Source organism: Actinomadura darangshiensis (assembly GCF_004349235.1).
Lineage (GTDB): Bacteria > Actinomycetota > Actinomycetes > Streptosporangiales > Streptosporangiaceae > Spirillospora > Spirillospora darangshiensis.
Genome location: NZ_SMKY01000027.1, coordinates 1 through 55,822, shown reverse-complemented (window position 1 = coordinate 55,822; position 55,822 = coordinate 1). Strand labels below are relative to the sequence as shown.

47 protein-coding genes and 2 pseudogenes are annotated in these 55,822 nt (G+C 71.1%); 29 read left to right on the top strand and 20 right to left on the bottom strand.

What is annotated here, in order from left to right; all coding sequences use genetic code 11:
* Window positions 1-59: 59 nt before the first annotated feature.
* From E1293_RS47330 to E1293_RS49335, 8 genes and pseudogenes are all read left to right on the top strand, one after another.
* Window positions 60-4,139 (top strand): hypothetical protein, encoded by a 4,080-nt coding sequence (locus tag E1293_RS47330; protein ID WP_207938745.1) that lies wholly within the window; start codon window positions 60-62, stop codon window positions 4,137-4,139.
* Window positions 4,140-4,200: 61 nt separating this feature from the next.
* Entirely contained in the window at window positions 4,201-5,076 is an 876-nt protein-coding gene (locus tag E1293_RS09025; RefSeq protein ID WP_132195819.1) for an RICIN domain-containing protein, read from the top strand.
* A 55-nt stretch (window positions 5,077-5,131) separates the two neighbouring features.
* On the top strand, window positions 5,132-6,010 hold the full coding sequence (locus E1293_RS09020) for an RICIN domain-containing protein (protein ID WP_132195817.1): 879 nt from the start codon (window positions 5,132-5,134) through the stop codon (window positions 6,008-6,010).
* A gap of 160 nt (window positions 6,011-6,170) precedes the next feature.
* Window positions 6,171-7,088 carry an NADP-dependent oxidoreductase gene (locus tag E1293_RS09015; protein WP_132195815.1) on the top strand — a complete coding sequence of 306 codons (918 nt, stop codon included), beginning with the start codon at window positions 6,171-6,173 and terminating at the stop codon, window positions 7,086-7,088.
* Window positions 7,089-7,320: 232 nt separating this feature from the next.
* A complete protein-coding gene (locus E1293_RS09010) occupies window positions 7,321-9,465 on the top strand; it encodes an ATP-binding protein (RefSeq protein ID WP_132195813.1) in 2,145 nt (714 codons plus the stop codon).
* A gap of 48 nt (window positions 9,466-9,513) precedes the next feature.
* Window positions 9,514-10,872, top strand: a complete 1,359-nt coding sequence (locus tag E1293_RS09005; RefSeq protein ID WP_132195811.1) for an FAD-dependent oxidoreductase — start codon at window positions 9,514-9,516, stop codon at window positions 10,870-10,872.
* A 64-nt stretch (window positions 10,873-10,936) separates the two neighbouring features.
* A pseudogene (locus E1293_RS49340) lies at window positions 10,937-11,797 on the top strand (helix-turn-helix domain-containing protein); the annotation flags it as partial.
* Between the two features lie 51 nt (window positions 11,798-11,848).
* Window positions 11,849-12,550: a PP2C family protein-serine/threonine phosphatase gene (locus E1293_RS49335; RefSeq protein ID WP_243716113.1), complete on the top strand. Its 702-nt coding sequence runs from the start codon at window positions 11,849-11,851 to the stop codon at window positions 12,548-12,550.
* Window positions 12,551-12,627: 77 nt separating this feature from the next.
* Here E1293_RS49335 and E1293_RS08995 read toward each other — a convergent pair whose 3' ends face one another.
* A complete protein-coding gene (locus tag E1293_RS08995) occupies window positions 12,628-12,987 on the bottom strand; it encodes a hypothetical protein (protein WP_132195807.1) in 360 nt (119 codons plus the stop codon).
* 504 nt (window positions 12,988-13,491) lie between these two features.
* On the opposite strand from E1293_RS08995, the gene E1293_RS08990 reads away from it, so the two are divergent.
* Window positions 13,492-14,619, top strand: coding sequence for an SAM-dependent methyltransferase (locus tag E1293_RS08990; RefSeq protein ID WP_132195805.1), 1,128 nt, complete (start codon window positions 13,492-13,494; stop codon window positions 14,617-14,619).
* Window positions 14,620-14,638: 19 nt separating this feature from the next.
* On the opposite strand, the gene E1293_RS08985 is transcribed toward E1293_RS08990, so the two are convergent.
* Genes E1293_RS08985 through E1293_RS08970 form a run of 4 tightly spaced genes read right to left on the bottom strand, consistent with a single transcriptional unit; the run spans window position 14,639 to window position 19,818 of the window.
* Window positions 14,639-16,711: a glycoside hydrolase family 36 protein gene (locus tag E1293_RS08985; protein ID WP_132195803.1), complete on the bottom strand. Its 2,073-nt coding sequence runs from the start codon at window positions 16,709-16,711 to the stop codon at window positions 14,639-14,641.
* Entirely contained in the window at window positions 16,708-17,634 is a 927-nt protein-coding gene (locus E1293_RS08980; protein WP_132195801.1) for an EamA family transporter, read from the bottom strand. Before E1293_RS08980 ends, E1293_RS08985 begins: the two co-directional genes overlap by 4 nt.
* Window positions 17,635-17,643: 9 nt before the next feature.
* The gene (locus E1293_RS08975; protein WP_132195799.1) at window positions 17,644-18,618 is read right to left on the bottom strand and encodes an N-acetylglucosamine kinase; all 975 of its coding nucleotides are present in this window, start codon (window positions 18,616-18,618) and stop codon (window positions 17,644-17,646) included.
* 48 nt (window positions 18,619-18,666) lie between these two features.
* Window positions 18,667-19,818 carry an SIS domain-containing protein gene (locus E1293_RS08970; protein WP_132195797.1) on the bottom strand — a complete coding sequence of 384 codons (1,152 nt, stop codon included), beginning with the start codon at window positions 19,816-19,818 and terminating at the stop codon, window positions 18,667-18,669.
* Window positions 19,819-20,083: 265 nt separating this feature from the next.
* Between E1293_RS08970 and E1293_RS08965 the strand changes: the two genes are divergently transcribed.
* The 7 genes from E1293_RS08965 to E1293_RS08935 all read left to right on the top strand — a co-directional run bounded on the left by E1293_RS08965 (window position 20,084) and on the right by E1293_RS08935 (window position 26,568).
* Entirely contained in the window at window positions 20,084-20,866 is a 783-nt protein-coding gene (locus E1293_RS08965; protein ID WP_165978147.1) for a GntR family transcriptional regulator, read from the top strand.
* Between the two features lie 547 nt (window positions 20,867-21,413).
* On the top strand, window positions 21,414-22,262 hold the full coding sequence (locus E1293_RS08960; RefSeq protein ID WP_243716112.1) for an ABC transporter permease: 849 nt from the start codon (window positions 21,414-21,416) through the stop codon (window positions 22,260-22,262).
* Window positions 22,259-22,990, top strand: coding sequence for an ABC transporter ATP-binding protein (locus E1293_RS08955; protein ID WP_132195795.1), 732 nt, complete (start codon window positions 22,259-22,261; stop codon window positions 22,988-22,990). Before E1293_RS08960 ends, E1293_RS08955 begins: the two co-directional genes overlap by 4 nt.
* A complete protein-coding gene (locus tag E1293_RS08950) occupies window positions 22,987-24,561 on the top strand; it encodes an FAD-dependent oxidoreductase (RefSeq protein WP_132195793.1) in 1,575 nt (524 codons plus the stop codon). The genes E1293_RS08955 and E1293_RS08950 overlap by 4 nt, the downstream gene beginning before the upstream one ends.
* Window positions 24,558-24,902, top strand: a complete 345-nt coding sequence (locus tag E1293_RS08945) for a 4Fe-4S dicluster domain-containing protein (protein ID WP_132195791.1) — start codon at window positions 24,558-24,560, stop codon at window positions 24,900-24,902. The genes E1293_RS08950 and E1293_RS08945 overlap by 4 nt, the downstream gene beginning before the upstream one ends.
* A gap of 32 nt (window positions 24,903-24,934) precedes the next feature.
* Entirely contained in the window at window positions 24,935-25,906 is a 972-nt protein-coding gene (locus tag E1293_RS08940) for an ABC transporter substrate-binding protein (RefSeq protein WP_165978146.1), read from the top strand.
* Between the two features lie 137 nt (window positions 25,907-26,043).
* Window positions 26,044-26,568, top strand: a complete 525-nt coding sequence (locus tag E1293_RS08935; RefSeq protein WP_132195787.1) for an ABC transporter substrate-binding protein — start codon at window positions 26,044-26,046, stop codon at window positions 26,566-26,568.
* A gap of 26 nt (window positions 26,569-26,594) precedes the next feature.
* Here E1293_RS08935 and E1293_RS08930 read toward each other — a convergent pair whose 3' ends face one another.
* Genes E1293_RS08930 through E1293_RS08920 form a run of 3 tightly spaced genes read right to left on the bottom strand, consistent with a single transcriptional unit; the run spans window position 26,595 to window position 29,723 of the window.
* On the bottom strand, window positions 26,595-27,497 hold the full coding sequence (locus tag E1293_RS08930) for a carbohydrate ABC transporter permease (RefSeq protein ID WP_132195785.1): 903 nt from the start codon (window positions 27,495-27,497) through the stop codon (window positions 26,595-26,597).
* Window positions 27,498-27,501: 4 nt separating this feature from the next.
* Entirely contained in the window at window positions 27,502-28,365 is an 864-nt protein-coding gene (locus tag E1293_RS08925) for a carbohydrate ABC transporter permease (RefSeq protein WP_132195783.1), read from the bottom strand.
* Window positions 28,362-29,723 carry an extracellular solute-binding protein gene (locus E1293_RS08920; RefSeq protein WP_132195781.1) on the bottom strand — a complete coding sequence of 454 codons (1,362 nt, stop codon included), beginning with the start codon at window positions 29,721-29,723 and terminating at the stop codon, window positions 28,362-28,364. Before E1293_RS08920 ends, E1293_RS08925 begins: the two co-directional genes overlap by 4 nt.
* 244 nt (window positions 29,724-29,967) lie before the next feature.
* Between E1293_RS08920 and E1293_RS08915 the strand changes: the two genes are divergently transcribed.
* Both E1293_RS08915 and E1293_RS08910 read left to right on the top strand, forming a co-directional pair.
* The gene (locus tag E1293_RS08915) at window positions 29,968-31,413 is read left to right on the top strand and encodes a M20/M25/M40 family metallo-hydrolase (RefSeq protein ID WP_132195779.1); all 1,446 of its coding nucleotides are present in this window, start codon (window positions 29,968-29,970) and stop codon (window positions 31,411-31,413) included.
* Between the two features lie 58 nt (window positions 31,414-31,471).
* Window positions 31,472-32,602, top strand: coding sequence for a nuclear transport factor 2 family protein (locus E1293_RS08910; protein ID WP_132195777.1), 1,131 nt, complete (start codon window positions 31,472-31,474; stop codon window positions 32,600-32,602).
* Window positions 32,603-32,673: 71 nt separating this feature from the next.
* Here E1293_RS08910 and E1293_RS08905 read toward each other — a convergent pair whose 3' ends face one another.
* The 5 genes from E1293_RS08905 to E1293_RS08885 all read right to left on the bottom strand — a co-directional run bounded on the left by E1293_RS08905 (window position 32,674) and on the right by E1293_RS08885 (window position 37,385).
* Complete coding sequence (locus tag E1293_RS08905) at window positions 32,674-33,411, bottom strand: HpcH/HpaI aldolase family protein (protein ID WP_132195775.1); 738 nt, start codon at window positions 33,409-33,411, stop codon at window positions 32,674-32,676.
* A complete protein-coding gene (locus E1293_RS08900; protein ID WP_132195773.1) occupies window positions 33,408-34,172 on the bottom strand; it encodes an SDR family NAD(P)-dependent oxidoreductase in 765 nt (254 codons plus the stop codon). Before E1293_RS08900 ends, E1293_RS08905 begins: the two co-directional genes overlap by 4 nt.
* Entirely contained in the window at window positions 34,169-35,494 is a 1,326-nt protein-coding gene (gene hisD, locus E1293_RS08895; protein ID WP_132195771.1) for a histidinol dehydrogenase, read from the bottom strand. Before hisD ends, E1293_RS08900 begins: the two co-directional genes overlap by 4 nt.
* A gap of 62 nt (window positions 35,495-35,556) precedes the next feature.
* Window positions 35,557-36,255, bottom strand: coding sequence for an alpha/beta fold hydrolase (locus tag E1293_RS08890; protein ID WP_132195769.1), 699 nt, complete (start codon window positions 36,253-36,255; stop codon window positions 35,557-35,559).
* Window positions 36,252-37,385 (bottom strand): cupin domain-containing protein, encoded by a 1,134-nt coding sequence (locus E1293_RS08885; RefSeq protein WP_132195767.1) that lies wholly within the window; start codon window positions 37,383-37,385, stop codon window positions 36,252-36,254. Before E1293_RS08885 ends, E1293_RS08890 begins: the two co-directional genes overlap by 4 nt.
* 186 nt (window positions 37,386-37,571) lie before the next feature.
* Between E1293_RS08885 and E1293_RS08880 the strand changes: the two genes are divergently transcribed.
* Entirely contained in the window at window positions 37,572-38,570 is a 999-nt protein-coding gene (locus E1293_RS08880; protein ID WP_132195765.1) for a LacI family DNA-binding transcriptional regulator, read from the top strand.
* Window positions 38,571-38,579: 9 nt separating this feature from the next.
* Here the strand turns inward: E1293_RS08880 and E1293_RS08875 are convergent, their stop codons facing one another.
* Window positions 38,580-39,521, bottom strand: a complete 942-nt coding sequence (locus tag E1293_RS08875) for a LysR family transcriptional regulator (protein WP_132195763.1) — start codon at window positions 39,519-39,521, stop codon at window positions 38,580-38,582.
* A gap of 97 nt (window positions 39,522-39,618) precedes the next feature.
* Between E1293_RS08875 and tdh the strand changes: the two genes are divergently transcribed.
* The 4 genes from tdh (at window position 39,619) to E1293_RS08855 (ending at window position 44,439) form a co-directional block, all read left to right on the top strand.
* The gene (tdh, locus tag E1293_RS08870) at window positions 39,619-40,668 is read left to right on the top strand and encodes an L-threonine 3-dehydrogenase (RefSeq protein ID WP_132195761.1); all 1,050 of its coding nucleotides are present in this window, start codon (window positions 39,619-39,621) and stop codon (window positions 40,666-40,668) included.
* Window positions 40,669-40,692: 24 nt separating this feature from the next.
* Window positions 40,693-41,883 carry a glycine C-acetyltransferase gene (locus tag E1293_RS08865; RefSeq protein ID WP_132195759.1) on the top strand — a complete coding sequence of 397 codons (1,191 nt, stop codon included), beginning with the start codon at window positions 40,693-40,695 and terminating at the stop codon, window positions 41,881-41,883.
* A 155-nt stretch (window positions 41,884-42,038) separates the two neighbouring features.
* Complete coding sequence (locus E1293_RS08860; RefSeq protein ID WP_165978145.1) at window positions 42,039-43,430, top strand: M20/M25/M40 family metallo-hydrolase; 1,392 nt, start codon at window positions 42,039-42,041, stop codon at window positions 43,428-43,430.
* Between the two features lie 94 nt (window positions 43,431-43,524).
* Window positions 43,525-44,439 (top strand): nuclear transport factor 2 family protein, encoded by a 915-nt coding sequence (locus E1293_RS08855; RefSeq protein ID WP_132195755.1) that lies wholly within the window; start codon window positions 43,525-43,527, stop codon window positions 44,437-44,439.
* Between the two features lie 2 nt (window positions 44,440-44,441).
* Here E1293_RS08855 and E1293_RS08850 read toward each other — a convergent pair whose 3' ends face one another.
* The 4 genes from E1293_RS08850 to E1293_RS08835 form a co-directional block, all read right to left on the bottom strand.
* Window positions 44,442-45,641, bottom strand: a complete 1,200-nt coding sequence (locus E1293_RS08850) for a PucR family transcriptional regulator (RefSeq protein ID WP_132195753.1) — start codon at window positions 45,639-45,641, stop codon at window positions 44,442-44,444.
* A gap of 107 nt (window positions 45,642-45,748) precedes the next feature.
* On the bottom strand, window positions 45,749-46,549 hold the full coding sequence (locus tag E1293_RS08845) for an alpha/beta fold hydrolase (RefSeq protein ID WP_132195751.1): 801 nt from the start codon (window positions 46,547-46,549) through the stop codon (window positions 45,749-45,751).
* A 111-nt stretch (window positions 46,550-46,660) separates the two neighbouring features.
* Window positions 46,661-47,761, bottom strand: a complete 1,101-nt coding sequence (locus tag E1293_RS08840; RefSeq protein WP_132195749.1) for a tartrate dehydrogenase — start codon at window positions 47,759-47,761, stop codon at window positions 46,661-46,663.
* On the bottom strand, window positions 47,758-48,489 hold the full coding sequence (locus E1293_RS08835; RefSeq protein WP_207938744.1) for a GntR family transcriptional regulator: 732 nt from the start codon (window positions 48,487-48,489) through the stop codon (window positions 47,758-47,760). The genes E1293_RS08840 and E1293_RS08835 overlap by 4 nt, the downstream gene beginning before the upstream one ends.
* 71 nt (window positions 48,490-48,560) lie before the next feature.
* Between E1293_RS08835 and E1293_RS08830 the strand changes: the two genes are divergently transcribed.
* From E1293_RS08830 to E1293_RS08815, 4 genes are read left to right on the top strand one after another with little or no spacing between them, the layout of a single operon-like run.
* Window positions 48,561-49,907, top strand: coding sequence for an MFS transporter (locus E1293_RS08830; RefSeq protein WP_207938743.1), 1,347 nt, complete (start codon window positions 48,561-48,563; stop codon window positions 49,905-49,907).
* The gene (locus E1293_RS08825) at window positions 49,904-50,911 is read left to right on the top strand and encodes a phosphoglycerate dehydrogenase (RefSeq protein WP_132195747.1); all 1,008 of its coding nucleotides are present in this window, start codon (window positions 49,904-49,906) and stop codon (window positions 50,909-50,911) included. Before E1293_RS08830 ends, E1293_RS08825 begins: the two co-directional genes overlap by 4 nt.
* Window positions 50,908-52,308: an acyclic terpene utilization AtuA family protein gene (locus E1293_RS08820; protein ID WP_132195745.1), complete on the top strand. Its 1,401-nt coding sequence runs from the start codon at window positions 50,908-50,910 to the stop codon at window positions 52,306-52,308. The genes E1293_RS08825 and E1293_RS08820 overlap by 4 nt, the downstream gene beginning before the upstream one ends.
* The gene (locus tag E1293_RS08815; protein ID WP_243716111.1) at window positions 52,301-52,624 is read left to right on the top strand and encodes a DUF4387 domain-containing protein; all 324 of its coding nucleotides are present in this window, start codon (window positions 52,301-52,303) and stop codon (window positions 52,622-52,624) included. The genes E1293_RS08820 and E1293_RS08815 overlap by 8 nt, the downstream gene beginning before the upstream one ends.
* Before the next feature lie 14 nt (window positions 52,625-52,638).
* On the opposite strand, the gene E1293_RS08810 is transcribed toward E1293_RS08815, so the two are convergent.
* The gene (locus E1293_RS08810; protein ID WP_243716110.1) at window positions 52,639-53,571 is read right to left on the bottom strand and encodes an SDR family NAD(P)-dependent oxidoreductase; all 933 of its coding nucleotides are present in this window, start codon (window positions 53,569-53,571) and stop codon (window positions 52,639-52,641) included.
* An 8-nt stretch (window positions 53,572-53,579) separates the two neighbouring features.
* On the bottom strand, window positions 53,580-54,269 hold the full coding sequence (locus E1293_RS08805) for a PaaI family thioesterase (protein ID WP_132195743.1): 690 nt from the start codon (window positions 54,267-54,269) through the stop codon (window positions 53,580-53,582).
* A 104-nt stretch (window positions 54,270-54,373) separates the two neighbouring features.
* Here E1293_RS08805 and E1293_RS08800 point away from each other — a divergent pair, with 104 nt between their 5' ends.
* Together E1293_RS08800 and E1293_RS08795 are read left to right on the top strand one after the other, a co-directional pair.
* Entirely contained in the window at window positions 54,374-55,096 is a 723-nt protein-coding gene (locus E1293_RS08800; RefSeq protein WP_207938742.1) for a TetR/AcrR family transcriptional regulator, read from the top strand.
* Window positions 55,050-55,822 (top strand): annotated as a pseudogene (locus E1293_RS08795) (cbb3-type cytochrome c oxidase subunit I); the annotation flags it as partial. The gene E1293_RS08800 and the pseudogene E1293_RS08795, both read left to right, overlap by 47 nt.

The window sequence follows — 55,822 nt, the reverse complement described above, 5'->3', positions numbered from 1 at the left end:
AGGCCGGGCCGCGGGTGCCGGGCCCGCGCGTTCCCGCACTGGCGCGTCCGCGGGACGCGATGCCGCCGGACACGGCGTACCGGCGGCCGGACCGCCTGGACGCGCGGATCGTCCCCGATCCCGCCCACCGCGAGCCGCTGCCGCTGGCGACGCGCCGCGGCATCGGGTTCGGCATGCAGTCCCTGCTGCCCGGGGCCGAGCTCGTCCACGAGCAGGTGCGGGCCGTCATCGCGAACCGGCACGGCGCCCTGTCGGGAGGACGTCGGGCCGATTGGGCGCAGGCGGACCTCGACCTGTCCACCTGGTTCAGCCGGCCGGCGCTGGAGGGCGACCTGCCCGCCGTCATGGCCGGGATCGACCGCTCCATCACGGTCGGCGGACGTCAATACCACGTTTCCGTGCAGGGGTCGCTGAGGGAGCGGATCGGCGGCGGCGGCTACGAGATGACCGTCAACGGGCGCTCGATGATGGCGGCCGGGAACGCCGGTCACCGCAACACCGAGATCGGCGTGCAGGCGAGCGCGGGCGGCGGCGTCCGGCTGGGGCGGCTCCCGTACATGCGCTTCATCCTCGGCGCCTGGAGCCTGCAGGGCGAGTACGCCCACTCCGTGAAGAACGAGTTCGGCGGGTCGGCGAAGTCCTACCGGCGCACCGAGACCACCGGGATGGTGGACGAGCACAACTACAACATCATCTACCAGGTGACCGTCCGCCCGGAGGGGGAGACGGCCGCGTCGTGGTGGATCGACCGGCCCGGGGACGTCACCGCGCGGGTCGTCGTCCCGCACGAGCACCGGCCCCAGACGCCGTACACCCGGGCGGAGCTGCGGAACGCGGGCCGCACCTGGACCCGCACGCGGTTGCCGGCCGGCGAGACCGTCGACTTCGCGGCAGGCGGGACGTCGGGCGTGTACCCGGCGTTCTCCGTGATACCGGAACTGCCGCGCCTGGCCGCCGAGATGTACGCGGGGGTCAACGGCCTGCCCCCCGGCTGGGTCGCCGACCCGTCGAACTGGCCGCCCGCCATCAGGGCGATGACGCGGCCGGACCAGCTCGCCGCCTTCTTCTCCGGCCTGGCCGGGCGGACGGGCCGGATCGAGTCGCTGCCGCCGACCCGGGACGGGCTGAAGCAGTCGATCACGATCAAGCTGCACGCGCTGCGGCCGCGGCACGCGGGTGCGAGCGAGACGGAGATCGAGCAGTACGCCCAGGGGCAGCGGACCCACAAGCACGGCACCGAGCACAAGGTGAAGGGCACGCACAGTTTCACCGCCGGCCCGCAGTTCATGCTCGGTTCCCAGGCGGACGGGCACTCGTCCGACCCGGAGGGGACGCCGTCCGGTGAGCAGGACCACGGGCCCGGCGGCCGGGTCCAGGCCGTCGTCGGGAGCCACGTCTCCGCCGAGTACAAGACGGAGAAGGCCGCCATGCACGGGAACGTCGACATCACGCGCGCCACCTACGGCGGGACCGCGCACACGTTCCGGGCCGACCCCGTGTTCGAGGTGACGCTGACCCGGTGGCGGGGAAGCGCGCGGCATCGGCGGACCCGGTTCCTTCGGGTGACGGACGGGATGGAGCTGATGGTCCCGCAGCGGCGGCTGCCCGACCTGGGGCTGTCCGCGCCCGGCGTGGCCCCGCTCGCGCCGGCCGTGCCGGCCCGCCACGTCCCGCCGGGCATGATCGCGGGGACGTCCTATCCGGAGACCCTGACCGCCGGGGGGCTCATGCCGCGGATCACGGACTGGCTCCAGGAGCGCGGCATCGTCCGCGGGTTCTTCCCCGGCACCGACCGGCCGAACCTGGTCATGCGGGAGATCGACGCGGCGTTCTCCCCCGAGGCGCTGCGCAACCAGCACACCGCGCTGCTCGGCTCCGGGGTCCAGCGCTGGATCCCGGTTCCGCGGCCGTTCGGCGGGACGCGGTACGTGTGGATCAGGGTCTCGGCGGAGCTCGGCCCCGCGACCGGGCAGCTGCCGCGGCCGGAGGTGCGGCTGACGCTCCGCGGCGAGGCGCAGTCGGAGAACCACCGCTCCGCGGGTACGGCGTTCAACTACGGCGGCGCGTTCGAGTTCCGCGCCCGCGGCGACGGATACCGGCCCGACGGCGTTCACCGGCACGGCGGGATGGAGGTCAAGGGCGAGGTGTCCGGGGAATCGACCCGGGGCGCGGAGGTGCACGACCGCAGGCTCGACATCCACCGGGCCGGCACCAGGGAGGGCTCCCTCGAATTCCAGCACCCGCTGCGGTTCCGGATCGAGATGGGTGTCAGCACGGAGCCGCCCGAACTGCTGAACGTCCCCGTGCGCGGCATCCGGGAGGCCGTCATCGGCACCGGCCGGCTGCTGGGCGGCAACGACCCCCGTGCCGGGGACCGGTGGTACACGCGCCGCCCCTTCATCTCGCACACGGTCATCGAAGCGGACGCCCCGGACGCGGTGACGGGCGGAATCCGGCTCGTGGTCCCCGAGCACGTGGCGGTGCTGGACGCCCCCGCCGCCGCTCCGGCGCCCGCGTTCGGCGGCACCCCGAGGTGGACGCCGGGGCGCCCGGCGACCGGGCGGGCGGGAGAGGCGGGACGGATCCTCGCCGACAACCTGCACCCGTGGGGTGTCCCGTTCGCCTCCGCCGTCGAGCGGTGGGCCGCGCTGCCCGCCACCCCGTACCGGCGGCCGACCGGCCCCGAACTCGCGGCGCCCGGGGCCTGGCACGTCCCCGGCCTGGACTTCACCACCATCGCCGGCCAGCGGTACATGCACTTCACGAGCCCTGAGCTCATCCGCCCGTACCTCGGGGACCTGCTGAACAACCGGTACACGCTCCCCGTCGGCTCGCGGAACGTCAACGCCGGCATCGAGATCACCGCCGCGAGACCCGTCGGCCCGGCCGACGCTCCCCGGTTCAAGGGACGGAACTACACGCAGGAGAGCCAGGCCGACAAAGCCAAGTCGGGAAGCTCCCGGGACTTCAGGCTCGTGGTCGGCCCCGAGGGCGGCGGCGCGGCGGGGGACACGACGACGCAGGGGCTCGCCGGTTACGAGTACGGCCGCGACCAGGCCGAGGAGGCCGACGGTGAACTCGGCATGACCGACGAGGCCAACCAGGAGGCGACCCGGGAGTACCGGCACTTCGTGTTCGACGTCGACCTCATCCTGCACGGCCCCCGGGGCACCCTCCGCGTCCCGGTCCCGGACGGGCTGTACGGGATGCTGCCGCTGGAGGAGGCGCCCGGCGGCGGCCGGAGGCTGGTGGGCGACCTGGAGAACCACCTCCCCGGCGTATTCCGCCGACCTGTCCCTCCGGTCCGGGTGCCTCCGCCACCGGACACGGCACCTGCGGTCGTCCCGGAGCCGCCGACGAGGGTCCCCCCACCGGCAACGGCGCCCGCCGCGATGCCTGACCCGCCCACCACGGCGCCGCCGGCCGGGAGGCGCGGCGCGGCGCAGGGGGCGGCGCTCGCGGACATGGGTCTGAGCGTCGTCCACGTGCCCGCTACCGGTGACCAGGTCGTGAACGCACTGACGAACGCCGCGACCGCGGAGGCCACCGCGATCGGCGGGACGCGACCGGCGACACCGGCCGAGCTGCGCGGCCACCTGGCGGAGACGCTGACCGAGGACCTGGCGCGGCCTCCGGCCGAGCGCCGGTTCTGGGCGGCGATCGACGAGAGGTTCGGCGAGGAGGGCGGCGCCGCGCCGACGGACGAGCGGCGCCGCGCGGCCATCGCCCTGCTCACCGCGCCGTCCGGGTCGGCGAGCGCCGACCAGTTCACGGTCATCGCGGCGGCGGCCGTCCTGGGATTGCGCATCACGGTCGTCCTGCCGGACGGCACGTCCGTCGTGTTCGGCCCGGAGTCCGGACGGCCCGTCGTTCTGGTGCGCCTGCCCGAGCGGGGGCCGTTCACCGGGGAGTGGGCCGCGACCGAGTCCGCCGCGGACTCCGCCCCGCCTGCGGAGGCACCGGCTTCGCGCGGGCCGGACGAGGACGTCCCGCCCATGGGGGTCTCGCCGGAGGACGTGCCGCTGATGCCGCTGCCGCCCCGCCGGCCTTCGCCACCGCCCGCCGCCCCTCCGGGGGAGCCGCGCCGGGCGCGACGCCCCGTGGCGAACCTCGGCGCGGACCCGTTCAACGGTCCGTGAGCGGCCCGGTGCACGTGAACGTCCCTTCGTCCGAGCGATCCGACACAGCGAGGAAGTACAAGTGAGCGACCAGGAAGACGTTGAGCGGCAGCGCCGGCGGCGCGTGAGTCTGGCGAACGCGTTCGATCGGCGTGCGTGGCAGCGGGGCGAGAAGCCGAAGGTTCCGGCGCGGATTCTGGCGGGCGGTGTCGCGCTGGTCGTGGTGGCGGCGGCGGTGTTCGGGGCCGGTGCGCTGATCTCCTACCAGCAGGGCAAGAAGGACAAGGACCCCAAGCAGAAGGCGGCGCTCAAGCAGCAGGCCGATCCCGCGGCGAAGCCGCCGCCGAGCCCGTCGCCGAGCCGGACGTCCGCGTCGCCGAGCACGCGGGTGAAGCCGGAGGGCGGCGCCGCCGCGCCGCGGAGTCGCGCGCCCAAGGCCAAGGCCGCGAAGGGCCGCCCGAAGTCGCGGTTCCCCACCGGCCCGAAGTTCTCCACCACCACCGGTGTGCTGCTCCGGAACGTGATGACGGGCTTGTGCGCGGACGTTCCGGGGTTCGGCAAGGGCAAGGAGGACGGGCCGGTGGAGCAGTTCAGTTGCGACGGGTCCACAAAGGACAACCAGCGCTGGGACCTGGTGGTGAACCAGCCGGGCGCTGGTCCCGGCGGCGCGGACCTGTTCAGCATCCGCAACGCCAAGGACGGCTACTGCATGGACGTCTATGCCTATGGGCCGCCGAAGGCACGGACCAACGTGAGCGAGTACTACTGCAGGCCAGGCAGCGGCGACAACCAGATGTGGTACCTGGAGCGGAAGGCGTCCGGACGGTTCTGGATCCGCAACCGCAAGGGCGGGCTGTGCCTGGACGTGGCCGGTGGGACGGGTGCGGGCGGTTCGGGGGCCCAGCTCACCACCTACGGGTGCTCCGTCAACGACGACCACCTCTGGTCCTTCGCCTGACCATGGCGACCGCCATCACCGTCCGACGGATTCGACGACCAGCGAGGAAGTACAAGTGAGCGACCAGGAAGACGTTGAGCGGCAGCGCCGGCGGCGCGTGAGTCTGGCGAACGCGTTCGATCGGCGTGCGTGGCAGCGGGGCGAGAAGCCGAAGGTCCCCGCGCGGATCCTGGCGGGCGGTGTCGCGCTGGTCGTGGTGGCCGCGGCGGTGTTCGGGGCCGGTGTGTTGATCTCCTACCAGCAGGGCAGGAAGGACAAGGAGCGGCAGCAGAAGGCGGCGCTGAACCAGCGGGCGACCCCGGCCGTGGCGGTGCCGGCGCCGAGCGCGTCCCCGAGCGGCACGTCCGCGTCGCCGTCCCGGAGCCCGCGGCGGGAGCCGGTCGCCGCGCCGCGGCGGACGAGCGCCACGCCCCGTGCGAAGACGAAGCGGGCCGCGAAGTCGCGGTTCCCCACCGGCCCGAAGTTCTCCACCACCACGGGTGTGCTGCTCCGGAACGTGATGACGGGCTTGTGCGCGGACCTGCCGGGGGCCGGCAAGGGGCAGGAGCAGGGCCGGGTCGAGCAGGGCACATGCGACAGGTCCACGAAGGACAACCAGCGCTGGGACCTGGTGGTGAACCAGCCGGGCGCGGGGCCGGGCGGTGCGGACCTGTTCAGCATCCGCAACGCCAAGGACGGCTACTGCATGGACGTCTGGGGAACCGATCCGCCCGAGCCGAGCGCGCAGGTGACGCAGTGGCCCTGCTACCCCGGCGCCACCGACAACCAGATGTGGTACCTGGAGCGGAAGGCGTCCGGCCGGTTCTGGATCCGCAACCACAAGGGCGGGCTGTGCCTGGACGTGGCCGGTGGAACGGGTGCGGGCGGTTCGGGGGCCCAGCTCACCACCTTCGGATGCTCCCTGAACGACGACCACCTCTGGTCCTTCGCCTGACCATGACGCCCGTCCCGGCTCAGACAGAAGCCCGACTGGGCGCCCCTCGGGCCCATAACTCATTTTCACCTGCGTGGGTAAGACATCGAGGTCTGGTGCCGCTAATGCTGTGAACCGAAAAGATGCCGTGCAGGCGGGGACTGGATACAGGGGGTGCCGGATGAAGGCGATCGTGGTGACGGACGAGGCCGCGGGAACGGCCGGGATGACGCTGGCAGAGCGCCCGGAGCCGGAGGCGGCGGTGAACGATGTCGTCGTCCAGGTTCACGCGTCGGGATTCACTCCGGGCGAGTTGTCGTGGCCCGGAACCTGGACCGATCGCCTGGGCCGTGACCGGACGCCGTCGATTCCCGGGCATGAGGTGGCGGGAGTGGTCAGCGCGCTCGGCTATGGCACGCGGGGGCTGTCGATGGGCCAGCGGGTGTTCGGGCTCGCTGACTGGACTCGCGACGGCACCTTGGCGGAGTTCGTCGCCGTCGAGGCGCGCAACCTCGCGCCGCTGCCGGGTGACGTCGACTTCACGGTGGGCGCGAGCCTGCCGGTCTCGGGCCTGACCGCTTGGCAGGGACTGTTCGTGCACGGCCGCTTCCAGGTGGGGCAGAGCGTCCTCGTGCACGGTGCGGCCGGTGGAGTCGGATCGATGGCGGCGCAACTCGCCCATGAGGCGGGCGCCTATGTCATCGGTACCGGTCGTGCCGCCGACCGGCAGACGGCGCTCGACTCCGGCGCGCAGGAGTTCGCCGACCTCGACAACGACGCCCTGGAGGACGTCGGTGGAGTCGACCTGGTCTTCGACGTCATCGGTGGAGACATCGGGAGGCGGTCGGCCGGCCTGGTCCGGGCCGGCGGAATGCTGGTGACCATCGCCGGCCCGCCCGAGGCGCAGCCGGCCGGCGGCCTGGCCGTCGATTTCGTCGTCGAGGCCGATCGCGCCCAGCTGAGTGAGATCGTCCAGCGGGTGCGGGACGGGCGGCTGCGGACGAACATCGGCAACGTCTCCGCCCTCGACGATGCCGTCGCCGCCCTCAATCCGACCGAGCGGATCAAGGGAAAGACCATCATCCGCGTTCGTTCGTAAGGGCTCCGAGACCGGCTCCTCAGCCGACGACCAAGTCACCGACGGGCCCCGTGGTGATTACCTTCGGTGAAGGCCAGGTCGCTCACTGATGGCACTTGCGTTCCATGGGTGTTTCGTCAAATCTGTAATGGTTTTCCTGACTGGTGGCCGGTTTCTGACAACACCTTTTTGTTGTAGGTCGTTTGTGTATGGTGATGCGTCATCGTGACGGCGCGCGGGGAATGAGGCGATCATGGCCGGGGCCGATGTGCTGCGGAAGGGAGATCTCGTTCCTCGGAGCGCCGCTCTCGTCGGACGGCAGGCCGAGCTCGCGGAGCTCAGGCGGCTGTTCGGCACCGGGCGCATGGTGACGGTGACCGGAGTCGGTGGCGTCGGCAAGACGCGGGTCGCGCTGGAATGCGCGCGGGATCTGGAGGACCTATTCCGTGACGGCGCGTGGATGGTGCCCCTGTCGGGCCTGCGGGACGGCTCACTCTTAGGCCATGCGATCGCCCGCACTCTGCGGGTCGTCGACCAGACCGCGCGTCCGCAGCTCGACGTCCTGGCCGATCACCTGTCCGGCAAGCGGCTGCTGCTGGTGCTGGACACGTGCGAGCACCTCAGGGACGCCTGCGCGGGTGTGGCCGAGGTCCTGCTGAAGGCGGCACCCGGAGTGCACCTGCTGGCCACGAGCCGCCAGGCCCTCGGCGTCGGCGGCGAGCGGGTGCTGAAACTTGCGCCGCTGGAGACGGCGGATCCGGAAGCGGCGCCGGCGGACGCGGCGGCACGGCCCGCGGCGGTCGCCCTGTTCGAGGAGCGTGCCGCATCGGCCACGGGCGGTTTCGCCGTGGGCGATGGCAATTGGCGCACCGTCGCCCGGCTGTGCCATCGCTTGGAGGGACTTCCGCTGGCCTTGGAACTCGCTGCCGGCCAGCTGCGGCGGTTCTCCCTGGAGCAATTGTCGGACCGGCTGGACGACCGGTTCGAGATGCTGGTGGACGGAACCGCGGATGCGTCCAAGCACGTGTCGCGGCACGACGCGCTGCGCACGACGGTCGGCTGGAGCCATGAGCTGTGCACGAGCCAGGAGCGGCTGCTGTGGGCCCGGCTGTCGGTGTTCGCCGGCGACTTCGATCAGCGTGCGGTCGAGCACGTGTGCAGCGACGGCGTCCTGCCCGCGGACCGCGTCCCGGCGACGCTGGCGGGGCTGATCGACAAGTCGATCCTCTCGCGGGTCGGAGACGAAACGGGAGTCCGGTACCGGCTGCTCGACACCCTGCGTGAGTACGGTGCGGAATGGCTCGGTGAGCTGGGCGAGCAGGAGGAAGTGCGCGGGCGCCACCGCGACTGGTACCTGCGTCTGGTCGAGCAGTGCGAGCGGGAGTGGTTCGGCGCCGGGCAGAAGGAGATCTTCACGCGCCTGCTCGGTGAGCACGCCAACGTGAGCGCGGCCCTGGACTACTGCCTCACGGCCCCCGGCGAGGCGCGGACCGGCCTGCGGATGGCCGGGGCGCTGTGCTTCTACTGGGTGGGCTGCGGCTTCCTCGCCGAAGGCCGGTACTGGCTGGATCGGGCACTCGCCCTCGACGCCGCCCCGACCCCGGCACGGGCCAAAGCCCTCTGGGTGGACGGCTACATCGCCATCAAGCAGGGCGACACCGACGCCGCGACCGTGCTGCTGGATGCGGGTCGGGCGACGGCTCTGCAGACCGGTGACACGATCGCGTCGGCCAATGCGGTCCATCGGCTGGGCTGCGTCGCGCTGGTGACCGACGACCACGCGCAAGCGGCCACTCATTTCAAGGACGCGCTCGCGGCCTATGACTCCCTCGGAGAGCTGAACACCAGTGTGATCATGGCGCGCGCCGAGTACGCCATGACGGTCGCGTTCCAAGGAGACCTGCCCTTCGCCGTCGAGTTGTGCGAAGAGGTCCGTGCGATCTCCGAGGAGCATGGTGAGCAATGGGTCAAGGCCTACGCGCTCTACGTCCTGGCCTTCGCGGCCTGGACCGGGGGCCGGGTCGAAGAGGCGACCGACCTGGCCCGCGAGTGTGTGAACATCAGCCGGACCTTCCATGACCTGGTGTGCGCGGTGCTGGGCATCGAGCTGCTCGCCATGTTCCACGCGGCGGGCGGCCGTCCCCGGGACGCCGCCGCTCTGCAGGGAGCGGCCGAACGGATCTGGCGGACGGTAGGGCTCCCGCTGTTCGGTTCCGCGTATTTCAACGCCCCGCACGGAGAAGGGGAGGCGCTCGCCCGGCGGGCTCTGGGCGACGAGGCGTACGGACACTTCTTCGAGCAGGGAATGGACCTCGATCTCGACCAGGCCGTCGCCTTCGCGTTGGGTGAGCGCCCGAATTCCCTCCCGCTCACCGAAGCCTCTGACAGCCGCCGCTGAAATCCCCGGCAGAAGCGCCTGTTCCGCACCCCCCGAGGAGAAAGACCCATGACCCAGCCCCGTGAGCATGCCGTTGTCATCGGCGGCAGCCTGATGGGGCTGCTGGCGGCCAGGATCCTCGCCGACCACTTCACCCGGGTCACCCTGATCGAGCGCGACCGTTTCACGGAGGCCGTCGCGTCCCGTCCCGGTCTGGGGCAGGCCCGCCATCTGCACGTGCTCTGGAGCCGGGGGCTGGAGATCGCCGAGCAGTTGTTCCCCGGGCTGGAGGACGAACTGCGCGTCGCGGGCGTACCGGAAGTCCGGGTGCCCGCCGACATGCTGTGGCTGACCTCCGCCGGGTGGCGGCGCCGGTTCGAATCGACCCGCCTGCTGACCTTCAGCCGGGATCTCCTCGACTGGACCGTGCGCGCGCGGCTGGCCAAGACCGGGAGCCTCCGGCTGCTCGCGGGGCACGAGGTGACCGGGCTGCTGGCCGGCGCCGAGGCCGTCACCGGAGTCGAGGTGCGCGAGCGCGGGACGACCGGACCGGGCGAGCCGATCACCGCGGACCTCGTCGTCGACGCCACCGGACGCGCCTCGAAGACCCCCGCGTGGCTGGAGCGGCTCGGCTACCCGGCCGTCCGGCAGACCCTGATCAACCCCCTGCTGGGATATGCCAGCCGCACTTACGCCATTCCAGCCGGGTTCGACCCCGGCTGGAAGGCGCTCTACCTCCAAGCCGACCCCCCGCACGGCACGCGCACCGGCGCGCTCTTCCCTCAGGAGGGCGGACGGTGGATCGTCAGCCTTTTCGGCGTCGGGGAGGACTACCCGCCCACCGGGGACGACGGCTTCCTGGAGTTCGCCAAGAGCCTGCGCAGCCCGTTGCTCTACGAGGCGATCCGCGACGCCGAGCCGCTCACTCCCGGCGTCAGCTACCGGCGCACGGGCAACCTCCGACGCCACTACGAGCGGATGCGGGCATGGCCGAAGCGGTTCCTGGTCGCGGGCGACGCGCTGTGCGCCTTCAATCCCCTCTACGGCCAGGGGATGACCGTCGCGGCGAAGTCCGCGCTCACGCTGGACGCCTGCCTGCGGGCCGACGGGGACCTCGACGGGCTGGCACGGCGCTTCCACCGCAAAGTGATCAAGAACGCCACCGGGCCGTGGCTGGTGGCCACGGGGGAGGACCTCCGGTACGGCACCACCGAAGGCGCCACGGCCGGCGTGCGGACCAGGGTCCTCAACCGCTACGTGGACCGGGTCCAGCACCTCGCCAACGTCGACCCGCGAGTATGCGACCGGTTCATCGACGTGCTGGCTCTCACCGCCCAGCCCCAGTCCCTGTTCCTGCCTGAGGTGCTCTGGCGCGCCGCGACGACGCGCACGCGCCCGCCCGCCGGACCCGACGACCTCATCCCTTGAGCGGGATACGATCCAACCCGCGAGGAGCACGCGATGCCGCTGCCAATGCCTTCGGAGGTGGGAGGTGACCGTTGAGCGTCCGGGGTCGGGTCCGACGGTGCTCCGCATCATCCTCGGCGCACAGCTGCGCCGCCTGCGGGAGGCGTCCGGGCTGAGCCGCCAGGAGGCCGGCGACCGCATCCGGAGCTCGGAGTCGAAGATCAGCCGGCTGGAACTCGGCCGGGTGAGCTTCAAGGAACGGGACGTGGCCGATCTGCTCACCCTTTACGGTGTGGCCGACCGGGCCGAGCGGGACACGATTCTGGAGAAGGCGCGCGAGGCCAGCACGCCGGGATGGTGGCACCGGTACCACGACGTCCTGCCCAACTGGTTCCAGACCTATGTGGGCCTCGAAGAATCGACGTCGCTCATCCGGACGTACGAGATTCAGTTCATCCCCGGCCTGCTGCAGACCCCCGACTATGCTCGCGCGGTCATCCGGCTCGGAAATCCGGGCGCGTCCGCCGCCGAGATCGAGCACCGGGTCGAACTGCGGCTGCGCCGCCAGAAACGACTCTCCGGACCCGAGGGCCCTCGGCTGTGGGCCGTCATCGATGAGACGGCGCTGCGCCGGCCGCTCGGAGGACCCGAGACGATGGTGGGCCAACTCCAGCACCTCATCGCCATGTCCGCCCGGCCGGACACCACGATTCAGATCATGCCGTTCCGTTTCGGGGGCCACGTCGCGGAGGGCGGTGCGTTCACCATCCTGCGCTTCCCCGAGCCCGAGGTGCCGGACGTGGTCTACCTGGAGAACCTCACCGGCGCACTGTATCTGGACAAGCCCGAGGAGACCGAAAGCTACCTCAGGGCGATCGAACGACTGTCCGTGGACAGCGCCACACCGGAGTCCACCCCCGAGGTCCTCTTGGAGGTCCTTCGGAAGGAATACCGAACGCCAACGGCTACCACGACCTTCGCGCAGCACGATGGAGCAGTGCGCACGCAGAGTTGCCGGCTTCCGGCGGTACCGCGGACCCAGGGCGATTTCCACGCCGTCCTGCCCACGCCTTTCGGCACCCGGATCCTGATCGGGGATGTGCTCGGTCCAGGTGAATCGGGCCAGCAGACGGCGGCCGCCGCACTCGGCCACTTCCGCCGGCTCGCTCCCATCGAGCCGAACCTGCCGGGGTTGGCCGAGCGGATGCATTCGGTCCTCGCCCCGATGCTCGAGGACGACGAATTCGCCACCGCTCTGCTCCTCACCCTCCGCGAGGACACCGCGGAAATGGTGTGCTGCGGGAATCCGCCGCCCCTGCTCATAAGAGAGGGCCGGGTACTTCCACTCGACGCTCTGCCCTCCCATCCGCCGCTGACCCTGCTCGACCTCGGCGGCCAGTGGTGCGAGGCCACGAGCGTGCCGCTCCGGCACGGTGACCGGCTGCTGCTGCACACCCACGGTCTGCTGGAGGCACGCGACGAGCGAGGTCACGCATATCCGCATGCGGAACGGGCCGCCGCGCTCTGCGCGGACGATCCGGCTGCAACGCTGGAAAGCATCCAGGCCGACCTGCTCGATCACGCGGCGGACGCTTTCAGCCTCGCGACGACACTCCTGCTCGCACACCTCGAACGACCTGCTCCGCAACCCGGCACCGAACAGACGGCGGCACACTGGACGGTGCAGCCGAACGACTGACCCTTACAGGACCCTTTCGCCGTCGACCGCGAGGCGGCGGAGCAGGCGCTGCGGACCGCGCCTGCTCCGCCCGGACGCTAGGCGGGGAGTGTGGTCTTGACGCTGAACCACCGGAAGCGGTGGCCGGGCACCTGCTGCACACCGAGCCGCTGGCGGACCCGTCCACCGTGGTGGCGCCGGAGAGCGCGGCGGAGCCGGCGGCGCGACGCGGCGACGCTCCCGCCGCGGTTCGGCTGCTCCGGCGCGCCCTGGACGAGCCACCGCCCGCAGCGCGGCGGCCGGGGCTGCTCGCCGGCCTCGCCGCCGTCCAGCTCCGCGCCGGCGACCAGGACCGCCGGCGAGGCGTTGCGGCTGGCCCGTCTCCCGGCCGGACAGGCCCGCGCCCACGATCTGCTCGCCCAGGCCTGCCTTGCCCGCGGAGACCTCGCCGGGGCCAACGCGCACGGCGACGCGGCACTGGCCCTGCTGGAGACCGGAAGCACGGCCTGGCACGACACGCTGGCCCGGCACCTCAGCGCGGTGGCGTTCCGGCCCCGGCAGGCCGCGAGGCTGCGCTCCTGGCTCGCACCCGTCCTGGCCGACGCCGATCGCGGCCTTCCGCCCGCGCATGCCGGCATCCGCGTCCACCTCGCGCTGCACCTGGCTCTCCACGGGATGGCGACGTCCGGCGAGATAGCCGCCCACGCCGTCAGCGCGGGGACGGATCCGCAGGTCCGCACGTCATCGCCTACGCCAACGCCTCCTTCCATCGCGCACTCTGCCGGCACCAGCGCGGCGCTCTCACCGAGGCATGGGACGACCTGGAGCAGGCCCGTTCCGCCGGATGGCCCGGCGCGGCGGGCTGGATCGGGGAGCTCCTGGTCAACCTGGCCATCGACCTCGGTGACCGCGACGCCGCCGGGGAAGGAGCGCGGCTCGTCCGGCAGGCTCCGCGGGACAGCATGGAGCTGGCCCTGTGCCGCGGTGCGCCGGCTCGGCTGCACCTGCTCGACGGCCGGCCCGAAGGAGCGGCTTCCGCCGCGCTGGAGGCCGGCCGCCGGCTCGCGGACGACTTCGGCATCGACCATCCGGGGCTGCTGGCCTGGCGGCCGCTCGCGGCGGTCGCCCTGCACGCCGCCGGACGGCCGGAGCGGTCACGGGGCACTGTCGGCGCCGTATCATCATTCAAGATCGCGACCTGCCGGTACGCAGAGGTGCCGCCGGCCGCGTCCCTCGAGGGAGCACATGTGAACGACGCCTGGACCCCGACCGGGATCGACGTCTCCACGCCGAGCCCTGCGCGGATGTACGACTACTGCCTCGGCGGCAAGGACAACTACGAGATCGATCGCGCGGCGGTGATGGGCTTCGTCACCCAGTTCGGCGAGGGGCTGGATGTCACCAGGGCGAACCGGCTGTTCCTGTACCGGGTGGTGCGGTACCTGGCCGAGGAGGCGGGGATCCGGCAGTTCCTCGACATGGGCAGCGGCCTGCCGACGCAGGCCAACGTCCACGAGATCGCCCGGCGGTTCCAGCCGGACCCGCACGTGGTCTACGTGGACAGCGACCCCATCGTCCTGGCCCACGGTCGTGCGCTGCTGAGCGCGGAGGCCACCGCGGTGATCCAAACGGACATGACCGATCCCAGGGGCGTCCTGGCGCACCCCGACGTGCAGCGGATCATCGACTTCGACCAGCCGGTCGCCGCGCTGTTCCTGTCGGTGGCCCACTCCATCCCCGACGACGGCCAGGTCCGCGGCATGTTCGCCGCGACGGCCGATGCGCTGGCCGCGGGCAGCTTCCTGGCGGTGTCCCAGTTCGTCGGGCTGGACGGGGAGACCGCGCGGGCCCACACCCGCAAGGCCACCGAGATGGGCCTGGTTTGGAAGACCCGCACGATCGAGGACTTCCGGCCGCTCGTGCCCGATCTGGAGCCGGTGCCGCCCGGCCTCGTGGACGTCGCCGACTGGCGCCCGGACCCCGGCCAGCCGGCCCTGAGCACCGTCGACGAGCCGCTGCGGCCGTTCCTGGGGGCGGCGGGCGACGGCAAGCAGGTCACGGAGTTCGGCGGAGTCCTGCGCAAGAACTGATCGGCACGGGTTGAGGCGGTCAGGTGGTCGGCTCTGCCACGATGAGCTGGAATTGTTCGAATTTCAGTTTCACGGTGTTGTGCCGCGCGTCGACCGTGCCGAGCGAAGCCTGCGTGAAGGGGTCGGTCAGGCGGTACCTGCGCCGGCCCAGCCCACGCAACTCGACCGTGCCGTTCCATCGGGTGGCGTAGAAGGCGTAGTGCAGGGTTGCTCCCTTCGCTACGACGTGCGCCTCGGGCTTGTCGAAACCGATGTCGTAGAGTTCGCCCCTGTACTCGCCGGTGGACAGCATGTTCTTCTTGTACAGGTCCACCCATTTGCGCCAGAGAGCCTCCCTTTCCGGGGTGAGCGCGTTCGGATCGTCCGGGGAGTCCTGCGGGTAGGTGAACTTGGTCGACAGGACGGCCCCCACGCCGTAGCTGGAGGCGAAGTCGTCACCGCCGTCGCTCAGTTCGACGTGGTCTCCGGAGTAGCTGCTGCCCGAGCCCATCAGCGCCTTCATCGTCTTGCCCTTGGTCCGGACCTGGTAGGACGAGAGCGGGTCCGAGGCCGGGTACTGGTCGACGTAGGGCAGGTTGTGGAAGGCGAAGGCCGTGCCGCAGGGGCAGAGTTCGATGAGGGCGTTCCGGTTCGCTTCACGCGCGGCCTCGTGTACGGCCTTCCAGAACCGCGCCAGTCCCTCGGTCGATTCCTCGGGCCGGGCGTGCCGGTGCGCCGGGTTGTAGCAGGGGGTGACGGCATTGAGGTGCTGGCCGTCGATCTTGAGTCCTTCATAGCGCCAGTCGCCGATGAACCTCGTCACCTGCCGGACGAAGTAGTCCACGGTCGGCCGGTATGCCGGGCACAGGGTGTAAGCGTCCCACCAGGTCACTTTCTGCATGTTGCCGTCGCGGTCCAGCAGCAGCATCTCGGGGTGTTCCTTGAACAGGTCGCTCTCGGGATCCGCCGCCAGCGGGGCCCACCACAGGCGCGGCCGCAGCCCGGCGTCGCGGATCTGTCCGGTGAAGGCCCGCATGTCCGCTTCACCACGCGGGAACTTCTGCGGGTTGATGTCCCAGTCGCCTTCGTTGGTCTGCCAGCCGTCATCGAGTACCGCCCATTTGAGGCCGACTTCGCGCACCTTGGGAAGCGTCCCGATGACCTGCTCGGTGGTGAAGTCGCGCTCGTAGCCCCAGGCGCACCAGATGGGTTCGAAGGCCGATTCCGGCGCCTTGGGAGCGCGCAGCGAGTTGTCGCTCATGTAGTCGCGATAGCGCTGCAGCGGCACGAAGTGGTCGCCCGGGTCGGCGGTCAGGAACGTGGTGTCGGTGGTCAGCCTCTGGCCCGGCCTCAGAATGCGGTCGGTGTCGCCTTCGATGGCGATGCTCGCTCCACCGCCGGTCTTGCGGACCGGCATGCGCAGAATTCTCGCGACGGGTTCGACGTGCCCGACGGACAGGCCCGCGCCCCGGCGCCAGACGGTCGCCAGCGGTGTTCCACCGCCGTAGTCGGAGGCGTCCATCCCCAGCGAGTTGTCCTGGGCGAAGTCCTCCGTCACCGGCTGCACCCAGTCGCGGCGATCCTCGTGGGTGGTACCGGAGAAGGTGAAGAAGCCGCCCGGCTTCTCCAGGAGTTCATGGGCTCCATTGCGCCACCCGGTGACCTTCAGCGAGGTACGGGACCGGTTGGTGTAGGTCACCCTCATGACGACCATTCCGGTCAGGCGCTGGAAGGAGGTCAGTTCCACCGTCTTCCGCACGCCGTTCTCGGAGTCGCCCTGAATGGTCACATGGACGCCCGCGCCGTGCCGGGGATGGCGGATCTCGCGGGTCCGGTGTCCGCGGTAGGCGAACGCGTCGATCACCGTGTCGCCTGCCAGCAGGGCTTCGCCGGCGTCGAAGCGCGTGATGTCGGCGGCCTCCAGAGCCACCCGGCTGCGCAGTTCGTCGTCGAACTCCAGGGTGATGGAGGTGTCGCCGACGCCGACCACGTTGGGGCCTGGTGCGGCGGCCGCGGGTGCGGCGCCTGCGACCCCGGCCGCGGTGGGAAGGGCGGCCAGGCCCGCGCTTCCCAGCGCCACCTTGAGCACGGTTCGCCGCTCCATGCCGGTCATGTCAGGGTCCCTTCGGGCTCACCGCGCAGTTCCGCCGAGGAGGCCGCGCCCTTCTGCTCGTCGCTGTAGATCATCAGGGTCGAGCCGCCTATCGCGAGGACGATGCCGATCACGGCGTAGACCGACGGCACCGTCTGGTAGATCGCCAGGGACAGGATGACGGTGAGCACCGGGGACAGGGCGTTCGTCGACGGCGCCACGATCGTCGCCTTGCCCCGGCTCAGCGCCATGACCAGGAACAGCGCGCCGATCGCGTTGAGGACCTGCGTCGCGGCGGTGAGGGCTGGGGCTTTCCAGGAGAAGCCGCCGGGGAATCCGCCCATCATCATGAGCGCGACGGGGACCAGCAGCAGCCCGCTTATGGTCATGTAGGCGAAGGTCGTTCCGTCGTTGACGCCGACCGTGGCGGCCTTCTTCATGTAGAAGGCCTGGACGCCCCAGGCGATGAGGATGCCGATCGCCAGGACCAGCCAGGAGCCGGTGGTGACGTCGCCGCTTCCGTCCGAGATGTTGAACAGCAGAAGAGCCACCAGTGCCGCGAGCAGCCCGATCACCGACAGCGTGGTGAGCCGTTCGCGGAGCAGCGCGATGGCCATCAGTGCGGTGATGGCGGGGGACAGGGCGATGATGGGGAAGATCAGGTAGGCGGGGCCGATGGTGAGGGCGTGGAAGAGGATCAGCTGACCGCCCGCCCCGGTGAGTCCGATGACCAGTCCGTAGACGGCGGCGATGGGACGACGGTCGAAGGTGACGCCGCGCATCCCGAAATAGGCCGGGATGAGCATGGTCAGCGCCCAGATGATGTAGATCATCTCGTCCGGGTAGTCGTACCACTTCGTCGGCAGGTTCGACAGGGCGCCCCAGGTGCCCCAGAAAGCCACCAGGAGGGCGGCGTAGACCACCCAGCTTCTGTCGTTCTTCATCGTGTCCTCCTACGACGGGCTGGACGCGGATTGCAGGCGCTGGAGCGCGTCGGGGCTCAGCGGAGCGGAGCTCGATCTCGCGGCATAGATCGCGGCGCCGATGTCGGGTGGGAAGAGCGGGTCGCGCAGTTCGTAGGCGGCGTACCGTTTGTCGAGTTCGCTCCGGAAGGCGTCCAGGATCAGGGGCCCGGCCTTGAACACTCCGCCGGAGTACGAGACCGGCACCGGCTGCCCGGGGCGGAACCCGAGCTGCGTGCGCGTGGTGTCCACGGTTTCGGCCAGTTCCCGCGCGGCCTCGGCGAGGATGTCGCCGCATCGGCGATCCCCTTGGCCGGCCGCGGTGACGACCAGCCTGCCGAGGGCGGCGATCTTGCTCCGGTTGCCGTGCCAGCGGTTGAGGACGACGTCGACCAGGTCGAGATCGTCGTTGAGGTCCAGGTGCTCCCTGATCAGCGTGTGCAGCGGGCCGGCGGGAAGGCGGCCGTCGCTCATCCTGGAGAAGCAGCCGAGCCCGCGGACGGCGATCCAGTAGGCGGACCCCTCGTCGCCGAAGAGTTCGCCCCAGCCACCGACGCGGACGCCGCGCCCGTCGTGCTCGCCGTAGGTGATGGACCCGGTGCCGCTGACGATGTTGATCCCGTCCTCGCCGCCGAGAGAGCCGGCCCAGCTGCAGACCGTGTCGTTGCCGCAGGCGTAGCGGTCGTGGCCGAGGGCGTCGCGAGCGGCCGCGTTGAGGACGGGGACGTCACCGCTGGCCTCGCCATAGGTCGGCAGACCGAAGAACGCGTGCCGGACGTTCCCGGACGTGATGCCGGCTTCGGCGCACACCTCCGCGACGCCGTCTCGGAGGACGCGGCCGACCAGGTCGATGCCCACTGAGAAGTAGTCGGTGGAGGGCCCCTGTACCTGCGCGGCCACATCTCCGTCGGCGGTCACCAGGCAGAAGGCGGTCTTCGTTCCGCCGCCGTCGACTCCAAGGAACATGGTCAGGCCCCGGTCGTGGAAGCGCCGGCGGGGCCCGCCTGCGGCGGCTCAGCCGAGCGGATGGATGGTGACTCCTTGGACGACACGATTGACCTCCTGGGCGGGGAACGGATTGTCGGGCCGGTGTCCTAGGTGAAGGGATGCGTGCAACGCGATGACCTGGGCGAAGAGGACGTAGCAGAGCGCAACCAGGGCGTCGTCCAAGTCGTCGAGTCCGGGAAGGTGCCAGAGGTCCGCCACTGGCCCGCCGTCCTGGGCCGCGAGTGCGAGGACGCTGGCCGGCGCGAGCGACCGGCGCAGCTCCTCCACCAGGTCGAGGTCATAGCGCCGGGTGTAGGGGTCATTGGACACGTAGACCACGGCCAGCGTCCGGTCGTTCAGCACGGCCTTGGGTCCGTGGCGAAAGGCGAGTGGCGAGTCGGCAAGGGGCAGCACCTGGCCCGCGGTCAGCTCCAGCAGTTTCAGCGCCGACTCGTGGGCGAGGCCCCGCAATGGGCCACCGCCGAGGTAGACGAAGCGTTCGTAGCCCGCCGCGACCAGCGACCGGGCCCGGTCGGCGATGCCGGGCAGAGCGCGCTCAGCGGCCGTGGCGAGGTGGTGGACCATCTCGTCGGTCATGCCGTCGCCGAGCACGAGCAGGACGCCGAGCACCATGCACGTGAAGCTCGAGGTCATGGCGAAGCCCTGGTCGTTGGCCGCGGCGGGCATGCGGAGCACGGTGGAGGACTTCGCGCCGGAATGCTCCCGGCAGAGCCGTCCGTCCGGGTTGCAGGTGACCACGAGGTGGTGGCACTCGGTCAGGAGCCGGTCCGCGAGTTCTGTGGCGGCGACGGCTTCGGGGCTGTCCCCGGAACGGGAGAACGAGACCAGCAGCGTCGGTACGTCCTCGGCGAAGCAGCCGTGCGGGTCGGCCACCAGCTCCGTGCTGGCGACGGCCTCGACGCGGCGGCCGAGGCGGCGGCTCAGCACCGGCGCGAGGAGCTCACCGGCGTACGCGGACGTCCCCGCACCGGCGAGCACGATGCGCAGCCCGCGACGATCGAGCAGGGGGCGGAGCGCGGCCGTGTGCTCGCCGCCCAGCGCCGCGACCGTCTTCGCGACCTCCCGCCACAGGGCGGGCTGCTGCACGATCTCGCGGGCCGTCCGGCCTGCTCCGCGGTCGTCGAGTTCGCCGGCTGCGTATCCCAGAGTCCGATCCATGAAGGTCGAGGTCCCCCTTGCGAATCCATCGGTCGGCGGCGCCGGATCGTCCGCGCCGGCCATGCTGCCGTCCTGGCGCGGTGGCGCCGGACGAGACCGGATCGGGGCCCGGTCTGCCCGGAATGTAAGTGGTATGAGATTGGCTTGTCAATGGCCGTATTTTGGTTCTAGGTGGTTCAGTCAGGGAAGGTCTATAGGCGCGAGGGTGACGGGATGCCCGGCGGCCATCTGATCCGGCAACCGCTCCAACCGGTATGCTTCTGGTATGACTGTTGCGAGGACGCCGCTGCCCCGCGGCCTTTTCGCCGACGACGCACTCCCCTTGTACGAGCGCACGGCCGCGCGGCTGCTGGACGACCTGCGCGCCACCGCCGCGCGCACCGGCGACCGGCTGCCCTCCGAGCGGGCCCTGGCGACTCGGTACGCCGTCTCGCGTGTCACGCTGCGGACCGCCCTCGCCGAGCTGGAGTCGCGGGGGATCGTGCGTCCGGCGTCGTCACGCGGCTGGTTCGTCGCCGAACTCGACCAGGTGCCCGATCCGGCGGTACCGTCCACCGCGGCGTCCCCCCAGGTCCAGGGCTTCGCCGACTACGCCGAGAGCAACGGCCTGACGGCGCGCACCAAGGTCTTGTCCGCCACGGTCCGCCCGGCGACGGTGTCCGAGGCCGAACAGCTCCGCGTCGCCCCCGGCGCCGACCTCTTCGACCTCCACCGGCTGCGCTTCCTCGACGACCTGCTGGTCGTGCTCGAACACAACCGGCTCCCGTTGGCGGCCTGCCCGGCCCTGGCCGGAACCGACTTCAACAGCGCCTCGCTGTACGCCACCCTGCGCGCGGCCGACCCGCCGCAACTGCCGCGCGTCGCCGACTACGAGGTCGAAGCCCGCCATCCGACGCCGCGGGAGATCGAGACGTTCGGGATCGGCGACACCATGCCGATGCTCGTCGCGACCCAGTTGACCTTCAACCAGGCGGAGCGCCCGATAGAGCTGACCGTGCAAGTCTACCGGGGCGACCGCTACCGCTTCCGCGCCTCGATCACCAACTGATCCCCACTCTGGCGTGCGCGCGGCGGCTCCGCGGGACGGGCTCTCACACGAGCGCCTCGACCAGGCTGGCGTGGCCACCCGCCAGGCTGACCTCGGCCAGATGCAGCCTCTTCGCCGCCTACCTGGACTTCTCGGGAGGACCGTCGGTGGAGGGAGCGTCACACTCCGTCCACCTGGGGGTTTCCGGGCGGTGTGATCTGCGTAACCCTCGCCGCGGTCGCCGGCGGGGGGTCGTTCCGGCATATTCCCAGGTAAATCGGTAGGTTTTATCGGAAAACCGCTTTCCGGAGGGCGTCTTCGCAGGTGGAGGCGCGTTTTTGAGGGCTTCACACGGGACGGTGCCGAGGGCATGCTGGGAACATGAACGCAGCGGAGGTCCTGGTGGCGAGGCGCCACGTCGACCTCCTTCGCGTGTGCAGCGCGTCCTGTTGAACCGCTTTTTCGCACGCCGCGGCCACTGACCGGCCTCCTCGTCACTCCACTGGCGCCCCTACGGGGCCGACTCCTGCTGCCTTGCCTTCCGTTCCCCCTGCCCCGGAGGTTTCCCGTGTCCACCGACCTGCTCGATCCGCCCCGCTCGGCGATTCCCGCGGCGGCGCGGGGCTCGACCGTGACCCGTTCCGGTGCCGTGCTGGTGTCGCTGCTGCGCCGGGCGCGCAAGGTCATAGGACTGGTCGCCGTCCTCGCGCTGTGGGAGGCCGGGGCCCGCGCCGGCTGGCTGGGCAGCACGACCCCGCCGCTCAGCGACGTCGCCGTGCGCGGCTGGGAGATGCTCTCGTCGGGCGCACTGCTGGAGAACCTCGGGGTCTCGCTGGTGCGGGTCCTGAAGGGCCTGGCGATCGGGCTCCCGGCGGGCCTCGTGCTCGGGCTGCTCGCCGGGCTGTTCAGGGTCAGCGAGGACATCATCGACGCGCCCGTCCAGGCGGTGCGGATGCTGCCGCACCTCGCGCTGGTCCCGCTGTTCATCATCTGGTTCGGGATCGGCGAGACGTCCAAGGTCGGCCTGATCGCGGTCGGCGTGGTGTTCCCGCTCTACATCAACGTGTTCCACGGCATCCGGGGCGTGGACGAGCGGCTGGTGGAGTCCGCCCGCACCTGCGGGCTCGGCCGGATCGGGCTGATCCGGAAGGTCGTCCTGCCCGGCGCGCTCCCGCAGATCCTCGTCGGGCTGCGGCTGTCGCTCGGTGTCGCCTGGCTGACGCTCGTCGTCGTGGAGCAGTCGGCGACGGCCAGCGGCATCGGCTTCGTCATCAACCAGGCCACCCAGTTCCTGCAGATGGACACCGTCTTCCTGGTGCTCGTGGTGTACGCGCTGCTCGGCGTGTCGACGGACCTGCTGGTGCGGCTCATCGAACGGCGCGCCCTGGCCTGGCGGAAGGGACTGGTGGCCCGATGACGACGACGGTGCGGAGGGGAGTGCGCGTCCGCGGCCTCAGGCGGGTGTTCGGCGAGCGCGCCGTCCTGGACGGCGTCGACCTCGACATCGCGCCCGGCGAGTTCGTCGCGCTGCTCGGCGCGAGCGGCTCGGGGAAGAGCACGCTGCTGCGCGCCCTGGCCGGGCTGGACGGCGAGGGGAGCGGCGAGATCGGCGTCCCCGGCAAGCGCGCCGTCGTCTACCAGGAGCACCGCCTGCTCCCGTGGAGCCGGGTCTGGGACAACGTCGTCCTCGGCCTGCGGGGACGCGGCCTGCGCGAGCGGGCCGAGACGGCGCTGGCCGAGGTCGGGCTGACGGCCCGCGCCGACGCGTGGCCGCTCACCCTGTCCGGCGGCGAGGCGCAGCGCGTCGCACTGGCCCGGGCGCTGGTGCGGACGCCCGATCTGCTGCTGCTCGACGAGCCGTTCGGGGCACTGGACGCGCTCACCAGGCTCAACGCGCAGGCGCTCGTCGCCGACCTGTGGGCCGAGCACCGGCCGGCGGTCCTGCTGGTCACCCATGACGTCGAGGAGGCGCTCCTGCTCGCCGACCGCGCACTGCTGCTCGCGGACGGCCGGATCGAACGGGAGTACGCCGTCGACCTTCCCAGGCCGCGGTCGCTGGACGACCCGCGGTTCATCGCACTGCGCCGCGATCTGCTCGGCGGACTCGGAGTCCGGGCCGTCGCGACCGCCAAGGAGGCATCATGACCGAGTTGAACGCCGATGTGCTCGTCGCGGGCGGCGGACCCGCCGGCGCGTGGGCCGCGATCAAGGCGGCGGAGGCCGGCGCCGACGTCGTCCTCGCCGACAAGGGGTACCTCGGGACGAGCGGCGCGACGGCGTCCGCGGGTACCGGGGTCTGGTACGTCGAGCCGGAGCCGCAGGCCCGGGAGGCCGCCATGGCGAGCCGGGAGAGCCTCGGCGGCTACCTCGCCGACCGCGACTGGATGGCGCGCGTCCTCGACCAGACGTACGCGAACATGAACGAGCTGGCCGAGATCTCCAGGTACCCGTTCCCGGTGGATGACAACGGGCGCCAGATCCGGCGCGGCCTGCAGGGCCCGGAGTACATGCGGCGGATGCGGGTGCGGGTCCGGCGGGCGGGCGTGCGGGTCCTCGACCACAGCCCGGTCACCGAGCTGCTCGCGGACGGCTCGGGGTCCGTCGCCGGAGCCGCCGGGTACCGCGTCCGAGACGACCGGCCCTTCCGGGTGCATGCGGGCGCGGTCGTGCTGGCGACCGGCGGGTGCGCCTTCCTCAGCAGGGCGCTGGGCTGCGACGTCAACACCGGGGACGGCGCGCTGTTCGCCGCGGAGGCCGGCGCGGAACTGTCGGGCATGGAGTTCTCCAACGCCTACGCGATCGCGCCTGCCTTCACGTCCGTGACCAAGACGGCGTTCTACTCGTTCGCCACCTTCTACCACGCGGACGGCACAGTGCTGGAGGGCGCGGGCAGCCGGAAGGGCCGGTCCGTGATCGCCCGGACGCTGCTGAGCGAGCCCGTCCTGTGCCGCATCGACCGGGCCACGCCCGAGGACCAGCGGGCGATGCGCCTCGCGCAGGCCAACTTCTTCCTCCCGTTCGACCGGCAGGGCATCGACCCGTTCAAGGACCTGTTCCCCGTCACGCTGCTCGCCGAGGGGACCGTGCGCGGCACCGGCGGCATCCGGCTCACCGGTGCCGACTGCGCCACGTCGGTGCCGGGCCTGTACGCGGCGGGGGACGCCGCCACCCGCGAGCTGGTCTGCGGCGGCTTCACCGGCGGCGGCAGCCACAACGCCGCCTGGGCGATGTCGTCGGGCACCTGGGCCGGGCAGGGTGCCGCCCGGTATGCCGCCGGACTGGGCGGACGAGCCGGGGAGCGGGCAGTGCACGCGCTCGGCGAGGCGGGCCTGCGGCCTGCCGGCCCGGCGACCGGCGGCCACGCCGAGTACATCGCCGCCGTCCAGGCCGAGGTGCTGCCCTACGACAAGAACCTGCTGCGGCACGGCGACCGGCTCACCCCGGCGCTGGACGTCCTGGACCGGACGTGGCGTGAGCTGCGCGGCACGCTCCGCGAGGAGGGCGCCGGCGTCGTCCGGGCGCGGTCGGCCGCCGCGATGACCGCGCACGCCCGCTGGATGTACAGCGCCGCGCTCGCCCGGACCGAGACCCGCGGCATGCACAAGCGCCTGGACCTGCCGGAACAGGACCCGGCCCAGCACCGCAGGCTCGTCACCGGCGGCCTGGACGAGATCTGGACGCGTCCCGAGGCCGGGGCACTGGCGGTGGCATCGTGATCGAGATCGTCTCGCGCGAGCGGTGCATCGCCTGCGACAAGTGCGTCGACGTCTGCCCGACGAACGTCTTCGACCGCGGCGCGGACGGCATCCCGGTCATCGCCCGGCAGAGCGACTGCCAGACCTGCTTCATGTGCGAGGCGTACTGCCCGGTCGACGCCCTGTTCGTCGACCCGCGCTCGCACGCGCTGCCCGAGCCGCCGGACGAGGCGGTCCTCGCCGCGGACGGCACGCTCGGCGGCTACCGCGCCCAGATCGGCTGGGGCCGGGGACGCACCCCCGGCGCCAGGCTCGCGATCGGTCCGTCGCTGGACCGCGCGGGCGCGCCCCTCACCTCCTGAAGCACCGCGAACCCCCTGCGAAAGGCGGCAACGTGAGAATCCCCCGACTTCTGGCCGCCGGGCTGCTGGTCCTCGCCGCGACGGCGTGCGGCTCGTCGGAGGCCGACAGCGGCTCCGGGACGCTGCGCGTCGGAGTGATCGGCTCGGGCGTCGGCAACAAGCTGACCCGCGCCGTCGGGTTCCTCGACCAGCGCGGCGAGCTGCTCCCGGAGCTGACGGCCGCCGGCGTCACCAGGATCAAGGTCGCCACGTTCCCGAACGGCCCCGACCTGAACCAGGCGCTGGCCGGCGGCTCCCTCGACATCGGCATGTACGGGGACACCCCGGCGCTCATCGGCCGCGGGCAGGGCCTGCCGACCCGGCTGCTGTCGCTCAACTCGGTCCGCCTGGACGCCGCGGTCCTCGCCAAGAAGGACGGCGGCCCGGCGTCCCTCAAGGACCTGGAGGGCAAGCGGATCGGCGTCCAGACCGGCTCCTACATCCACCGCTACCTGCTCGGCGCGCTGGAGCAGGCCGGGGTGAAGCCGAAGGAGATCATCCACATGTACACGCCGGCGATCATCGCGGCGCTGGAGAAGAACTCGATCGACGCGGGCGGCCTGGTCTCCGCCGACCAGGTCGCGCAGGAGCGGAAGGGCTACCGGTCGATCGACGTCGCGTCCCGCGACCACCCGGACCTGCTCGGCACGTCCGTCACGGTCGTGACGGAGAAGTACCTGGCCGCGAACAGGAGCATCGTCCAGGTGTGGCAGAAGGCCGAGACGAAGGCCGTGCGGGTCGCCAAGGCCGACTGGGCGAACTACACCCAGTACGTCGCCAAGACCGGCGGGTACGAGCCCGAGATCACGATCAAGACGACGCTGAAGGAGCAGCTGCCGGATGAGCCCTTCTCCGCGGAGGGGCTCAAGCTGCTCGAAGGGACAAAGGCGTTCCTCGTCCAGCAGGCGCTCGTCAAGAAGGACTACACGCTCGACTCCTGGCTCGCGCCCGGGGCCAGACCCTAATTCAGAACTAAATTGATAGGAAAAGTTGCGTGACGGTGCGAGGCGGGCTACGTTCGTCCGCACCGGCGCGCCGGACCTCGGCGAGGTCCGTGGTGCGGCGCCCCGCGATCCGGGGCGTCCGGGCGAGAGAGGCTCCCATGAGGAAGAGACCGGCCGTCCTGCTCGGCGCCGTGCTGCCGGCGATCGCGTCCGCCGCCGTGGCGTGCGGCTCCGGTTCCGGCGCCGGCTCCTCGGCGGCGTTCGATCCGAAGACCTGCCAGGGCGGCACGCTGACCGTGCTGAACCAGAGCGGGCTGACCGAGTTCGACCCGGCGCGGCTGTACACCTCCGGCGGCGGCGCGTTGCCGACACTGGTCTACCGCACGCTCGCCACCCGGCAGCGGGCCCCCGGCGAGGCGGGCACCAAGCCCGTCCCCGACCTGGCCACCGATCTCGGGAAGCCGAGCGACGACGCCAAGACGTGGACGTACACCCTGAAGGACGGGCTGAAGTTCGACGACGGCACGCCCATCACGTCCAAGGACGTCAAGTACAAGGGCCCCTACAAGGGCGGCGGGTTCGTCGAGCTGGCCGGCACCGACGCGATCTTCGAGAGCCCGCAGCACCCCTACACGCGGCGGCTCCTCGACGCCGTCCCCACCCTGGCCCCGCTCACCGCCTGACCGCTACCGCCCCTTCGCCGCGGGGCTCACCCCTTGACGGATCCGGCGGTGAGGCCGGCGATGAGGAGCCGCTGGGCGAGCATGACGCAGGCGACGACCGGGAGGGCGAGGGAGACGCTGGCCGCGGAGATGACGGGCCAGTCGGCGATGTTCTCGGTCGAGAACTGGGCGATGAACACGGGCAGGGTGACCGCGTTGGACTGGCTGAGGATGAGCGGGATCAGGTAGTCCTGGTAGGCGAGCAGGAAGGTGAAGACGCCGGCAGCGGCGATGCCGGGGCGCACGAGCGGGAGGATCACCTTGCGGAAGGCTTCGAACCGGGTGCATCCGTCGACCATCGCCGACTCCTCCAGCGCCTCGGGGAGCGCCGCGAAGAAGTTGCGCAGCAGCCAGATGGTGAACGGCTGGTTGACCGCGACGAGCACCACGATCAGTGTGATCTTCGAGTCGTAGACGCCGAGCTCCCGCGAGATGTAGTAGAAGGGCAGGACGACCGACATGCGCGGCAGGGCCCGGAAGACGAGGGCCAGGATGAGCAGGCTGACGGCCGCGCGTTTGGTGTAGCGGGCCAGGGCGTAGGCGGCGGGCAGGCTGACCAGCAGCGAGATGACCACCGTGGCGACACCGATGACCAGGGTGTTCATGAAGAAGGTGCCGAAGTCGTGCTCGTACCAGAGGATCCGGTACGCCTCGATGTTCGGCTCGAAGTGCCACAGCGGCGGAAGGGTGAAGGCGTCGATCGGCCTCTTGATCGAGGCGAGCCCGACCCAGACGAAGGGCGCGAGGGCGAAGACGGCGGCCAGGGTGAGGAACCCGTAGGCGGTGAGCGTCGGGAGCCACCGGGACCGCTTGCGCCGTGGACGCGCCGGAGCCGGCAGGCTCCGGCGCCGCGGCCGGGCGGCGGGGCGGTCGGTGGTTTCGGCCGTCATGGGATCACTCACCTCGGAACTGCCGCCGGGTCTGGCGGATGAACGGGATCATCAGGAGGACGATGGCGCCGACCGTCAGCACGCTGATCGCGCTGCCGAGTCCGAGCCGCTGCTGCTGGAAGGCGACCTGGTAGTTGAGGTACATGAGGCTGGTCGTCGCGCCCGCCGGGTTGCCCTTGGTCATCACGGCGATGTTGTCGAAGATGCGGAACGCGTCCATGACGCTCATCAGGGCGACGAACGCGAACAGGCCCCGCAGGCCCGGGATGATCACGTGCCGGACGCGCTGGAACCAGCCGGCCCCGTCGACCATGGCGGCTTCGAGGGGTTCGTCCGGCAGCCCCTGGAGGCCCGCCAGCAGGATGAGCGCGCCGAAGGCCGCGTCCTGCCAGGTGTTCTGCAGGATCAGCAGGAACCGCGCCGGCCAGGGCTCGGAGAGCCAGTGGACGTGCACGCCCGTCTCCGAGAGCGCGTAGGTGAACAGGCCGATCCCGATGTCGTCGCGGAACATCCACCCGAACACCAGGGCACCGACGACCGGGGGAACGATCATGGGGACGAGGAGCAGCCCGAGGAAGAACGACCGGGCCCTGATGACATGGTTCAGCGCCAGCGCCAGCGCGAACCCCACGATGATCTTCAGGATCGTGGTGCCGCCGGTGTAGACCAGCGTGAAGGCCGTCGCGTGCCAGAAGGTCGCCTGGGACAGCACCTCGGTGTAGTTGCCGAGCCCCCGGAAATGGAGCGGCGAGCCGTAGCTGAAGTCGTTCAGGCTGAGGTAGACGGTGAGTGCCAGGGGCGCCACCATCAGGACGGTCATGAGGATCAGGCTGGGCGAGGCGAACGCCAGGAACGTCCGGCGGTTCATCGGAGGTACCCCTTCGCCTTGAGCGAGCTCTCCAACTGGGTCGCCGCCGCGCGCAGTGCCCGGGCCGGGTCGGTGGATCCGGTCAGCGCTTTGGCCAGGTACGGATTGACGACGGATTTGGTGAGCGGGTCCATGTAGGGCACCCGGGGCAGCGGCTGGACGCCGCGTTCGCCCGACTCGCGGACCGCGGGCCAGTACGGCCGGGCGGTGGCCGGGTCGTTGATCATCGACATGCGCGGCGGGACGGCGACGGTCGCCGCCTGCTTCATGACGTCGGGCGATGTGATCGTCGACGCCATGAGGCGGAAGAGCGTCTCCGGGTCGAGCCGGGAGTTCTTCGGAATGACGAATCCGTCCTGCGAGGTCTCGCTGGCGGGCGGACCGCCGGGGACGGCGGCGGGGGCGGCGGCGAATCCGATCTTGCCCGCGACCCGGGACTGGTTCGGATCGCCGATGGGCTGGGCCCGGCTGGCCCAGATCCTGGTCATGCCGATCAGTCCCTGCTGCATCAGCGCCATGACGTCGCCGTTGCCGAACGCGAGGGAGCCGGACGGCATGTAGGGGAGCATCCCCTTCATCTGCTGGAGCGCTTTGAGGCCGGCGGGCGAGTCGAAGGCGGGCCGTCCCGTGTCGTCGAACCAGCGTCCGCCGTTGGCGGTGAGCCAGGAGTGGAATCCGTCGGCCAGCGCGTCGTCGCTGCCCCACACCATTCCGAGCGGATACTTGACGGCTTTGGCGGCCTTGAGCCGCTTGGCCGCGTCGAGCATCTCCGCGTACGTGCGGGGCGCCTTCAGCCCGAGCTTGGAGAACAGGTCCTTGCGGTAGATCAGGATCCCGGCGTTGGCCTGGTCGGGGATCCCGTAGATCTTGCCCTGGTAGGTGAATCCGTCCCACGCCTTGGGATCGATGTCCCCGAGGCCGTACCGGTCCTTGTACTTGGCGATGTAGCCGTCCAGCGGCCGGATCCAGCCCTTGCTGGCGTACTCGTACAGGGTGCCGTTGTAGCTCTCGATGAGGTCGTACGGTGAGGAGTCGCCGGACGACAGGGCGAGCGCCGCCTTCTGGATCTGGCCGCTGAAGTCCACCGGCAGGTGCTTGATCTCCAGGTTCCGCACGCCGCCGCATCCCTTGACGATGGCGTCGGTGAAGGGATCGATGGCCGGGCCGCTGTAGGCGAGGACGTTGACGGTCGTGGGCTTGGCCGGGGAAGGCACGTCGCACGCCTTCCTGGCCGCCTGTTCGACATCGACCATGCCCGCTGGGGCACCGCAGCCGGTGACGGCGAGGAGCCCGGCCGCCAGGCCGGCCAGGGACCTCCGTCCGCCTGCGGGGCGGCTTCGGGCGGAGAGCAGGGCCACCACATCACTCCTTCTCGATGACCGGGCGTGCGCGTCGTCGCCGGGCTCGGCCCGGCTCGCCGGTGATGAGGCCGGCGTCGACCGGCTCGAACGTGGGTCCCAACCATGCTGACATACGTATGATTTGTCAATAGTGCTGGTGGCGGGTACAGGCTTGCAGTGCTATATGTGCATGGATGGCTTCCATCCACCTTGTGTCGCCAGTAGGGTGACGAATGCAGACATACGTATGTAGAGGAGGATCATGGTTGGAGAGCTCCGTGCGGCGCACGCGGCGGTCCACGACACCATCGAGCGGGAGGAGGAGGCGTGCGTCGAGGAGATCCGCCGCTACCTGCGCATCCCCGGCTTCTCCGCGTCGGGGGAGGGCATTGAGGGCTCGGCGCTGGCGACCCTGGCGTACCTGCGCGAGATCGGCGCCGCGGACGCACGGCTGATCGACACCGCGGGGAACCCCGTCGTGTTCGGGACGCTCCGATCGCGGCGGCCCGGTGCGAAGACGCTCATCCTCTACGGCCTCTACGACATGACGCCCACGATCGAGGACGAGTGGGCCGTCGACCCGCTGGGCGCCCGGATCGTCGAGTCCGCAACGATCGGGCTGGATCCGGCCATCGGCCCGGTGATCGTGAGCCGGGCCGCGCACAACCACCGCGGGCCGACCCTCAGCGCGCTGTTCGCCATCCAGCGCATGCTGCGGGTGGAAGGCGACGTGCCCTGCAACCTGGTCTTCGTCATCGAGGGCGAGGAGGAGATCGGCAGCCCGAACCTCCCCGCGTTCGTGGAGGCGCACCGCGATCTGCTGGCGGGCGCGGACGGCGCGTGGCTGCCGTGCATGTACCAGTCGGGCGACTCCATGCTCACGCTGCGCGGCTTCAAGGGCGGGCTGTGGACCGAGCTGCGCTGCGACGGCGGGGCATGGGGCGGCACGGTCGACGGCAACCATCTGTGGGCCGGCCATTCCGCGTGGATCGACGCGCCGATGATCCAGGTGGTCCGGGCGCTGGCGTCCCTCATCGACGCGGACAACAAGCTGGTCGTCGACGGGGCCGGGGACCTGGAGTTCGACCTCAGCGCCGAGGACCTGAAGGACGCCCAGGAACTCGTCCGGCAGGTCCGCGCGGATCCGTCGGTCGAGGCGGCCATGCTGCGCACGCTCGGCGTCGCCCGCATGCGGGGCGGTGCCTCGCTCGACCGGCTCTTCGAGCAGTTCATGTTCGGGTTGAACGCGAACATCCAGGGGATGTCCGGGGGGTACGAGGGGGAGTCGTTCTACTCCATGCTGCCGGGCCGGGCGGGAGCGAAGATCGATATCCGCTTCCCGAAGGGGACCGACCACCTCGAGATCGCCGGGCTCATCCGCGCCCACCTGGACCGGCGCGGATTCGAGAACGTGCGGCTCGTCGGCAGCCGGGGGTATCCGGCGGCCCGCACGGCACGCGGCGACCCGCTGCTCACCTCGGCCGCCGACGCGGCCGCCGAGTACGGAGTCGCCACCGAGGTATGGCCCATGTACAACGGCTGCTGCCCCGCGTCGCTCTTCCAGTCCCTCGGCGAGATCCCGTTCAGTTTCGCCGGCCTGGGCGAAGGGGAGCGCCCCCATGCCCCGAACGAGTTCATCCGGCTCGACGCCATCGGCCGGCTGATGCACTTCACCGTCAGCTACCTGCACGCGTGGTCCGCCGCGTGACCCATACGACCGAAGACCCCGGTGCCTCGCACGCACCGGCCGACACGAAGGTTTTCCGATGACGGAACTGATCAACCCGTACGGGGCCGGACGGGAGATGCCCACCGGGTTCGAGATCTCGCTCGGGGAGAAGGGCGGCACCGAGCGGATGCTGGCCGGGCCGCCGGCCGAGCGGCGCCAGAGCATGCGGGGGTTCGAGGAGCAGTACGCCGACATCGTCGACTACATCGTCCGGATCACCCACCGGATCTGGGAAGACAAGAACATCGGCTACATCTACGACACCTACCGCCACAACGCCCGTGTCACCGACGACTCGGGGCTGCAGTACGGGCGGGACAAGATCGTCGCGGACACGGTGCACACGATCAACGCCTTCCCCGACGTGCGGCTGTACGCGGACGAGGTCGTCTGGGCGGGCGACGACGTCACCGGCTTCCACACCTCGCACCGGACGGTCATCGTCGGCCACAACACCGGCTACTCCAAGTACGGTCCGCCGACGGGACGCCGGATCGTCGTCTGGTGCATCGCCAACTGCGTGGCCCTCGAGAACGAGATCTTCGAGGAGCACGTGATCTACAACAACTCCAGCATGCTGGCGCAGCTGGGGTTCGATCTGCGGGCGAAGGCCCGGGAGATGGGCAACCAGGCCGCGGCCCTCGACGCGCTGATGGACCCGCGCTCCGGCGAGGCGGAACGCGTCCTCGGGCAGGGCAAGCCGCCGCACCTGCCCGACCTTCCCCGGGACGATTTCGCGGTCGAGCCGTTCCTGCGACGGATGTACCACTACGTGTGGAACTGGCGCGACATCGGGCGCGTGGACGACGCCTATTCGCCGAGCCTGCGGTACCACGGCCCGTCCGGGCGCACCTACTACGGACGCGGCGAGTACAAGTCCTTCCTCCTGTCCATGATCGCCATGTTCCCGGACATGGCGTTCTCGGTCGACGACGTCTACTACATGGGGAACGAGGCCGACGGCTATCTGACGTCGGTCCGCTGGAGCGCGGTCGGCACCCACCGGGGCCACGGCATCTACGGCCCCCCGACCGGCCGGCACGTCTACATCTGGGGCATCTGCCAGCAGCGCATCAGGGGCGGCCTCATCCAGGAGGAATGGATGATGTTCAACGAGTTCGCGCTGATGCAGCAGATCTACCGCGACGAACCCTTCCAGGAGTCCTGACCGTCCGGAGACACGAGAATCCCGGCCCGCCGTCGGCGGGCCGGGATTCTTCGCGGTCCGGCGCCGCGCGCTCAGCGGACGTTCAGGCCGCGGAACGTGGTCAGCAGGACGTGCGCGAGGTTGTAGACGATGAGGCCCGGCGGGGCGGCGGCGGCCTGGGGGGCGCCGCCGACGATCGTCATCTGCGCCCGGCCGGCCGCGGCCGCCGCGGCGCGCACCGCCTGGATCGCCTCCCGCACGGCGGGCTCGGACGGGCCGCCGGTGAGGCCCATCGCCACCGACAGGTCCGCGGGACCGGGCATGACCGCGTCCACGCCCTCGACGGCGAGGATCTCCGCCGCGTTCGCGCAGCCCGCCGGGGATTCCAGCATGACGACCACGAGCGTGGTCTCGGCCGCCTCCGCCAGATGCCCCTTGATCGTCGCCGAGCCGTAGCGGCCGGCTCTGCTGTAGGTGGCGAACCCGCGCCCGCCGAGCGGCGGGTAGTGCGCCGCGGCCACGGCGCGGCGCGCATCGCCGGCCGTGTCCACATGGGGGACGATGATGCCGGCGGCGCCCAGGTCCAGCACGCGCAGGACCAGGTCGGGATCGTCCGGCGCGACCCGGACGAGCACATCGAGACCGCGGGCCTCGGCCGCCACGATGTGGTGCTGGAGGTGGACCAGGTCGGCGGGGCCGTGCTCGCAGTCGATGACCACGTAGTCGAGGCCCGCCACGCCGGACAGTTCCACCAGCATCTCGCCGGGCATCCGCAGCAGCCCGCCGAGGAGGGTCTCGCCGGCCCGGACGCGTGCTCGCAGCCGCCTCATCGGGCCACCATCCCCGCGGACAGGTCGATGTCGGCGGCGCACAGTCCAGGCATCCCCAGCATGGCGACCAGAGCCGAACCCACCTCCTGGGCGGTGACCATCCTGCCGAGCGCGGCACGGGACACGAAGGCCCGTTCGGCCTCCGCGTAGTCCACCCCGGTGCGTTCGGCCTCAAGCCGGAAGTTGCGTTCCATCCGCGGCCCCGCCACCGGGCCGGGCGACAGGGTGTTGACGTTGACGCCGTGCGGGCCGGCCTCGGCGGCGAGCGTCGCCGTCAACCCGATCACGGCCATCTTCGAGGCGCAGTACGGCGTGCGGCCCGGCAGCGGCCGCTTGCCGCTCACGGAGGCCACGTTGACCACGTCGCCGGTTCCGCGTTCGAGCATGGCCGGCAGGAACGCCCTGCACATCAGGTAGACGCCACGGACGTTGACGTCGAAGACCGCGTCCCACTCCGCGGGCTCTATGCCCACCAGAGTCTGGACCGGCCCTGGCACGCCGGCGTTGTTGACCAGGATCGAGATCTCCTCGTCGGCCAGTTCAGCGGCAAGGTCCCTGACGCTCTCCGCGTCGGAGACATCGCACACGGCCGCGCAGCCGGGGACCGCGAGCGAGGCCACGACATCCTCCAGCCGGGGACGGTCCCGTCCCACGGCGACCACGCGCGCGCCCGCATCGGCGAGCGCGACGGCCATCGCCGCGCCGAGACCGCTGCCGCCTCCCGTCACGAGCGCGGTGCGGCCCGCCACCCCGGCGGTCATGCCAGCGGCCGTTCGAGCGCATCGCCGTCCCGCCACGGCAGCGCGGTTCCGCTGTGCGCCGCGGCCCGTACATCGCCGGACCTGGCGTGTCCTTCGAACAGTTCGACCCTCGCCGCGCGGCCGCACACCTCTCCGAGCCGTGCGCTCGCCGCGGGATCGGTCACCTCCTGGTAGGTGACGGTCTTGAGGTACTTGCCGACCCACAGCCCGCCGGTGTACCGCGCCGCCCCCCGCGTGGGCAGCACGTGGTTGGTGCCGATGACCTTGTCGCCGTAGGAGACGCACGTACCGGCTCCGAGGAACAGTGCGCCGTAGTCGCGCATCCGCTCCAGCGCCCGCCGGGGCTCGGCGGTGAGCACCTGGACGTGCTCGGACGCGTAGGTGTCGGCGACCGCGAACGCCTCGTCCACCGAGCCGGTCACGACGACCTCGCCGTGGTCGCGCCAGGCCGGGGCGGCGAAGTCGCGGGTGGGCATCCCCGGCAGGAGCCGGTCGATGTGCTCCATCACCGTGCGGCCGAACCGTTCCGAGGTGGTGACGAGAACGGCGGGGGAGTCCGGGCCGTGCTCGGCCTGGGACAGCAGGTCCACCGCGGTCACGAACGGGTCGGCGGTCTCGTCCGCGATGACCAGGATCTCGGTCGGCCCGGCGAACAGGTCGATGCCGACCTCGCCGAACAGCTGCCGCTTCGCTTCGGCCACGTAGGCGTTGCCCGGACCGGCGATCAGGTTGACACGGCCGATCGTCTCGGTGCCGATCGCCATGGCCGCCACCGCCTGGACTCCGCCCAGCATGTAGATCTCGTCGGCCCCGGCCATGTGCATGGCCGCGACGGTCGCCGCCGGCACCTCGCCGCGGATCGGCGGTGTGCAGGCCGAGACCCGCGGCACACCGGCCACCTTGGCGGTCACGACCGTCATGTGGGCGGACGCGGTGAGCGGGTAGCGGCCGCCGGGGACGTACGCACCGGCGGCCGCGACGGGAATGTGCCGCTGGCCGAGCCGCACGCCGGGCAGCGTCTCGGCCTCGAAATCGGCCATCGAGTCGCGCTGCCGCTGCGCGAATCCGCGCACCTGATCCTGGACGAACGCGATGTCGTCCAGAACCTGCCGCGGCACGCCGGCGACGATCCGCTCGATCTCCTCCCCGGGCAGCCGGAACGAATCGGGCGACCAGCGATCGAACCTTTCCGAGTGGTCGCGCACGGCGGCGTCACCGCGTTCGCGGACGTCAGCGATGATCGTCGTCACTCGGTCGCGAACCTCGCTGAGGTCTTGGGCGACCTGCTCCTTGGGCATCGGCTTCTTGAGTGCGTACGTCATTGCACCTTCCAAATGGACGGATCTGCTGAATGGGTGGGGACGCGGCCCGTCATGGCCGGTTCTCAGGCGGCGGCCGCCGCCAACCACGTGCGGAGGAGTTCTGATGTCTCGCGTGGACGTTCCATGGGGAGCAGGTGGCCGGCGCCCGGCACCACCCGCAGACGGCCGCGGGGGACGGCGGCCGCGATGCGCCGGTGGAAGTCGACGGGGCAGAGCGCGTCGGCGTCGCCGCACATCACCAGCGCCGGGCAGCGTGCTGCTTCCAGGACGGGGAAGGCATCGGTGCGCGTCGCCTGGGCGGCCAGTTGCGCGCGCAGCCGCGCGGGACCGACCCGCCGCGCCATGTCCGTGAACCGCCCGGCCAGCGCGTCCAGGGCGCCGGGGGAGTACATCGCCGGAAGGATGTCTTCCTGGACGGCCTGCTCGAACTTGCCGCGTTCGAGCCGTCCCGCCGCCGCCCGCCAACCGTCCAGCTGCGCGGGAGTCGGCGCGGCCGCGTTGGTCGAGATCGCGCAGAAGGCCCTGACGCGTTCGGGAGCGATCCGCAGGACCTCGAATCCGACGATCGCGCCGAGGCTGAGCCCGATCAGCGCGAACGGCCCGGCCGTGGCGGACAGCACCTGCGCGGCCATCTCCGCGATCGTCGGCGCGGTGATGGCGGCGGTCAGCGCCGTCGTACCGAGCCGGTCCGCCACGCCGGTCCAGAGATCGTCGTCGCAGAGCATGCCGGGCACGAGCACGGCCGCGGGCGCCGGTGTCATCGAGGTCCCGGAACCAGTGCCGCCGAGCCGAGGTAGCCGTCGTGGTCGACGGCGACACCGGCGGCGGCCGCCTCGTCGACGACCTCCGGTGCCCATTCCGGGCAGACCCGCCCGTCGCCTCCGGTGATCAGGACCATCGACGCGTCCTGCGCGCCGGTGCTGCGGATCCTCCGCCAGGCGCCAGGCGGAACCGAGAGCATGTCCCACGGTCCCAGCCGGACGCTCACCTCTTCGCCCGGGGCGTTCAGCGTCACCTCCCACTCGCCGTCCCGGGCCAGGAGCACCTGGGAGGCGCCGTGCCGGTGGCGCGACACTCCCTGGCCGGGCAGGCCGCTCAGCCAGGCGATCGTGTGGCCGTGGGGATTGCCGATCACGGGGTGCTGGAACCTGTCCTGCGTGAGCCCGTACCCGATCACGCAGGCCAGGCGGGCGCCGCCACCCGGCAGGCGGCTGTCCAGGAAAGGGGTGTCGCTCCAGCTCAGATCCTCGCGGCCCGCGACGCGGTCGCGCATCTCCTCGGCGGAGTAGACGCGAAGTTGTGCGATCTGCTCCGCGGTCAGCGGGGGGATCAGTTCGTCCTCGGGGGGCAGGACGTCCCCCGCGACCGTGTCGACCAGTTGGTTGCCGGAGGTGAGGTACAGGCCGTGGCCCGCGGCCTCGCGAAGCACGGACGGAGCCCAGATGATCCCGCCGGTGGCGTCCCGTCCCAGCACGGTGAAGAGCCATCCGTCATCGGGACCGACGTTGGTGAATCCGCGGAAGGTCCAGCTGGGGATTGAGGCGACCTCGCCTTCGCGCAGCCGCAGCTCGCCGTCGGTTCCGTCGGCCCCCCAGCGCAGCAGGTACTCACCGCGGAAGCACAGGAAGACCTCCGCGGTGAAATGCAGGTGCAGGTTGTTGGTCACGCCGTTCGGCATGGCCGCGGCGCCGATGTTGAACCCGTGCGGCTCGCGGAGGTTGACGAACTGCCCGGAGCTCTGGCTGACGCCGGGGCCGATCATGGCGTAGTTCTGCTTCTGGTCGGAGCCGGGCGTCCGGCAGTCGATGAACGCCTGGTCGCAGGAGACGAAGTCGGCACGCCGGATGGTGCGGCGCCGGACCTCGTCCTCGCTCAGCGGTGCTTGGGCCATGGTCACACTGCTCCCGTCCTAGATTGACATACGTATGCACATCATCAGAGGGGAGTCCTTCCTGTCAAGGTCGGATCCATCGACCGGCTAGGGGATTTCTCCGTTCTGCGCGGGGTCCGCAGGGCGCTCAAATGACTATGATCCGTATACACACGGGAGATCGGGTCAAGGGGGTGGGGAGACCGCATGGCGATCACGAGCCACGACGTGGCGCGGCTGGCCGGGGTGTCGCAGCCGACGGTCTCGCGCGCCCTGCGCGGCGACAAGCGCGTGTCGGAGGCGACGCGCCAGCGTGTCGTCCAGGCCGCGACCGCGCTGGGCTACGTCCCCAGCGAAGCCGGCCGGAGCCTGTCGACACGGACGACCAAGCGGGTCGGCGTCATGGTCACGGACCTGACCAACCCGTTCTACCCCCACCTGATCGGCCCGCTCCACGACGAACTCGAGCGGCGCGGCTACCGGATGATGCTGTTCGCCGAGCGGTCCGAGTCGGCCGCCGCGGACGAGCGCCTGCTCGACCGGTCGATCGACGGCGTCGTGCTGGCGACCGCCACCGTCGACACCGCCCTGCCCGGCGAGCTCAGCCGGCGGGGAATGCCCTTCGTCTTCCTCAACCGCGAGGCGGCCGGCGCGGGCAACGACGCGGCCGTCGTCGACAACGAGGCGGGCGGCCGCGTGGTGGCCGAGGAACTCGTCCGCCTCGGCCACCGCGACATCGCCATCATCGCCGGGCCGCAGAGCACGACGACCGGACGCGACCGGGAGCTGGGGTTCCGGTACGCGCTCGCGGAGGCGGGCATCGGGCTGCCCGCCGGGCGGGTCCGGCGCGGGCCCTTCGGCTTCGAGACCGGATACGGCAACCTCGCCGCTCTGCTGAGCCAGCGGCCGGCGCCCACCGCGGTCTTCTGCGGCAACGACGTGATCGCCATCGGCGCCCTCAACGCCGCCATGCGGGACGGGGTACGGGTGCCGGACGACCTCACCCTGATCGGCTTCGACGACCTGCCGATGGCCGGGTGGGAGTCCTTCGACCTCTCCACCGTCCGCTACGACCTGAACGCGATGGCCACGGCCGCGGCGGGGCTGCTGGTCGAGCGGATCGAAGGCGCCGACGGGCTCGACGGCAACCGCCGGCTGGTCTTCCCGCCCGTGCTCGTCCTGCGCGGCACCCACCGCGCCAGGTGACGTCCGGTCTCACTCGGGCCTGACCCTGGGCAGGGCGCCGAGGACGGTCAGCTGGCCGGTGCTCTCCCGGAGCGCTTCGAAGATCAGGCTCAGCAGCGGGTGCCGCTCACTGCCCCGGCGCATGGCCGTGAACACGCGCCGGACCGGTGCCCGGCCCGCCACCGGGCGGACCACCACACCCGCCGGCCTGAACGTGTGCAACGCCGAACGCGGGACCAGGGCCACGCCCGCATCGGCCGCGACCAGGGCGCACACCGCCCGGAAGTCGTCCGAAAGGCACAGGACCTCGGGTTGGAAACCCGCGTCCTCGCACGCACGGAGCACCACGTCGTGCACCGGGTTCCCCGGCCACGGGGTGATCCACGAGTCGTTCGCGAGCGCCTTCAGCTCGGCCGCCGTTCCTTCCGCGAGAGGGTGGCCGGGCGGAAGCAGCGCGTCGAAGGGCTCGTCGTAGAGCGGCCGCCGGAGCAGGGAGCCGCCGCTCCGGCCGAGCGTGTCGCGGTGCTCGACCGCCACCGCGATGTCGGCGTCACCGTCCAGCACGAGCCGCTGCCCGGCCGGTCCCTCGGCGTCCTTGACCCGGACGCGCACCTTCGGCGCGCGCGACCCGAGCACCGCCATCGCCGGGGCGACCACTTCGGTGATCGCCGTGGAGAACGCGGCCACGGTCACCGTCCCCGCCAGCCCTTCCGTCACCGCGGCCAGGTCGGCCTCGGCCTGTTCGAGCTGGGCGGCTATCCCGGCGGCGTGGCGCGCGAGCACCTCGCCGGTGGCGGTGAGCCGCACCATGCGGCCGCGCCGTTCGAGCAGTTCGTGACCGGTCTCCGCCTCCAGCGTGGCGAGCTGCTGGGAGACGGCCGAGGGGGACATGTAGAGGATCTTCGCCGCCGCGGTCACCGTGCCGTGGTCGGCCAAGGCCTTGAGGATGCGCAGCCGGCGAGGGTCGATCATGACGCCCATCATGGCTCATCGTGAAGCGCGGCTTCACGATCGACCCCGGATAATGCCGATGGACTGGACGAGAGCCGTCGTCGCACAGTGGTCGACCATGAGAGCTCTGATGAAGACCTCGGCGGGGCCGGGCCTCGAACTGACCGATGCGCCGATGTGCGAGGCGGGACCCGACGAGGTACTGATCAGGGTCCTGCGGACCGGCATATGCGGAACCGACCTGCACATCGACGGCTGGGACCCCTGGGCCTCCCGGGTCGTGCGCACGCCGCTCATCCTCGGCCACGAGTTCGTCGGCGAGGTCGCCGCGACCGGGCCGGGAGTGACGGGCGTCCGCGCCGGCGACATCGTCAGCGGCGAGGGGCACCTCGTCTGCGGCCGGTGCCGCAACTGCATGGCCGGGCGCCGCCACCTCTGCATCCGCACCATCGGGCTCGGCGTGAACACCGACGGGGCCTTCGCCGAGTACGTCGTGCTGCCGTCGTCCAACGTGTGGGCCCACCGGGAGCCGATCCCGCTCGACGTGGCGGCCATCTTCGACCCGTTCGGCAACGCGGTGCACACCGCCCTGGCCTTCCCCGTCCTCAACGAGGACGTGCTCGTCACCGGCGCCGGCCCGATCGGGGTGATGGCGGGCGCCATCGCCAAGCACGCCGGCGCCAGGAACGTGGTCGTCACCGACGTCAGCGGCTACCGGCTCACCCTGGCTCGGACCATGGGGGCCACCGTCGCCTGCGACGTCGGCCGGGCGGACGTCGGCAGCGTGGCGGCCGAGCTCGGGATGAGCGAAGGCTTCGACGTGGGGATGGAGATGTCCGGGAACGCCGACGCGCTGCGGAACATGATCTCGCAGATGCGGTCCGGCGGCCGGATCGCCCTCCTCGGCCTTCCCGCGCAGGACGTCCCGGTCGACATGGCGACGATCGTCACCCGCATGCTGACCCTGCGCGGGATCTACGGCCGGGAGATGTACGAAACCTGGTACGCGATGTCCGTCCTGCTGGAGGGCGGGCTGGACATCGCACCCGTGATCACTCATCGGTACGGCTACGAGCAGCACGCCGACGCGTTCGCGACGGCCAGGTCCGGGCGATGCGGCAAGGTCGTCATCGACTGGACGCGGCCCACCGGGCCCGGCGTTCTCTGACCCACGAAACGAACGGAGTCATTCGTGTACGACGGCATGCGACAGGACCTGCGGGCCCGGCTGGACGACATCCGCGACGCGGGGCTGTACAAGCCCGAGCACGCGCTCGGCGGCCCGCAGTCGTCCGAGGTGCGCGTCGGCGACCGGAAGGTCGTCAACCTCTGCTCCAACAACTACCTCGGGCTCGCCGACCACCCGGACGTGGTCGAGGCGGCCAAGCGGGCACTCGACGCATGGGGATTCGGGATGGCCTCGGTCCGCTTCATCTGCGGTACCCAGGAACCCCACCGCGAGCTCGAGTCCCGCCTCTCGTCCTTCCTGGGAACCGAGGACACCATCCTGTACAGCTCCTGTTTCGACGCCAACGGGGGTGTCTTCGAAACGCTGCTCACCGATGAGGACGTGGTCATCTCCGACGAGTTGAACCACGCGAGCATCATCGACGGGATCCGGCTCTGCAAGGCGGCCCGCCTCCGCTACCGCAACCGGGACATGGCCGACCTGGAACGATGCCTCAAGGAGGCGGCGGGAGCCCGGCACGTCCTCGTCGTCACCGACGGCGTCTTCTCCATGGACGGCTACCTGGCCCCGCTCGGGGAGATCTGCGACCTGGCCGACCGGCACGGCGCGCTGGTCATGGTCGACGACTCGCACGCCGTCGGCTTCATCGGCGAGAGCGGTGCGGGCACGCCGGAGCTGTTCGACGTCGCCGGACGGGTCGACATCATCACCGGCACGCTGGGCAAGGCGCTCGGCGGCGCGAGCGGCGGCTACGTCTCCGGCCGGGCCGAGATCGTCGAACTGCTGCGCCAGCGGTCGCGGCCGTACCTGTTCTCCAACTCGCTGGCACCCGCCATCGTCGGGGCCTCGCTGAAGGTGCTGGACCTGCTGGCCGTCTCCGGCGAGCGCAGGGAGCGGCTCCGGGCCAACACCGCGATCTTCCGGAGCGGCATGACGGCCGCCGGGTTCGACCTGCTGCCGGGCGACCATCCCATCACCCCGGTGATGGTCGGGGACGCGGCGCAGGCGGGCGCCATCGCCGCGGCCCTCCTCGACCGCGGGGTCTACGTGACGGCGTTCTCCTACCCGGTGGTGCCTCGGGGGCTGGCACGCATCCGTGTCCAGTTGTCGGCCGCGCACAGTGCGGAAGAGATTCGCTCCGCTGTCGACGCGTTCGGCAAGGCGCATGACGAGGTGGAGGCGCGGAAGGTGTAGCCGGCGCGTTCGGACCGCATTGCCGGGACGGGCAGTGGTCGCTAGTCTGGTCTGACATACGTATTCAAGGAGGGCGCGACGTGTCGGTGCCGGGGGCGGTCCTGGACGGGGTGCACGAAGAGATCGGCCGGCGAGAGCGGGACAGCCTTGAGGCGGTGCGGGCCTGGCTGCGGGTTCCGTCCTTCTCCGACACCGGAGAGGGCATCGACACCTGCGCGGCCTTCACGCGAGACCTGCTGGGCCGCATCGCCGCCGACGCCACCGTGGTGCCGACCGCTGGGCATCCCGTTGTGGTCGGAACCGTGCCCTCCGCCGATCCGGACGCTCCGACCCTGCTCGTCTACGGGCTGTACGACGTGACACCGACCATCGCCGCGGAGTGGACGGTCGATCCGTTCGACGCACCCCTTGTCGATGCCGGCGATATCGGCCTGCTTCCGCACCTCGGACAGGTGCTGGTGGGGCGCGGGGCCAATAACCACAAAGGGCCGGTCCTCGCGGCCATTCTCGCCGTCAAGGCGCTCCTCGACAGCGGCGCGTCGCCGCCGGCGAACCTGGTCTTCGTCATCGAAGGGGAAGAGGAGATCGGCAGCCCCAGTCTCCCGCACTTCCTCGAAACGCACCGAGATCTGCTGGCGCCCGTGAAAGGCGTCTGGCTGCCCTGCATGCAGCAGAACTCCTCAGGTGTGATGACCTTGCGGCGCGCCTACAAGGGAAGCCTCTGGACCGAACTGTCCTGCGTCGGCGGCCGCGACGGCGCCGGCGGGCCGCGGGACGGCAGGCACCTGTGGGCCGGGCACTCCGCCTGGATGGACGCGCCGATGATGCGGCTCGTCCGGGCGCTGGCGTCGCTGTTCGACGACCGGCAGAGGGTGACCGTCGACGGCCTGGCCGAACGCGTCAGGCCGCCGATGCCCGAGGACGCGCCGGAGGTCCGCCGGCTGACCGAGGCGTTCGACGCCAATCCGCAGTGGGAACGCAACATGCTCGCCAATCTCAACGCCGCCGGCTTCATGGGCGGGCAGCGGCTGTCGGCGCATCTGGCCCATTACATGCTCGGAACGACGCTCAACATCCAGGGCATCACCGGCGGATACCAGGGCCCTGACTACTACACGATGATGCCGGGCCGGGCCCACGCGAAACTCGACTTCCGGTTCCCGCCGGGCATCGAGCCGGCAGAGCTGGCCGGACTCGTCCAGGCGCACCTCGACCGCCGGGGCTATGCGGACGTACGCGTCGCCGAAACCAGGGGGTACCCCGGATCGCCGGGAGTTCCCGACGATCGGGACACCCTTCTTCAAGCCGCCCGGAGCACCGCTCAGGCGCGCGGCGTACCGGTGGACGTCTGGCCGATCGCCAACAACTGCTGCCCGGCCGCCATGCTCACCCGACTGGATCGCGACGTGCCGTTCAGCGTCGCCGGCACCGGTCACGGCGACCGCGCTCACGCGCCCGACGAGTACATCACCGCGGGTTCGGTCCGGTCCCTCATGGATTGGACGGTGGACTTCATCCACGCATGGGCGCGAATCGCCGGAAACTGATCAGTGTATGCGTATTCATTTCCGGCGATGGCCGTGCCGGATGATGCGTGCCGGATGATGCGTGCCGGATGATGCGTACAGGAGAGGAAGGTGCATGGCGGAGGAGTTGGGCGTCCGGCCATTCGGGTTCGCGGACGCGCCGGACTACATCGAGAAGATCACCTATGCGATCTGGAACGGCCCGGATCGTGATCCGGGCCTGATCGCCAGATACTACGGCGCCGGCACGCCCATCCACATGGACGCCGGTGACCTGCGCGGCGCCGATGCGGTCATCGCCAACACCGAAGCCAGGCTGACGGCGTTCCCGGACTTTCACGGGCACATCGACGACACGATCTGGACCGGCGACGAGGAGACCGGCTACCGGACGTCCATGCGGTGGACCTGGACGGGCACCAACACCGGGCCGTCGGTGTTCGGCCCCGCCACCGGCCGGAGCGTGACGTTCACCGCGATCGCCAACTGCGTGATCCGCGGCGAAGTGATCGTCGAAGAGTGGCTGGCCGCCGACCCTGTCGACCTGGCACGCCAGCTCGGACTTCCCGGACAGGAGGCATTGCGGAGCGATCAGCCGCCTCCAGCGGACGCGACCACGCCGCGTCCGCTCGTCTCCGGGGCATGCGGTGACGCAGGCCAGGTCGTCGCGAACAGCTGGAAGACCCGGCTGGACGGCCCGAGCGGATCCGAAGTCGACGATTACGCCCAGGACGCGGTCGTCTCAGTGGGGCCGCGGCGGACACTGCGCGGCCGTGCCGCCATCGCCGGATGGGCGAACGGATGGCGCGGTCTCGCCACCGGCCTGACCTGGTCCCTCGTCGACCAGTACAGCCGGCCGCCACGGGCTGGGGAAGCGGAGCGCGTCGCCACCCAATGGACGCTCACAGGTAGCGGACTGCGCCTCTCCGGCATCAGCCACCACCACGTACTCGACGGCGAGATCGTGGCGGAGTGGACCCAGTACGACACTCACGCGGTCGGGATGGCCGGTTCGTGCTCGCTGCCGTGACTTCAGGAACCGGGCAATTCGGGAAGCGGATGTACCTGGAGCCAGTAGGTGACGGCGGCCTGGTATTCGAGGTTCCGGTCGGGCTCGCGGATGGCGGGGCCGAACGCCTCGTCGAGCTGGCGCATGCGGTAGCGGATGGTCTGCGGATGCATGTGCAGGATGGCTGCGACCTCGGAGGCGTTGAACCCGGTCTGCAGGCATCGCAGAAGGGTCTCCATGAGCGCTTCACGGCTGCGCCGCAGTCCGGCGAGCGGGGCCAGCAGCCCTGCGGTGAGCTGGTCCATCATCTCGGCACCGTGCAACAGCACGAGGGGCATGCCGTGGTCGCCCGCGTGGACGGGCCGGCCGGTGTCCAGGCCGCCCCGGGCGGCTAATTCCAGTGTCCGGCGCGCCCAGCGCAGTGAGCGGCCGGCCTGGGTGACGGGCACGGTGGGGCCGACCGCGGCGGTCCAGTCCTTCAGCTCGGCGGCGAGCCGGTCGCGCCGGCCGGGGCCCGCGGGATCGGGAATGATCAGGCACGGCTCCGGCATGTGCAGGCCGGTGAGCGCGTCGGCGGGGACACCGGGCCGCAGCACGGCCGCGTCGGCGCGCAGCGAGAGGGCGACGGCGGCGATGGTCCGCGGGACGGCCCAGCCGGCGTCGGCGGCGAGGCGGCGGACGGTGCCGGGCCGGGGATCGTCGCTGATCAGCAGTTCGAGGAGCTTGCGGCGGTGGTGCAGGACGTCCGCGGCGGAGCGGGCGCCGGCGTACCCCTCGGCCGTGGCGCTGGTGATCTGCTCCAGGTAGTACAGGACGTCCTGGGCGACCTTGGCGACGACGGTCGGGGTGACGCCGGGCAGGGATCCGACGGCCTCGGTCAGCCGGTTGATCGCCACGCCGGTGCTGACCCGGAAGCCGGCCTGCCAGGTGTCCTGGGCGATGCCCTCCTCGGCGATGAGCACGCCGAGGTCGCGGTAGAAGTCGCAGAGCTCTTCCAGATGGCCGTCCCCGCCGGTGAGGACTTCGACGAACCGGCCGATGCCCTCGTGCACCGCCTGGGTCAGGAACGTGGCGTAGCGCGGATCGTGCGGCCGGACCAGGGCGGGCAGCTGCGCCTGGATCTCGCCGACCGCCTCGGCCGCGACGTCCGGGAGGCGCCGGCGCAGCACGTCGCTCAGTCCCGTGACTTGGGCTTCGGTCAGCCCCAGATCGCTCAGCCGCATGACCCTCACCCTTGTCGCGTAACCCAGATCACACCATAGGGGCGAGCCGGCATCTGGATCGTCCGTGCCGGCGGATCGGCAGGGAGCCTGCCGATCCTCCGGCGTGCTCAGTTGAGGGTGTCGAGGAAGGCGTTGACCGCGGTGGCGAAGCCTTGGGGGTCGGTGGTGTGGACGAAGTGGTCGCCGTCGAGTTCGGCGCGCCGGGTGCCGGCGCGCCGGGTGACGATCTGGTGGGCTTGCTCAGGGGTGATGACCTGGCTGTCGCGGGCGTGGACGAACAGGGCGGGGCACTCGGTGGCGGTCCAGTCGGCCCAGTGGTCGCCGTGCGTTCCCTGCTCTGAGGTGATGGTGTCCTGAGGGTGGAACGGCAGGCGCCAGCCGCCGTCGGCGGTGGGGCGCAGCTTGTCTCCGAGCATCGGGGCCAGCGGGCCGATGGCGTCCAGGAGCGCTTGCCGGCCGGGGGCGGTGTAGGGCATCGACAGCACGAACGAGAGTGCGCTGGGGCCGTCGTCGAGATCGCAGACCGGGCCCTCGACGTTGACGATGGCGGTCACGCGCTCGGGGTGGCGGGCGGCGATCTGGTAGGCGGTGATGCCGCCGCCAGAGTGGCCGAGCGTCACGGCCTGCTCGATCCCCAGGTGGTCCAGCAGGGCGATCGCGTCGGCGACGTAGTCGTCGCGGGTGTAGGAGGCGGCCCGGTCGGAGTCGCCGTGCCCGCGCTGGTCGGGTGCGATGACCCGCCACCGCGGGGCCAGCGCCTGGGCCAGTTGCTCCCAGGTCTGCCCCTCGTAGAGGTGGCCGTGCAGGGCCAGCAGCGGTCGGCCGGGCCCGCCGAAGTCCAGGTAGGACAGCCGGCGGTCGCCGATGTGGAGCTCGCCGCGGATTGCGATGGTGCTGGTGCCGTTCATGATCGAACCTCCGTCAGGTGTCCGTCTCGATGAACAGCACTCTGACCGCGCCCGCTGACCGTGGACGCACCGGCCGCTGACGGCCCGCCGGCCATCCCCAGAGGTGTCGCGCTACGGCCGTATACGGGTGCGCTGGTTGATGCGGTCGGCTATGGCCTGGCCCAGTTCCGTGGTGGTGCCTCGGCCTTGGAGGTCGGGGGTCAGCGGGGCCTCGTCCGGGCCCGCGGCCAGGACGTCCTCGATCGCGCTCAGCAGGTGCGCGCCGGCGTCGGGGTGGCCGAGGTGGTCGAGCATCATCGAGGCGCACCAGATCTGTCCGACCGGGTTGGCGATGCCGCGGCCGGCGATGTCGGGGGCGGAGCCGTGGACGGGTTCGAACAGGCTCGGGCGGGTGCGGTCCGGGTTGATGTTCGCGCTCGGGGCGATGCCGATCGTGCCGGTGCAGGCGGGGCCGAGGTCGGAGAGGATGTCGCCGAAGAGGTTGCTGGCCACGACGACGTCGAACCGGTCCGGGTGCAGGACGAAGTCCGCCGCCAGCGCGTCGATGTGGCTCTTGTCGTGGGTGACGCCGGGGAACCGCTCCGCCATCGCCTCGACCCGTTCGTCCCAGTAGGGCATCGAGATCGAGATGCCGTTGCTCTTGGTCGCCGAGGTGAGGTGGCGGGCGGGTCGCCGTCCGGCGAGTTCGAAGGCGTACCGCAGCACGCGGTCGACGCCCACACGGGTCATCACCGTCTCCTGCAGGACGGTCTCGCGCTCGGTGCCCTCGAAGATCCGGCCGCCGATGCTGGAGTACTCGCCCTCGGTGTTCTCCCGCACGACGAGGAAGTCGACGTCACCGGGCCCGCGGCCCGCGAGGGGGCTGCGGACGCCCGGCATCAGGCGGCAGGGACGCAGGTTGACGTACTGGTCGAACGTCCGCCGGAACTGCAGGAGGCTGCCCCACAGTGAGACGTGGTCGGGGACGACGGCCGGCCAGCCGACGGCGCCGAAGAAGAGGGCGTCGTATGAGCCGAGGATCTCCTGCCAGTCGGGCGGCAGCATCGCACCGTGGCGCTGCCAGTACGCGGCGCTGGCGAAGTCGTAATGGTCGAACCGCAGATCCACGTCGAACCGGGCGGCGGTCGCCTCCAGGGCGCGGAGTCCTTCCGGGACGACCTCCGTGCCGATCCCGTCGCCGGGGATCACGGCGATCCGGTACCGGGCCGTCATCGGGAGTCCCGGGGGCGTTCTCTGAGTGCGGCCAGGCCGCCCTGGGCGTCCTGGATGACGAGCTGCTCCGCGGTCTGCGAATCGCCGGCCCGCAGGGCGCGCACGAGGGCGCGGTGGCCGGAGTAGCGGTCCAGTCCGAAACGGTCGTCCTCGGCGATCTTCTCCAGGCGCAGGGCGCGGCGCTCGGGCCGCGAGAAGACCTGGGACTGCTCCAGGAGCCGGATCAGCACCGGGTTGGCCGCGCAGGCGTTCACCGCGTCGTTGAAATCCTGCATGCGGTCGAGCAGCGCGGCGATGTGCCGGTCGACGTCCTCGCCGTTGCGGTGCCGGGCGGCGATGACGATCAGCAGGTCGTCGGCGGCGTCGAGGATCGCGTCGAGGGCGTCGAGCTGCTCGGGCGCGGCGTGCCGGGCCGCGAACCGGGCCACCAGGCCGCGCAGGCCGACCTCGACCTCGGCGAGGTCGTCGATGGCCCGCTCGGCGATGTCGGCCACGACGACCGTCCGGGGCCCGGTGCGCTGGATGAGGCCGTCCTGTTCGAGCCTGCGCAGCGCTTCGCGCACGGGAGTGGGGCTGACGTCGAGCTGTTCGGCCAGCCCCCGCTCGGTCACCTTCTGGCCGGGGCGCAGCGTCCCGGACCCGATCGCCTCCCTGAGGGCCTGGTAGGCGGAATCGGCGCGGGTCTCGGCGCCCGCGCCGGTTCGCTCCGTCGTCGGCTTGACCATCATGCCGTCACCCTAACAGAGGCCATGGCAAGACCAGGATGCTGTGTCTTGACATTTTTGCTATAGCAAGTACGGTGACTTCCGCCACAGTGGAGGAGGACGCCATGGCCACCAGCGCGACACGGGCCGAGACACCGGCCGGCACCTGGAGGATCACGTTCTACGTGGCCCTGGCGGTGTTCGCCCAGGAGTCGACCTGGAACTTCTACGACAACCGGGTGCCCGAACTGCTGCGGGACCACGTCGCCAGCGCGGCCGTGGTCGGGGTGCTCATGGGCATGGACAACCTGCTGGGCGTATTCATCCAGCCGTACATGGGGAACAGGTCGGACAACACCCGGACGGCATGGGGCCGCCGGATCCCCTACCTCGCCGTCATGATGCCGCTCGGCGCCGTGCTGTTCCTGCTCATCCCGCACGCGACGTCGCTGGCCTGGCTGGTGCTGGTGATCTTCCTCTACGCGCTGGTGATGAACAGCTTCAAGCCCATCAGCGAGTCGCTGATGCCCGACTTCATCGCGCCCGAGCGCCGCAGCACGGCCAACGCCGCGGTGAAGACCGCGGCGGCGCTCACCATCATCGTGGCCTCGCTGGTCAGCCTGCTGCTGGTCGACGACCATCCGAAACTGGCCTTCGCCGTTCCGTCCGGGCTCATGCTGGCGGCGGCGGCCGTGCTGGTCTGGCGCGTGCGCGACAGCCGCTCGGCGGCCTACCGGGCGGCCGTCGCCGAGGACGAGGCCGACCGCGCGGACGGTAAGCCGGCCGCGGCGGCCGGCGGGACGCGCGACGCGGAGGTCAAGATCAAGATGAGGGACGTCATCGGGGAGATGGTCCGCGACCCCGATCGGAGCCGGGTGCTGGTGGTGGTGGCCGTCTTCGTCTTCGGCGGCGCGTGGTTCGCCTCGCGGTCCCTGCTGACGCCCTACGGCGTGGAGGTCCTCGGCCTGTCCGACGGCGAGGCCGGCGGGCTGACGCTGCCCAGCGGGGTCGCCTACATCCTCGCCGCCTTCCCCGCCGCCCGGCTCGCCGAGCGCTTCGGGCGGCTGCGGGTCATGGCCGCCGGGGCCGCGGTCTTCGCCGCCGCCATGCTCCTCGGCGCCGCCGTCCAGACGCCGGCGGTCACCGTCGCGACGATGTGCCTGGCCGCCGCCGGCGCCGCCGGGTTCGTCATCAACGCCGTCGTCGTGCTGTGGAACCTCGCGCCGTCGCCCCGCGTCCTCGGCACCTACAGCGGCCTGTACACGGTCGGCTGGATGTCGGGCGGCATGGCCGGCCCCGCCCTCGTCGGCCTGGCGGTGGACGTCACCGGATGGCATCTGATGCTCCTGCACATCGCGGTCCTGACCGTCGTCGCGGCCCTCCTGGTCCTGCGGATCGACCGGCTCCGCCGCAGGGCCGACACCGCGGCGAGCGCCCGATGAGCACGCCGCCCACCGTCCTGATCACCACTGACCACCTGGCGCCCGGCGACGAGGCCGACGGCGTCCTGCGCGACGCCGGCTTCGCCACCCGGCACCGTCCGCGGAAAGGGGCCCGCGACCGCGACGACCTGATCGCGGCCCTGGACGGTGCCGTGGGCGCGCTGATCGCCAACGAGCCGATGACCGCCGAGGTGTTCGCGCGCGTCCCGGCCCTGCGCGCGGTCGTGCGGACGGGCGTCGGCTACGACTCCGTCGATGTCGAGGCCGCGACCCGGGCGGGCGTGTCGGTGAGCAACCTGCCCGGCGTCAACGCCAACGCCGTCGCCGAGTACACGATGGCCCTCCTGCTGGCCCAGGCGCGCCGGCTGGTGCCGGTCGCCGCCGGCGTCCAGGCCGGCCGCTGGCCGCGCCGGGGCGGTCACGAGCTGCGCGGCAGGACGCTCGGACTCGTCGGGTACGGCGCTACGGCCCGGGCCGTGGTGCCGCTCGCCCGCGCCTTCGGCCTGACGCTGCTTTGCACGACCGGTGTCCCCGCGAGCGAGCGGCGCGACGCCCCCGTGCGCTTCGTGGACCTGCCCGCGCTCCTGGCCGCCGCGGACTTCGTCTCCCTGCACACGGCCCTCACCCCGGCCACCCGGCACCTGATCGACGCGCCCGCGCTCGCCCTGATGAAACCCACCGCGCACCTGATCAACACCGCGCGCGGCGCCATCGTCGACGAGCCCGCCCTGGCCGCCGCGGTGCGCGCGGGCCGTCTCGCCGGAGCCGCCCTCGACGTCACCGGCACCGAGCCGCTGCCCGCGGCCAGCCCGCTGCGCGGCGTTCCGGGCATCACCGTCTACTCCCACCTGGCCGGGCAGACGGCCGAGGCCCGGCGGGCCGCCGGACTCGACGGCGCCCGCGAGCTGGTGGACGCGCTGCGGGGACGTCCCCGCTCATCGCTCAACGCGCACCTGATCCCCCCGCACGAGCCGAAGATCACGACAGAAACGAGGACGAGATGACCACGACGCCCGCGGGCCCCGCTCCGGACCGGGCGGTCAGGGTCCTGTCTCCGACCGGGATGGTCGGGGCGGGATTCCCGCCCGAGACGGTCGACCGGGGGATCCGGCTCGGCGCCGACGTGATCGCCGTCGACGGCGGTTCCACCGACTCCGGTCCCTACTACCTGGGCTCGGGCACGGCGAAGACGACCGCCGCCGCCGTGGCCGCCGACCTGCGGATCCTGCTGCGCGCCGCGGCCGGCGCCGGCATCCCGCTGATCGTCGGCTCGTGCGGCACGAGCGGCGCCGACGCCGGCGTCGACTGGGTCGCCGGGATCGTCGACGCGATCCTGCGGGAGGAGGGCCTGGCACTGACGGTCGCCCGCGTCTACAGCGAGCAGACCGCCGCCGCTCTCAAGGAGAGACTCGGCCAGGGACGGATCCACCCGCTGCCGCCGATGGGCGACCTCGACGCCGCCACCCTGGAGGGCTGCAGCCACATCGTCGGCATGATGGGCCACGAGCCCATCGCGGACGCGCTGCGGGCCGGCGCCGACGTGGTGCTCGCCGGCCGGGCCACCGACACCGCCGTGGCCGCCGCGTACCCGCTGATGCGGGGCATGCCGGCCGGCCCCACCTGGCACGCGTCCAAGATCGTCGAATGCGGCGGGCAGTGCACCACCGACCCGCGCGCCGGAGGCGTCCTGGCCACCATCGACCAGCGGGGCTTCACCATCGAGCCCCTGGACCCCTCCAACGCCTGCACACCGGCGTCGGTGGCGGCCCACATGCTCTACGAGACCGTCGACCCGTTCCGGATGCGGGAGCCCGCGGGCACGCTGCTGGTCTCGGACGCCGTCTACACCGCGCTGGACGACCGCCGCGTCCGCGTCGAGAAGTCACGCTTCGAGCACGCCGGCCAGCACACCATCAAGCTCGAAGGAGCCCGCGTCACCGGCTACGAGACGATGTCGTTCAGCGCCATCCGCGACCCGCACATCCTCTCCCGCATCGACGAATGGGTCGCGCTGCTGCGCGAGATCCTCACCGGACGCGTGCGGCAGACGCTGGGCCTCGGCCCCTCCGAGTACGCCGTGGACATCCGCCCGTACGGGTACAACGCCGTGCTCGGAGACATCGACCCGGCGGCCGGGCCGCCCCGCGAGGTCGGAGTGCTGCTGCTGGTCAACGCTCCCGACCAGGCCACCGCCACCGCCATCGCCAAGGTCGCCAACCCGCTGATGCTCCACCTGCCGACCCCCGACATGGACCACCTGCCGAGCCTGGCCTTCGCCACCTCGCCGGCCGAGACCGAACGCGGCGCGGCCTACGAGTTCGTGCTCAACCACGTCGTCGACGTCGACGACCCGTCCGAGATGTTCCGCATCGAGACCGCCGGAGGCCCCTCCCGTGACTGACGAGCATCGGCCCACCCTGGGCGAAATGGCCCTGGAGGTCCGCTCCAAGAATGCCGGCCCGTTCTGGATCACCATGGAACTGTTCATGCGATCGGCGCAGGACTACGCCGTCGTCGCCGACGAAAGCTTCATCAACGCGGACGTCATCGCCGCGCTGTACGACCTGGACCCGGCGAACATCCAGATCTTCCACATCCCCGCCCTCAACGTCGTGAAGATCTCCTTCCCCAGGCCGGTGGCCCAGGGCGGCCTCCGCGACCGAGACATTCACGCAGGCCAGCATCACGTCCCCCTGGCGGCCCTCGTACCCGCCTGACGCCGCGCGATCGGCTAGCGATCCGTTCCGATCAGCGCGGCGATCTCGTCAGGCGTCCAGGGCGGGGAGGTGCCATGGTCGCGCCAGGTGAGGTACTGCTCGACCGGACGTGGGAACTCGCCGATATAGCCGCCTGCGCCGACGAACACCCGCCCCGTGACCTCGGCCGACTCCGTGAGGGCGAGGAAGAGGTAGAGCTGCGCGACGTACTCGGCGGGAGGAGGCGCCAGTGCCCCGGCGTGCATGAGGTCGTCGAGGATGCCCCGCTGGTGCAGCCGTTCGATGCCGGCCTCGTAGTCCGCGCCGCTCGACAGGCGCGTCTCGGCTCCGGGGCAGACCGCGTTCACCCTGACGCCGTGTTCGCGAAGCTCGGCCGCGAGCGCGTAGGTCAGGCTGTTCACGCCTCCCTTGCCCGCCGGGTATCCGGTTCCCCCGAAGGCGCCGGTGAACGCGTGCGAGCCGGTGTTGACGATCCAGCCCCGCCCTGCCTCGACCATGAGCGGAGCGAAGGTCCGGCACGTCATGAAGGTCGCGTGGAGATGGACGTCGATGAGCGAGCGCCAGTCGTCCAGCGTGATGTCCAGGATCGAGGACGCGGCGGGTTCGGCGATGCCCGCGCAGTTGACGAGGGTGTCGGGAGTCCCGAGCTCCCGTGCCGCATCGAGCAGCGAGTCGACGACGCCGGGATCCGCGGCGGAGCCGGCCACGCCGACGACTCGTGCCGATCCGCCCAGCGCGGCGACGGCGTCGTCGAGGACCGTCTGATCGCGTCCGTTGATGACGACGGACGCTCCCGCGTTCGCCAGTGCGCGGGCCACCTCCAGGCCGATGCCGCGGGACGACCCGGTGACGACGGCGACGCTGCCGTCCGCGAGCGACCTCATGAGGCCCCGCCCCTGGACATCGAGGAACGCCTCCTCCAGGCGCGACCGCGCCGCAAGATACATAGCAGCATCTATGTGCTCGCCTGCTGTGGTGAGCCGTCGCCCGTCCCCGCAGCCGGCTGGACGAACACCCCGTCGGCCTCGACGGTGACCCCGCCGGCGGCGGTGATCGACCCGGCCACGAAGATCTTGCGCCCCTCTTCGCGGACGATGCCCGCTTCGAGGCGGAGAGGGCCCAGGGGAGTGCCGCGCCGGTACCGCATGGTGAGCGTTCCGGTGAAGGCCGTCCGGCGCATCGCGGACGCGGTTTCGCCCATGATGTGGTCGAGGAGCATCGCCGACACCCCGCCGTGGACCAGTCCAGGGGGTCCCTCATACGCCGCACCGAGGACCAGGTCAGCGTGGCATCCCGACGGGCCGTGGACGACACGGAGAGGCGGAGCGATGGCGTTCGCCGCGCCCATCACCGCATTGCCCCAGTTCCAGGACCGGAGTTCGGCGTTGTACCTGATGCCGGCGGGACCGGGCAGCTGGGCGGTCCGCAGCCGGGCGACGAGCGCGTCGAGGTCGGCGCGGATCCGGTGCACCTCCGCGTCCTCGACGGTCGTGCGAATCGCGGCGTCGATCAGTTCCCGAACGGTTCCGGCCAGCGACTCCAGCACCGCTTCCCGGCGGTCCACCTCGTCGGTCGGCGTGTCGTCGCGGACGACGCCGCCGACGTTCACCGCGGACGCTTCGGGGGAGGGACGGCGGCTTGTCATGCGCCGACCGTATACCGTGACGACCTGCACCACCACATAGACATGTCTATGTTCAGCCCGGCCGATGGACGTCTTCGCGATGCCGCTCGAACTACAATCGCACCGTGACTGAGCCGTCGTCCGCCCAGGGCGCGAAGCCGGAGGACCCGCCGAGCCGCAGTGTCACCGGCCCTCCGCTGAACGCGAGGGGCGCCCGGCTCAACCGGCGCGGTCTGGAGACACGGGCCCGGGTGATCAGGACGGCGATCGACATGCTCGCCGACAGCGAGCACGGTGGTGAGGCCAGCGCCAACCTCATCGCGAAACGCGCCGGAGTCACCTGGGGCACGGTCCAGCACCAGTTCGGCGGCGTCGACGGGCTCTGGGCCGTAGTCCTGGAAGAACTGGGAAGCCAGGGCGACATGCTGCCCTGGAAGGAGACGGACGACGGATCCGTCGCCGAACGGATGAGCCGCATCGTCGACGCCCTCTGGTCGGGGCTCGACTCGCCTCCCGGCCGGGCAGTGGCGACGCTGCGGAGCCTGCTGCCCCGCAACACGGCCGAACTCACCGAGACGCACCCGCGAACGGCCGAACAGCTGAACCTCTGGGACCGCCGGTGGCGACGCGCCTACGCGCGGGCGTTCCGCGGGCTCGTCGTCGACGCCTACCGGCTGGAGCGCGTGCGTCACCTCCTGCCGGCCGCCGTCCACGGCCTTTACCTGGAACAGCGCCTGAGCACCTGGACCGACATCGACGAGGCGCGCGCCGTGCTGGCCGAGTCGATCGCCGGCTACCTCGATCCCGGCACCGGGAGCACAGGACGCCCTAGGGCCGCCTCCGAGTAGACCGTCGGCAAGATCGTTTGGACGCCCTCGCCCTCTCCAGGGCGCGGCATTATTTTCACAAGCGACTCTTATTTGTACAAGAAAGCCTGCGCAACTGGCCCGCCCCGACCAGCACCTGGTCTCCAACGAGCGGTACAACCAGCTGTTCACGATGCACGGCACGATCATGCTGCTGCTCTTCGCGACCCCGCTGTTCGTCGGCTTCGCCAACGTGATCAGGCCGCTGCAGATCGGTGCGCCCGACGTGAACTTCCAGGTCACCGACACCTATTTCGTCGTTGCCCACTTCCACTACGTGGTCTTCGGAACCGTGATGTTCGCGATGTTCTCCGGCTTCTACTACTGGTGGCCCAAGATGACCGGAAGAATGCTGCGGGAGGGATGAGGGAGTCCACTTCTGGCTCACATTCGTCGGATTCCACACCACCTTCCTGGTGCAGCACTGGCTCGGTGCCTCAGGCATGCAGCGGCGGATTCCCGACTACGCCTCCCAGTTCGCCCCGCTCAACCTGGTCTCCTCCATCGGTTCGGTCATCCTCGCCTTGTCGACCCTTGCATTCTTGTGGGACGTGTTCACCAGCCGCCGCGCACCGGGGGTCACCGCCGACGACCCCTGGGGTTACGGCAACTCGGTGGAATGGGCCACCACTGGAATGGGCCACCAGTTGCCCCCCGCCCGGCACAACTTCACCTCGATCCCCAGCATCCGCTCCGAACGCCCTGCGT

Coding starts and splice junctions, on each gene's coding strand:
- E1293_RS47330 (WP_207938745.1), top strand. CDS start 60: ATGCCGCCGGACACGGCGTACCGGCGGCCGGACCGCCTGGACGCGCGG.
- E1293_RS09015 (WP_132195815.1), top strand. CDS start 6,171: ATGAAGGCGATCGTGGTGACGGACGAGGCCGCGGGAACGGCCGGGATG.
- E1293_RS09010 (WP_132195813.1), top strand. CDS start 7,321: ATGGCCGGGGCCGATGTGCTGCGGAAGGGAGATCTCGTTCCTCGGAGC.
- E1293_RS09005 (WP_132195811.1), top strand. CDS start 9,514: ATGACCCAGCCCCGTGAGCATGCCGTTGTCATCGGCGGCAGCCTGATG.
- E1293_RS08990 (WP_132195805.1), top strand. CDS start 13,492: ATGGAGCTGGCCCTGTGCCGCGGTGCGCCGGCTCGGCTGCACCTGCTC.
- E1293_RS08985 (WP_132195803.1), bottom strand. CDS start 16,711: ATGACCGGCATGGAGCGGCGAACCGTGCTCAAGGTGGCGCTGGGAAGC.
- E1293_RS08980 (WP_132195801.1), bottom strand. CDS start 17,634: ATGAAGAACGACAGAAGCTGGGTGGTCTACGCCGCCCTCCTGGTGGCT.
- E1293_RS08975 (WP_132195799.1), bottom strand. CDS start 18,618: ATGTTCCTTGGAGTCGACGGCGGCGGAACGAAGACCGCCTTCTGCCTG.
- E1293_RS08970 (WP_132195797.1), bottom strand. CDS start 19,818: ATGGATCGGACTCTGGGATACGCAGCCGGCGAACTCGACGACCGCGGA.
- E1293_RS08965 (WP_165978147.1), top strand. CDS start 20,084: ATGACTGTTGCGAGGACGCCGCTGCCCCGCGGCCTTTTCGCCGACGAC.
- E1293_RS08955 (WP_132195795.1), top strand. CDS start 22,259: ATGACGACGACGGTGCGGAGGGGAGTGCGCGTCCGCGGCCTCAGGCGG.
- E1293_RS08950 (WP_132195793.1), top strand. CDS start 22,987: ATGACCGAGTTGAACGCCGATGTGCTCGTCGCGGGCGGCGGACCCGCC.
- E1293_RS08935 (WP_132195787.1), top strand. CDS start 26,044: ATGAGGAAGAGACCGGCCGTCCTGCTCGGCGCCGTGCTGCCGGCGATC.
- E1293_RS08930 (WP_132195785.1), bottom strand. CDS start 27,497: ATGACGGCCGAAACCACCGACCGCCCCGCCGCCCGGCCGCGGCGCCGG.
- E1293_RS08925 (WP_132195783.1), bottom strand. CDS start 28,365: ATGAACCGCCGGACGTTCCTGGCGTTCGCCTCGCCCAGCCTGATCCTC.
- E1293_RS08915 (WP_132195779.1), top strand. CDS start 29,968: ATGGTTGGAGAGCTCCGTGCGGCGCACGCGGCGGTCCACGACACCATC.
- E1293_RS08910 (WP_132195777.1), top strand. CDS start 31,472: ATGACGGAACTGATCAACCCGTACGGGGCCGGACGGGAGATGCCCACC.
- E1293_RS08905 (WP_132195775.1), bottom strand. CDS start 33,411: ATGAGGCGGCTGCGAGCACGCGTCCGGGCCGGCGAGACCCTCCTCGGC.
- E1293_RS08900 (WP_132195773.1), bottom strand. CDS start 34,172: ATGACCGCCGGGGTGGCGGGCCGCACCGCGCTCGTGACGGGAGGCGGC.
- hisD (WP_132195771.1), bottom strand. CDS start 35,494: ATGACGTACGCACTCAAGAAGCCGATGCCCAAGGAGCAGGTCGCCCAA.
- E1293_RS08890 (WP_132195769.1), bottom strand. CDS start 36,255: ATGACACCGGCGCCCGCGGCCGTGCTCGTGCCCGGCATGCTCTGCGAC.
- E1293_RS08885 (WP_132195767.1), bottom strand. CDS start 37,385: ATGGCCCAAGCACCGCTGAGCGAGGACGAGGTCCGGCGCCGCACCATC.
- E1293_RS08880 (WP_132195765.1), top strand. CDS start 37,572: ATGGCGATCACGAGCCACGACGTGGCGCGGCTGGCCGGGGTGTCGCAG.
- E1293_RS08875 (WP_132195763.1), bottom strand. CDS start 39,521: ATGATCGACCCTCGCCGGCTGCGCATCCTCAAGGCCTTGGCCGACCAC.
- tdh (WP_132195761.1), top strand. CDS start 39,619: ATGAGAGCTCTGATGAAGACCTCGGCGGGGCCGGGCCTCGAACTGACC.
- E1293_RS08855 (WP_132195755.1), top strand. CDS start 43,525: ATGGCGGAGGAGTTGGGCGTCCGGCCATTCGGGTTCGCGGACGCGCCG.
- E1293_RS08850 (WP_132195753.1), bottom strand. CDS start 45,641: ATGCGGCTGAGCGATCTGGGGCTGACCGAAGCCCAAGTCACGGGACTG.
- E1293_RS08845 (WP_132195751.1), bottom strand. CDS start 46,549: ATGAACGGCACCAGCACCATCGCAATCCGCGGCGAGCTCCACATCGGC.
- E1293_RS08840 (WP_132195749.1), bottom strand. CDS start 47,761: ATGACGGCCCGGTACCGGATCGCCGTGATCCCCGGCGACGGGATCGGC.
- E1293_RS08835 (WP_207938744.1), bottom strand. CDS start 48,489: ATGATGGTCAAGCCGACGACGGAGCGAACCGGCGCGGGCGCCGAGACC.
- E1293_RS08825 (WP_132195747.1), top strand. CDS start 49,904: ATGAGCACGCCGCCCACCGTCCTGATCACCACTGACCACCTGGCGCCC.
- E1293_RS08820 (WP_132195745.1), top strand. CDS start 50,908: ATGACCACGACGCCCGCGGGCCCCGCTCCGGACCGGGCGGTCAGGGTC.
- E1293_RS08810 (WP_243716110.1), bottom strand. CDS start 53,571: ATGTATCTTGCGGCGCGGTCGCGCCTGGAGGAGGCGTTCCTCGATGTC.
- E1293_RS08805 (WP_132195743.1), bottom strand. CDS start 54,269: ATGACAAGCCGCCGTCCCTCCCCCGAAGCGTCCGCGGTGAACGTCGGC.